This window comes from Mesorhizobium sp. WSM4884, assembly GCF_029625675.1.
Classification (GTDB): Bacteria; Pseudomonadota; Alphaproteobacteria; order Rhizobiales; family Rhizobiaceae; genus Mesorhizobium.
The window spans coordinates 396,142-453,812 of record NZ_JARTVO010000002.1 but is presented as its reverse complement, the minus strand read 5'-3'; the positions used below and the strand labels follow the sequence as shown (position 1 = coordinate 453,812).

The 57,671-nt window shown below is 64.8% G+C and carries 47 protein-coding genes and 1 pseudogene (2 of these 48 only partly in view); 10 read left to right on the top strand and 38 right to left on the bottom strand.

Annotation, left to right across the window (positions count from 1 at the left end; all coding sequences use genetic code 11):
• The 3 genes from P9236_RS04795 to P9236_RS04785 form a co-directional block, all read left to right on the top strand.
• On the top strand, nucleotides 1-765 hold the 3' portion of the coding sequence (locus tag P9236_RS04795) for a sugar ABC transporter ATP-binding protein (protein ID WP_278073440.1). Its footprint begins 747 nt before the window's first position; 765 of the gene's 1,512 nt are visible here — the last part of the coding sequence; the start codon falls outside the window, past its left edge; it ends in the stop codon at nucleotides 763-765.
• Nucleotides 766-843: 78 nt separating this feature from the next.
• Entirely contained in the window at nucleotides 844-1,839 is a 996-nt protein-coding gene (locus P9236_RS04790; RefSeq protein WP_278073439.1) for an ABC transporter permease, read from the top strand.
• A 40-nt stretch (nucleotides 1,840-1,879) separates the two neighbouring features.
• Complete coding sequence (locus tag P9236_RS04785; RefSeq protein WP_278073438.1) at nucleotides 1,880-2,932, top strand: substrate-binding domain-containing protein; 1,053 nt, start codon at nucleotides 1,880-1,882, stop codon at nucleotides 2,930-2,932.
• A gap of 62 nt (nucleotides 2,933-2,994) precedes the next feature.
• Here P9236_RS04785 and P9236_RS04780 read toward each other — a convergent pair whose 3' ends face one another.
• The 4 genes from P9236_RS04780 to P9236_RS04765 all read right to left on the bottom strand — a co-directional run bounded on the left by P9236_RS04780 (nucleotide 2,995) and on the right by P9236_RS04765 (nucleotide 8,032).
• A complete protein-coding gene (locus P9236_RS04780; RefSeq protein WP_278073549.1) occupies nucleotides 2,995-4,071 on the bottom strand; it encodes a D-alanine--D-alanine ligase family protein in 1,077 nt (358 codons plus the stop codon).
• A 24-nt stretch (nucleotides 4,072-4,095) separates the two neighbouring features.
• Nucleotides 4,096-4,710 (bottom strand): hypothetical protein, encoded by a 615-nt coding sequence (locus P9236_RS04775; RefSeq protein ID WP_278073437.1) that lies wholly within the window; start codon nucleotides 4,708-4,710, stop codon nucleotides 4,096-4,098.
• 218 nt (nucleotides 4,711-4,928) lie between these two features.
• Nucleotides 4,929-6,983 carry a bifunctional aldolase/short-chain dehydrogenase gene (locus tag P9236_RS04770; protein WP_278073548.1) on the bottom strand — a complete coding sequence of 685 codons (2,055 nt, stop codon included), beginning with the start codon at nucleotides 6,981-6,983 and terminating at the stop codon, nucleotides 4,929-4,931.
• Between the two features lie 83 nt (nucleotides 6,984-7,066).
• Entirely contained in the window at nucleotides 7,067-8,032 is a 966-nt protein-coding gene (locus tag P9236_RS04765) for a sugar-binding transcriptional regulator (RefSeq protein WP_278073436.1), read from the bottom strand.
• Between the two features lie 203 nt (nucleotides 8,033-8,235).
• Between P9236_RS04765 and P9236_RS04760 the strand changes: the two genes are divergently transcribed.
• From P9236_RS04760 to P9236_RS04745, 4 genes are all read left to right on the top strand, one after another.
• Nucleotides 8,236-9,876 carry an acyl-CoA synthetase gene (locus P9236_RS04760; protein WP_278073435.1) on the top strand — a complete coding sequence of 547 codons (1,641 nt, stop codon included), beginning with the start codon at nucleotides 8,236-8,238 and terminating at the stop codon, nucleotides 9,874-9,876.
• A 392-nt stretch (nucleotides 9,877-10,268) separates the two neighbouring features.
• On the top strand, nucleotides 10,269-10,874 hold the full coding sequence (locus P9236_RS04755) for a TetR family transcriptional regulator (protein ID WP_278073434.1): 606 nt from the start codon (nucleotides 10,269-10,271) through the stop codon (nucleotides 10,872-10,874).
• A gap of 56 nt (nucleotides 10,875-10,930) precedes the next feature.
• The gene (locus P9236_RS04750; protein ID WP_278073433.1) at nucleotides 10,931-12,097 is read left to right on the top strand and encodes an efflux RND transporter periplasmic adaptor subunit; all 1,167 of its coding nucleotides are present in this window, start codon (nucleotides 10,931-10,933) and stop codon (nucleotides 12,095-12,097) included.
• 248 nt (nucleotides 12,098-12,345) lie between these two features.
• On the top strand, nucleotides 12,346-15,495 hold the full coding sequence (locus tag P9236_RS04745; RefSeq protein WP_278073432.1) for an efflux RND transporter permease subunit: 3,150 nt from the start codon (nucleotides 12,346-12,348) through the stop codon (nucleotides 15,493-15,495).
• A gap of 84 nt (nucleotides 15,496-15,579) precedes the next feature.
• Here the strand turns inward: P9236_RS04745 and P9236_RS04740 are convergent, their stop codons facing one another.
• From P9236_RS04740 to P9236_RS04645, 20 genes are all read right to left on the bottom strand, one after another.
• Entirely contained in the window at nucleotides 15,580-16,206 is a 627-nt protein-coding gene (locus tag P9236_RS04740; protein ID WP_278073431.1) for a sarcosine oxidase subunit gamma, read from the bottom strand.
• A complete protein-coding gene (locus tag P9236_RS04735) occupies nucleotides 16,199-19,180 on the bottom strand; it encodes a sarcosine oxidase subunit alpha (protein WP_278073430.1) in 2,982 nt (993 codons plus the stop codon). The genes P9236_RS04740 and P9236_RS04735 overlap by 8 nt, the downstream gene beginning before the upstream one ends.
• Complete coding sequence (locus P9236_RS04730) at nucleotides 19,180-19,455, bottom strand: sarcosine oxidase subunit delta (protein ID WP_278073429.1); 276 nt, start codon at nucleotides 19,453-19,455, stop codon at nucleotides 19,180-19,182. Before P9236_RS04730 ends, P9236_RS04735 begins: the two co-directional genes overlap by 1 nt.
• Nucleotides 19,456-19,523: 68 nt before the next feature.
• The gene (locus tag P9236_RS04725; protein ID WP_278073428.1) at nucleotides 19,524-20,777 is read right to left on the bottom strand and encodes a sarcosine oxidase subunit beta family protein; all 1,254 of its coding nucleotides are present in this window, start codon (nucleotides 20,775-20,777) and stop codon (nucleotides 19,524-19,526) included.
• Between the two features lie 72 nt (nucleotides 20,778-20,849).
• Complete coding sequence (gene glnT / locus P9236_RS04720) at nucleotides 20,850-22,157, bottom strand: type III glutamate--ammonia ligase (protein WP_278073427.1); 1,308 nt, start codon at nucleotides 22,155-22,157, stop codon at nucleotides 20,850-20,852.
• A 61-nt stretch (nucleotides 22,158-22,218) separates the two neighbouring features.
• A complete protein-coding gene (locus P9236_RS04715; RefSeq protein ID WP_278073426.1) occupies nucleotides 22,219-23,547 on the bottom strand; it encodes an FMN-binding glutamate synthase family protein in 1,329 nt (442 codons plus the stop codon).
• An 8-nt stretch (nucleotides 23,548-23,555) separates the two neighbouring features.
• A complete protein-coding gene (locus P9236_RS04710; protein ID WP_278073547.1) occupies nucleotides 23,556-24,272 on the bottom strand; it encodes a GXGXG domain-containing protein in 717 nt (238 codons plus the stop codon).
• A 19-nt stretch (nucleotides 24,273-24,291) separates the two neighbouring features.
• Nucleotides 24,292-25,188 carry a glutamine amidotransferase family protein gene (locus tag P9236_RS04705; protein WP_278073425.1) on the bottom strand — a complete coding sequence of 299 codons (897 nt, stop codon included), beginning with the start codon at nucleotides 25,186-25,188 and terminating at the stop codon, nucleotides 24,292-24,294.
• An 85-nt stretch (nucleotides 25,189-25,273) separates the two neighbouring features.
• Entirely contained in the window at nucleotides 25,274-25,606 is a 333-nt protein-coding gene (locus P9236_RS04700) for a hypothetical protein (RefSeq protein WP_278073424.1), read from the bottom strand.
• The gene (locus P9236_RS04695) at nucleotides 25,603-26,292 is read right to left on the bottom strand and encodes a hypothetical protein (protein ID WP_278073423.1); all 690 of its coding nucleotides are present in this window, start codon (nucleotides 26,290-26,292) and stop codon (nucleotides 25,603-25,605) included. Before P9236_RS04695 ends, P9236_RS04700 begins: the two co-directional genes overlap by 4 nt.
• Before the next feature lie 46 nt (nucleotides 26,293-26,338).
• Complete coding sequence (locus P9236_RS04690; RefSeq protein ID WP_278073422.1) at nucleotides 26,339-27,742, bottom strand: amino acid permease; 1,404 nt, start codon at nucleotides 27,740-27,742, stop codon at nucleotides 26,339-26,341.
• A gap of 14 nt (nucleotides 27,743-27,756) precedes the next feature.
• A complete protein-coding gene (locus P9236_RS04685; protein WP_278073552.1) occupies nucleotides 27,757-27,912 on the bottom strand; it encodes a hypothetical protein in 156 nt (51 codons plus the stop codon).
• Between the two features lie 39 nt (nucleotides 27,913-27,951).
• Nucleotides 27,952-28,329 (bottom strand): hypothetical protein, encoded by a 378-nt coding sequence (locus tag P9236_RS04680; protein WP_278073421.1) that lies wholly within the window; start codon nucleotides 28,327-28,329, stop codon nucleotides 27,952-27,954.
• 11 nt (nucleotides 28,330-28,340) lie between these two features.
• Entirely contained in the window at nucleotides 28,341-28,628 is a 288-nt protein-coding gene (locus tag P9236_RS04675) for a hypothetical protein (RefSeq protein ID WP_278073420.1), read from the bottom strand.
• 306 nt (nucleotides 28,629-28,934) lie between these two features.
• A complete protein-coding gene (locus P9236_RS04670; protein ID WP_278073419.1) occupies nucleotides 28,935-29,666 on the bottom strand; it encodes a helix-turn-helix domain-containing protein in 732 nt (243 codons plus the stop codon).
• Between the two features lie 139 nt (nucleotides 29,667-29,805).
• A complete protein-coding gene (locus tag P9236_RS04665; RefSeq protein WP_278073418.1) occupies nucleotides 29,806-30,591 on the bottom strand; it encodes a glucose 1-dehydrogenase in 786 nt (261 codons plus the stop codon).
• Nucleotides 30,592-30,599: 8 nt separating this feature from the next.
• On the bottom strand, nucleotides 30,600-31,367 hold the full coding sequence (locus tag P9236_RS04660) for an SDR family oxidoreductase (RefSeq protein ID WP_278073417.1): 768 nt from the start codon (nucleotides 31,365-31,367) through the stop codon (nucleotides 30,600-30,602).
• A 133-nt stretch (nucleotides 31,368-31,500) separates the two neighbouring features.
• Nucleotides 31,501-33,009, bottom strand: coding sequence for a sugar ABC transporter ATP-binding protein (locus P9236_RS04655; protein ID WP_278073416.1), 1,509 nt, complete (start codon nucleotides 33,007-33,009; stop codon nucleotides 31,501-31,503).
• 33 nt (nucleotides 33,010-33,042) lie between these two features.
• Nucleotides 33,043-33,981 carry a sugar ABC transporter substrate-binding protein gene (locus P9236_RS04650; RefSeq protein ID WP_278073415.1) on the bottom strand — a complete coding sequence of 313 codons (939 nt, stop codon included), beginning with the start codon at nucleotides 33,979-33,981 and terminating at the stop codon, nucleotides 33,043-33,045.
• 113 nt (nucleotides 33,982-34,094) lie between these two features.
• Entirely contained in the window at nucleotides 34,095-35,012 is a 918-nt protein-coding gene (locus tag P9236_RS04645; protein ID WP_278073546.1) for an ABC transporter permease, read from the bottom strand.
• 307 nt (nucleotides 35,013-35,319) lie between these two features.
• Here P9236_RS04645 and P9236_RS04640 point away from each other — a divergent pair, with 307 nt between their 5' ends.
• Nucleotides 35,320-36,282 carry a sugar-binding transcriptional regulator gene (locus tag P9236_RS04640; protein WP_278073414.1) on the top strand — a complete coding sequence of 321 codons (963 nt, stop codon included), beginning with the start codon at nucleotides 35,320-35,322 and terminating at the stop codon, nucleotides 36,280-36,282.
• Nucleotides 36,283-36,347: 65 nt separating this feature from the next.
• On the opposite strand, the gene P9236_RS04635 is transcribed toward P9236_RS04640, so the two are convergent.
• The 4 genes from P9236_RS04635 to P9236_RS04620 form a co-directional block, all read right to left on the bottom strand.
• Complete coding sequence (locus P9236_RS04635) at nucleotides 36,348-37,841, bottom strand: FGGY family carbohydrate kinase (protein ID WP_278073413.1); 1,494 nt, start codon at nucleotides 37,839-37,841, stop codon at nucleotides 36,348-36,350.
• A gap of 63 nt (nucleotides 37,842-37,904) precedes the next feature.
• Nucleotides 37,905-39,227 carry a homoserine dehydrogenase gene (locus tag P9236_RS04630; RefSeq protein WP_278073412.1) on the bottom strand — a complete coding sequence of 441 codons (1,323 nt, stop codon included), beginning with the start codon at nucleotides 39,225-39,227 and terminating at the stop codon, nucleotides 37,905-37,907.
• A gap of 327 nt (nucleotides 39,228-39,554) precedes the next feature.
• Nucleotides 39,555-40,445: a DUF427 domain-containing protein gene (locus tag P9236_RS04625; protein WP_278073411.1), complete on the bottom strand. Its 891-nt coding sequence runs from the start codon at nucleotides 40,443-40,445 to the stop codon at nucleotides 39,555-39,557.
• 2 nt (nucleotides 40,446-40,447) lie between these two features.
• A complete protein-coding gene (locus P9236_RS04620; RefSeq protein ID WP_278073410.1) occupies nucleotides 40,448-42,103 on the bottom strand; it encodes an ABC transporter substrate-binding protein in 1,656 nt (551 codons plus the stop codon).
• A gap of 126 nt (nucleotides 42,104-42,229) precedes the next feature.
• On the opposite strand from P9236_RS04620, the pseudogene P9236_RS04615 reads away from it, so the two are divergent.
• A pseudogene (locus P9236_RS04615) lies at nucleotides 42,230-43,139 on the top strand (LysR family transcriptional regulator).
• A 6-nt stretch (nucleotides 43,140-43,145) separates the two neighbouring features.
• Here P9236_RS04615 and P9236_RS04610 read toward each other — a convergent pair.
• The 9 genes from P9236_RS04610 to P9236_RS04570 all read right to left on the bottom strand — a co-directional run bounded on the left by P9236_RS04610 (nucleotide 43,146) and on the right by P9236_RS04570 (nucleotide 55,582).
• Complete coding sequence (locus P9236_RS04610; RefSeq protein WP_278073409.1) at nucleotides 43,146-45,167, bottom strand: ABC transporter ATP-binding protein; 2,022 nt, start codon at nucleotides 45,165-45,167, stop codon at nucleotides 43,146-43,148.
• A complete protein-coding gene (locus P9236_RS04605) occupies nucleotides 45,160-46,044 on the bottom strand; it encodes an ABC transporter permease (protein ID WP_278073408.1) in 885 nt (294 codons plus the stop codon). The genes P9236_RS04610 and P9236_RS04605 overlap by 8 nt, the downstream gene beginning before the upstream one ends.
• Nucleotides 46,041-46,994, bottom strand: a complete 954-nt coding sequence (locus tag P9236_RS04600; RefSeq protein WP_278073545.1) for an ABC transporter permease — start codon at nucleotides 46,992-46,994, stop codon at nucleotides 46,041-46,043. The genes P9236_RS04605 and P9236_RS04600 overlap by 4 nt, the downstream gene beginning before the upstream one ends.
• A 70-nt stretch (nucleotides 46,995-47,064) precedes the next feature.
• Nucleotides 47,065-48,729, bottom strand: coding sequence for an ABC transporter substrate-binding protein (locus P9236_RS04595; RefSeq protein WP_278073407.1), 1,665 nt, complete (start codon nucleotides 48,727-48,729; stop codon nucleotides 47,065-47,067).
• Nucleotides 48,730-49,009: 280 nt separating this feature from the next.
• Nucleotides 49,010-50,113, bottom strand: a complete 1,104-nt coding sequence (locus tag P9236_RS04590; protein ID WP_278073406.1) for a mandelate racemase/muconate lactonizing enzyme family protein — start codon at nucleotides 50,111-50,113, stop codon at nucleotides 49,010-49,012.
• 26 nt (nucleotides 50,114-50,139) lie between these two features.
• Complete coding sequence (locus P9236_RS04585; RefSeq protein WP_278073405.1) at nucleotides 50,140-50,829, bottom strand: GntR family transcriptional regulator; 690 nt, start codon at nucleotides 50,827-50,829, stop codon at nucleotides 50,140-50,142.
• A gap of 159 nt (nucleotides 50,830-50,988) precedes the next feature.
• Nucleotides 50,989-52,143: an efflux RND transporter periplasmic adaptor subunit gene (locus P9236_RS04580; RefSeq protein WP_278073404.1), complete on the bottom strand. Its 1,155-nt coding sequence runs from the start codon at nucleotides 52,141-52,143 to the stop codon at nucleotides 50,989-50,991.
• 14 nt (nucleotides 52,144-52,157) lie between these two features.
• Entirely contained in the window at nucleotides 52,158-55,352 is a 3,195-nt protein-coding gene (locus tag P9236_RS04575) for a multidrug efflux RND transporter permease subunit (RefSeq protein WP_278073403.1), read from the bottom strand.
• Complete coding sequence (locus P9236_RS04570; protein WP_278073402.1) at nucleotides 55,346-55,582, bottom strand: hypothetical protein; 237 nt, start codon at nucleotides 55,580-55,582, stop codon at nucleotides 55,346-55,348. Before P9236_RS04570 ends, P9236_RS04575 begins: the two co-directional genes overlap by 7 nt.
• Before the next feature lie 248 nt (nucleotides 55,583-55,830).
• Here P9236_RS04570 and P9236_RS04565 point away from each other — a divergent pair, with 248 nt between their 5' ends.
• Entirely contained in the window at nucleotides 55,831-56,412 is a 582-nt protein-coding gene (locus P9236_RS04565) for a TetR/AcrR family transcriptional regulator (RefSeq protein WP_278073401.1), read from the top strand.
• Nucleotides 56,413-56,678: 266 nt separating this feature from the next.
• Here P9236_RS04565 and P9236_RS04560 read toward each other — a convergent pair whose 3' ends face one another.
• Nucleotides 56,679-57,671 carry the 3' portion of a LacI family DNA-binding transcriptional regulator gene (locus tag P9236_RS04560; RefSeq protein ID WP_278073400.1) on the bottom strand. The gene runs 30 nt beyond the window's last position, so only the last 993 of its 1,023 coding nucleotides appear in the window; its start codon lies beyond the right edge, outside the window — the gene reads right to left on this strand; its stop codon occupies nucleotides 56,679-56,681.

The following is a 57,671-nucleotide window of genomic DNA, read 5'->3' as shown; positions in this document are numbered from 1 at the left end:
GACCAGGTCGTCGCCAGAAATTCGGCGCGCGCCGTCTTCACCGCCGAAGGCCTGCAGCTTTCGCAGGGCGCCAAGCCGATCTCGATGACGCTCGGCGCCGGCGAGGTGGTGGCGATCACCGGTCTCGTCGGCGTCGGCAAGACGGCGCTGGCCGAAACGCTGTTCGGCGTGCGCAGGCCGCTGGCCGGCACCATGCATATGGACGGCAGGCCCTACGCGCCGCACTCGGCGCGCGCAGCGATCGCCGCCGGCGTCTTCCTCGTCGCCAAGGATCGCGCCGACAGTGGCATCGTCGGCGGCTTCAACATCGAGCGCAACATCAGCCTGCCGTTCCTCAAGCGCATGTCGGGCCTCAGTGTCGTGAAGCGCCGCGTCGAGCGCGCCGCCGCCCGCCGCCAGATCGGCGAGCTCGGCATCGTCTGTCGTTCGGAAAAGGACGAGCTCTCGGCGCTGTCCGGCGGCAACCAGCAGAAGGTGATGGTGGCGCGCTGGATGTCGCAGGCCTCGCGCCTATTCATCCTCGACGAGCCGTTTCAGGGCGTCGACATCTCGGCGCGGCGCGACATCGCGGCTAAGCTGAGGGCCAGCGCCGACGGCCGCGCCACGCTCCTCTTCGTCACCGAGATCGACGAGGCGCTTGAGACTGCCGATCGCATTCTCGTGATGTCGGAACACACGATCGTCGGCGAGCACAGGAACGCCGATATCGATCTCGACCGGCTGCTGGCTGAAGTGGCCGGCGGGCCGCTGCACAGCGCGGCGTGAGATTGCACCGATGACGATACTTGGAGTGCATGCATGAGTTCCAGTTTGGCGGAGAGGGCAACAGCGCCGGAGCGTTCGATGACATTGCGTGACTATGCCATCCGCTATGGTTTCATCGTCCTTCTGGTCGGGTTGATCGCCTATTTCGCGATCGCCGCCGACGGGTTCGTCTCGCCGCAGAGCGCCGTCTTCATTTTCCAGTCGGTGGCGATTACCGGCGTGTTGGCGCTCGGCGTCACCGCGACGCTCGTCGTCGGCGGCTTCGATCTGTCGATAGGCTCGGTCGCCACCAGCGCCATGATGGCCGCCTCCTACGCCATGGTGGTGCTGGAGCAGAATGCCATCGTCGCCGTCATCGCCTGTCTGGTCATCGGCGTGGTCGTCGGCCTGATCAATGGCTGGCTGATCGTCTATATGCGCGTCCCCGATCTCTTGGCGACGCTCGGCATGATGTTCTTGCTGCTCGGCCTGCAGCGCATTCCGACCGAGGGCCGCTCGATCGCCACCGGCATGACGTTGCCCGACGGCTCGGTCGCCAACGGCAAGTTCTCGGAAGCCTTCCTGGCGCTCGGCCGCCACCGCATCGACTTCTTCATCCCGAGCCTGATCCCGGTTTCCGTGGTGGTGCTCGTCGTGCTCGCGGTGCTGATCTGGTTCTTCCTCGAATACACCCGCTTCGGCCGCATGATGTATGCCGTCGGCAGCAACGAACGCGCCGCTGAACTCGCCGGCGCCCCTGTCAAGGCATACAAAATCTGGGCCTATGTCATTTCGGGAGTTTTTGCCTCGATCGGCGGGATTTTGCTCGCCGCCCGGCTTGGACGCGGCGACATCGCCTCGGGTAATAATCTGCTGCTCGACGCAGTAGCGGCGGCGCTCATCGGCTACGCGGTGCTCGGCGCCGCCAAGCCCAACGCCTTCGGCACGGCCGTCGGCGCGGTCTTCGTCGGCGTTCTTCTGCAGGGCCTGACGATGATGAACGCCCCTTACTACACGCAGGATTTCGTCAAGGGCGCGGTGCTCGTCGTCGCCCTTGTCTTCACCTTCGCCCTTTCCGGCAGGGGCAAGAGATAGTTTCGACCGGGGCATGAATAGAACAACGGAGGAAGACGACGTGAGCATCACAAGAAGACTTCTGGGAAAGGCCGCACTTGGCCTCGCGGGCGCGGCGCTGCTGATGCAGGGCACGGCATTGGCGGCGGATCGCCCTGCGCCGTTCGACAAGCCGGGCGTCAAGATCGCGCTGGTGCGGTATCTGTCGACCGGTGACTTCTTCCAGGCCTATCTCTCCGGCGTCGAGGCGCAGGCCAAGGCGCTCGGCGTCGACCTGCGCGTGCTGGACAGCCGCCAGGATGCAGCCCTCCAGGCCGACATGGTCGACCAGGCCATCGCGCTCGGCGTGCAGGGCATCATCATCCAGCACGGCCTGACGGAATCGATGAAGGACGCCGCCCAGCGCGCGGTCGACGCCGGCATCAAGGTCGTCGCCTTCGACGTCAATGTCGAGAACCCGAAGATCCCGCAGATCGAGCAGTCCGATCGCGATCTGGCGAAGCTCGCCCTAGAGCAGGCGGTGAAGGACAATGGCAAGGCCTGGAAGGCCGGCTACGTCTATGTCGCCGGCATTGCGCCGCTCGACCGCCGCAACGAAACCTGGGTCGACGTGAAGAAGAAATATTCGGGCATCAGCGAGGTCGCCATGTTCGGCACGCTCGACAACCCGATCGCCAACTCCGTCGCCAACCAGGCGCGCTCGGTGCTGCAGGCGCATCCCGACATCAAGGTGATGTTCGCGCCCTATGACGAGTTCGCCAAGGGCGTGAAGATCGCCGTCGACGAGGCTGGCCTGAACAAGGGCATCAAGATCTACTCGGCCGACATCTCGACCTCGGATATCGCCGCGATGCGCGAGCCGGACAGCGCCTGGGCAGCGACGGCCGCCACCAACCCGGCCGTCGTCGGCCAGGTTTCGGTGCGCGCGCTGGCGCAGCTGCTCGCCGGCGAGGATCCCGGCCACAACGTCATCGTGCCGCCGACGCTGATCACGCAGAAGGAACTCATCGACAAGGACATCAAGAACATGGAGGATCTGTCGGCCAAGCTGCCGCAGTTCGCCCATGCCGACGTCGCGATGCCCGCCTGGATGCCCAACCCGAACGCCAAATAGCGTTCAGCCATCTGCCAAAGGAAAGAGCGGCTCCCAGGCCGCTCTTTTGTTTTGTCGGTCGCTCAGGCCGATCGCGCAGCCCGCGCCAGCCCATGCGCCACCAGGCGGTCGATGACCTCGGGGTAGCTGATGCCGCTTGCTGCCATCGCCTTGGCGTACATGCTGATGTTGGTGAAGCCAGGAATGGTGTTGAGTTCGTTGACCAGGAACGTCATGTCCGGCATCAGGAAAAAGTCGACACGCGCCATTCCGTCGCAACCGACGGCCCTGAAGGCCTTTGCGGCCATCTCGCGCATGCCTTGCTCGACCTCGGGCGGCAGTTCGGCAGGCACGATCAATGCCGCGCCATTTTCGTCGATGTATTTGGCATTGTAGTCGTAGAAGCCGTGACTTTCGGCGGGTACGATCTCGCCCGGTCGTGAGACGAAGAGTTCGCCTTCGGGATCTTCCAGCACGCTGTACTCGATCTCGCGGCCACGAACGAATTCCTCCGCCAGCAGCTTGCGGTCGTGCTGGAAGGCTTCCTCGAGCGCCCGATCGAATTCCTGGCTGGCATTGACCTTTGCGACGCCGACCGATGAGCCTTGTCGCGCCGGCTTGATGAACAGCGGCAGGCTGAGCTGATCTTCCAGCACGGCGAGGGAAGGCGCTGTGCCCCTGTCGATCGTCACCGAACGCGCGACAGGCACTCCAGCCGCCTTCAGCAACCGCTTGGCGATGTCCTTGTCGAGCGCCGTGGCCGAACCCAGGATGCCGCAGCCGGCAAGCGGCACTCGCGCTACTTCGGCCAGCCCCTGGGCGGCGCCGTCCTCGCCATGGAGACCGTGCAGGACCGGGAACAGGACATCGATGGCGGGTAGTTCATGCGGTGGCCCGCCGGCCGGAATGGCCAGCATCCGTCCATGCCCGCCCGGCACCAGGCAGATCTCGGTCCCGCTTGAAGGTGTCGCCAGCGCGCCGTCCTGGAAGCTGCTCAGCAGCCACTGGCCATCGCGGGTGACGAAGATCGGAACGGCATCGTATTTCGCCGGATTCAGCGCATGCATGACATTGGCCGCCGAAAGCAGCGACACCTCCTGCTCGGCGGAGCGGCCGCCAAAGAGCACACCGATACGCAGTCTTTTCTCGGCCATTGATATCTCCGGAATGGTCAAGTTGCAGGATCAGAACCCGACGGCGATGCCGCGCCGGGCGAAAAAGCGGTCGAAGCTGGCGAGCGGCAGCGTGACATCCGCCTGGCTCTGCCGGTCGTGACCGGATGGGTTGTGGAAGCGGATTTCGCCTGGCGAGGCCGCCGTCACCAACACCAGATGGCCGCCCTTGGACGGCGGCTCGCGTTCGGGCCAGCGGATGCCGGGGTGCACCGAGGCGATGAAGTAGCGCCACCGTGAAAACAGTCCGGGCACCGCGGCCATGTCGACGTTCGTCATCGTTTCCGCAAGCAGGTCGAATCGCTCGCGGACGAACCTGACGAAGGGCTCATAGATCAGCCCTTTGATCGACCCGTCCCCGTCATTGACGACATAGCCGCCATAGGCCGTGCAGGCGCGGGCGAGCTTGAGCGTGGGATGGATTTCGCCGCGCGAGGCAAGGATCATCTTCAGGCAGGCCATGCCGCAGACATTGACGGCCCAGCGCGCATAGTCTTCGACCGTTTCCGCGCCCGAGTTGCGCCACAGCGGATCGCGATAAAGAGCCGATGGTCCCTCCGCCAGCAGCGGCAAGGTCATGCCGGGCGATTCCCACTGGCTGAAATAAGGCACTTCCCTGAACTGCATGCCCGCTCCAGCCCTGTGTCTCGCCCGCGAGGCGCAAGGCACCCCTTAAAGCTGTTCGAGCAATAGGCGAAGGATTTGAGCAGATTTTGACCAGTTGGAGCAGTTTTCCAGCAGAAGTGCGAAAACGGGCTTCCGTCCGAGAACCGCGTCAGGACAGACAGAGAGCGGTTCGTCGTTCTCGTAAACGACGAACCAGTCCGGGGATGCCTTTCACTTCTTCAGCGCAGCGCCGCCGCAATGTTGCCGCCGTCCACCGTCGTCACGTCGGCGGTGGTGCGTTCGGCGAGCGCCTGGTGCAGGAAAGCCTGCGCCACGTCGTCGGCCGTCACTTCCTGGCCAAGCAGGTTGCCGGACATGTATTCCTTCTCCGAGACGCCGCGGGCGCCGGAGCGGCTGGCGATCATGGCGTCGGTCAGAAGCCCCGAGCGGATGCGGTCGGCGTTGACCGCGTTGGAGCGGATGCCGTGGGCGCCATAGTCCAGCGCGTATTGCCGCGACAGGAACAGCGTCGCCGCCTTGGGCAGGCCATAGGCGCCGAATTTCGGCCCTGGATTGACCGCCTGCTTGGAGGTGTTGAACAGGAGGACGCCGCCAGTGCCCTGTTCCAGCATGATGCGGACCGCGTTCTGCGCCGCTGACTGGTGGGCGAAGAAGTTGAGCTCGAAGCTCTTGCGCAGAAGCGCATCGTCGAGCTCGCCGATCCGGCCTTCCCAAGCCGCGCCCGCGTTGGAGACCAGTATGTCGACGCCGCCATAGACCGCGACCGCCTTGTCGAAGGCGGCGCGCATCTCGGCCGGGTTGGTGATATCGGCGCCGACGCCGATCGAATTGTTGCCGGCTGCTTTCGCCGCGTCAGCGGCCTTGGCCGGATCTAGGTCGACGATGACCGCATGCGCGCCATTGGCGGCGAAGAGCTTCGCCGTCGCGGCGCCAATCGCGCCGGCGCCGCCGGTGATCAGCGCCACCTGGCCGGTCAGCGGCTTCGGCTTGTTCGAGGCGAGCTTCGCCTGCTCCAGCGACCAGTATTCGAGCGGGAAGAGGTCGGCCTTGGAGAGCGGTTGGAAATTGCCGATGGCTTCCGCGCCGCGCACCGCCTCGATCCACATCTCGCCGACGTCGGAGGCGATCTTGGCGTCCTTCAGCGTTCGGCCATGGCCGAACATGCCGAGGCCCGGAACCAGCGTCAGGCGCGGCATCGGGTCGAGCATGGTGCGCTTGACGTCGTCCAGCGCGTCATTGGTCTCGAAATAGGCACGGTAGTCCTTGGCGAAGGCCTCGACATGGCCGCGGATGACGGCCTTGTAGTCGTCGAGCTTGTCGGCGTCGGGCGCCGGCACCGCCATCGGGCCGGTCTTGATGCGGATCGAAAGATCGGGCGTCGACACGCCGCGCCCGGCATAGTCGGCGATCTTTGCCGAATTGATGAAATCGACGATCGCGTCCGACGTGCGGAAGTCGCTGATCATTCGGTCGAAGCGGCCTTCGCCACGCGCCACCGCCACCGCGCCGCGCAGCATCGGCGCGATGTCGCTTGGCCTGGCGAGCTTCGCCGGCAGCGCCGCCTTGGCAGCCTGCGGCTTGCCGTTCTTCGCGACATACTCCTCGGCGACGTTCACATAGTGGATCATCCGGTCATAGGCCTGCCGGGCGTCGTCGCCAAAGGTGAAGATGCCGTGCTTGTCGAGGATCAGGCCTTCGACGCTCGGGTCGGCGTCGAAAACTTCCGCGGCCACCTTGGCGAGGTCGAAGCCCGGCTTGATGTAGGGCACGTAACCCATTTTGCTGCCGAACACCTTTGCCACAAGAGCCTTGCTGTCTTCCTGGTCGACGATGGCGAGGATCGCGGTCGAATGCGTATGGTCGACGAATTTGTGCGGCAGGAAGGCGTGCAGAAGTGTTTCGACCGACGGGTTGGGGGAGGCGGGATCGATGAGGTTGGAGCGCTGCAGCGCCACCATGTCCTCATCGGACAGCGCGGCAAGCGCGCGCGCCTTGATGAGCGCGCCCATCTTCACCGCCGGCAAGCCTTGCGGCTCGATCACCGCCATGTCCCAGCCGCTGCCCTTGACGCAGAGCACGTCCCATTCGTCGCCGACGAGATCGGTGGCCTTGGTCTTGCAGGAGGTGTTGCCGCCGCCATGCAGCACAAGCCGCGGCTCGCCGCCGAGCAGGCGGGTCGTGTAGACGCGCAGCGCGAGGTCGCCGCCGACGCCTTTCTTGGCATAGTCGGCAACCATCTTTTCCGCGTCGGCGTCGTTCCAAAGGTTCTTCATGTCGTTCCGTCCGGTTCCGTCTTTTTGTTTGCTCATGAACAGGAAGCCGCGACGCTTTGATGACAGTCGCGACAGGGTGGTTTCTAGAGGGGCTTTTTGCTTGCCGTCCCGGCGTGCTCCAGAAGGCGCGCCGCCATATGCGCGCCGACCACCAGATGCGTGCAGAGCCCGCCGGCGATCGCGGCCAGCAGCGGCTCGAACTTCGTATCCTCCTGCACCACCATCAATCGCTTCCCGATCGCGCGCAGCGAGGCGAGCTCGGCGGAGATGACCCGCCGGTTGTAGTCGCAGTCGAGCACCTCGCCCTTGGCGTCGATGACCTGCCCGGCAATGACGCCGGCGGCGCCTTGCCTGCGAAGTGCGGCCATTTCGGCCGGCGTCAGCGCGCCGCATTTCACCAGATGGCTGTCGGCGTCGACCGCGCCGACCGAATAGAGCGCGAGATCGCAGTCGCTGATGCCGGCAAGCTGGTCGCGAATTACCGGCTCGGCGCGCAGGCCGCGAGCGAGTTCCTCGGTCGACAATACCAAAGGCGCGTAGAAATTCAGGCCCTTGGCGTTCAGCCGCCGCGCGATCTCCATCGTGCATTGGTCGGGACGATAGGAATAGGGCGCGCCGAGATTGCCACAGAGCTGCACCACGGTGACGTCCTGCAGGTCGGCGTAGGACATGATGTCGGCAATGGTATAGACGGTGCGGCCCCAGGCGACCCCGATGCGGTCGCCCTTCTTCACCAATTCGAGGAAGACGCTCGCCGCCAGCACCGCGATGTCGGTCGACGGATCGGCGACATAGGCGTTTTCCGGCGCGATCCAGACGGCGTCGAGCCTGAAGGCGTCCTCCAGCCGGCGCGCCATGACGTCGTCGGTGAAGAGCTGCGTCGAGGTCGAGATGTTGACGATGCCCGTCTCGCGCGCCTTGCGCAGATACATGGCCACCGATGCGCGCGAGATCTTGAGCTGGTTCGCCACTTCGTCCTGGCGAAGGCCATGCGCATAGTAAAGCCAGGCGGCCTTATGGATGAGTTGTTCTGCCGGTCGGATCGCCATGCCGCCTCCTCGGCTGACATTAGTCACGGCTCTCGACAAAAGTCAAATCTGGGTGGTTGGGTGCAATCGCCTACCGGCGCGGCCGGATCGAGACAGCCATTCTACCGAGCGCTCATATCATAGTATTTCCCGATCGTTCGGGGGGATGGCATGATCGCAGACCAGTGGTTAGAAAGCTCGAAAAGACTTTTTGGGAGGATGGGATGGCCAATCCCTACGAACAGGATCTCGACCGGAACGCCGCCAACCACCAGCCGCTGACGCCGCTCACCTATCTGGAGCGGGCGGCCAAGACCTATCCCGACCATGTCGCCATCATCCATGGCAGCCGGCGCATCTCCTACCGCGATTTCTGGCGCCGCTCGCTGAAGCTCGCCTCGGCGCTGTCGAAGCACGGCATCGGCAAGGGCGACACGGTGACGGTGATGCTGTCGAACACGCCGCCGATGCTGGAGGCGCATTTCGGCGTGCCGATGGTGAAGGCGGTGCTGCACTCGCTGAACACCCGCCTCGATGCCGCCGTCATCGCCTTCCAGCTCGACCATGCCGGCTCCAAGGTGCTGATCGTCGACCGCGAATTCTCGGGCGTGGTCAAGGAGGCGCTGGCATTGGCCAAGGCCAAGCCATTGGTCATCGACTACGACGACCCCGACTATGCCGCCGACGCGCCCTATCCGAAGGGCGAGCGGATCGGCGTGCTCGACTACGAGGACTTCGTCGCCGCGGGCGACGAGGCTTTCGCCTGGGCGATGCCCGATGACGAGTGGGACGCCATCTCGCTCAACTACACCTCCGGCACCACCGGCAATCCGAAGGGCGTCGTATACCATCATCGCGGCGCCGCCCTGATGGCCTACACCAACACCATCCATGCCGGCATGGCCAAGCACGCGGTCTATCTCTGGACCCTGCCGATGTTCCACTGCAACGGCTGGTGCTTTCCCTGGACGCTCGCCGTGCAGGCCGGCACCCATGTCTGCCTGCGTTGGGTGCGGGCGAAGCCGATCTATGATGCGATCGCCGACCACGATGTCACCCATCTCTGCGGCGCGCCGATCGTCATGTCGGTGCTGATCAACGCCAGGGACGAGGACAAGCGCCAGTTCCCTCAGACCGTCACCTTCAACACGGCCGCCGCGCCGCCGCCGGAGGCGGTGCTCTCCGGCATGGCCGACGCCGGCTTTGCCGTCACCCATCTCTACGGGCTGACCGAGACCTACGGCCCGGCCGTCGTCAACGAATGGCACAATGAGTGGGACGCGTTGGAGAAAGGACCGAGGACGGCGAGGAAGGCGCGCCAGGGCGTGCGCTATGCCGCGCTCGAGGGGTTGACGGTGATGAACCCCGAGACGATGACGGAGACGCCGGCCGACGGCGAGACCATCGGCGAGGTTATGTTCCGCGGCAACATCGTCATGAAGGGGTACCTCAAGAACCGCAAGGCGACGGACGAGGCCTTCGCCGGCGGCTGGTTCCACTCCGGCGATCTCGGCGTCATGCACCCGGACGGCTACATCCAGCTCAAGGATCGCTCCAAGGACATCATCATCTCGGGTGGCGAGAATATCTCGTCAATCGAGGTCGAGGACGCGCTCTACAAGCACCCATCCGTCGCCTCCTGCGGCGTCGTCGCCCGCGCCGACGAGAAATGGGGCGAGGTGCCGGTCGCCTATGTCGAGCTGAAGCCCGGCAAGACCGCGACCGAGGCGGAGATCATCGAGCACTGCCGAGGCTTGCTCGCCCGCTTCAAGGTGCCGAAGGCGGTGGTTTTTGCCGAGATTCCGAAGACGTCGACGGGGAAGATCCAGAAGTTTCGGCTGAGGGAAATGGCGAAGGGCCTCTGAGTTCGTCATCCTAGGGTGGAGCAGTCGCGAAGCGACGTCGCGGAAACCCTAGGATCCATTCCGTGACCTCGCGGTAGTGCTCCGGCGGTCGAGAATGCCTTGCAACTCAAGGGCGGTGCGGACCGACGGAACCTCTTGATCCGCTTTCGTTCGTCGGCCGACGTCACGGAATGGATCCTCGGGTCTGCGCGCGTCGCTTCGCTCCTTGCTCCGCCCGTGGATGACGACGGCACGGGCGTCAATGCCTAGTCGTGAGCGTAATCTTCGCCGCACCTCGCTGTCACCATCTGTCACCATTTTGTACGCGTACGTCGATTCAGCGTTGACTCTCCGTCTCTTTCGATTTACGAGTGACGAAAATTGAAATTCGTCACTCGTCAAAAGAAAGAACCATGTCAGAAGCCGCCAACATCGTGGCCGACCCCGCCAGACAGGAGAATGTCACGCGCATTCTCGACTGCGCCGAGCGCCTGTTCCGGCACTACGGCTACGGCAAGACCAACGTTGCCGACATCGCCCGCGAGCTCGGCATGTCGCCGGCCAACATCTATCGCTTCTTCGCCTCGAAAGTGGAAATCCACCAGGCCGTCTGCGGCCGCATGCTCGGCGCCAGCTACGCGATGGCCTATGAGATTTCGCGCCTGCCGCTCAGCGCGGAGGAGCGGCTGCGCCGCTATGTTCACGCCCAGTACAAGATGACGCTGGAAGTCATGCTCGATGACCAGAAGGTGCATGAGATGGTCATCGTCGCGCTCGAGCGCGACTGGGGCGTCATCGACAAGCATGTCGACCGTATCCACGACCTGTTCGCCGAAGTCATCCGCCAGGGCATCGAGGCCGGCGAGTTCAGGAAGCAGGACCCGGTCATCGCCTCGCGCTGCTTCGGCGCCTCGACCGTCATCCTGTGTCATCCGCAGATGGTCGCGCAGTGCCTTGCCAAGACCAATCGGGCGATGCCCGACGACCTCATCGACTACGCAATCAGAGCCTTGAAATAGCCGCCGCCCGCTGGGTGCCGGTCTCGACAATTCATTTCCAGTTCGGGAGTGCTAAGGTGTCTTTGTCCAGTTCCATCATCCGCAAGCTGCCGGCCGCCGGCCTTCCGGTCGTCGGCGTCATCGTGGCGGCGCTCGGCCTCGCCGGCTGCAGCCAGGAAAAGGCAGCGGTCGTCGAGGAAGTCGTCCGCCCGGTGAAAGTGGTCGAGATCGGCAAGGCTGAGACCACCCGCCAGCTCGATTATTCCGGTTCGGTGCGCGCCCGCACGGAGATGAATCTCGGCTTCCGCATCGCCGGCAAGGTCACCGAGCGTCTCGTCGACATCGGCCAGCATGTGAACGAGGGCGACGTTCTGGCCCGCATCGATCCCTCCGACTACCAGCTGTCGGTGAAGAGCGCGCAGGCGAGCCTCGACGCCGCCGAGCGCCAGGTCGAAACGGTCGATCTCGCCAAGAAGCGCGCTGAGCAGCTCTATGCCAAGAACTTCGCGCCGAAGTCGCAGCTCGATCAGGCGGCGCTGAGCTACGACCAGGCGGTGGCGACGCGCGATGCCGCCCGTTCGACGCTCGCCCAGGCACAGAACCAGGTCCATTACACCGATCTCAAGGCCAGCAGGGCTGGCATCGTCACCGCCATTTCAGCCGATATCGGCCAGGTGGTCGGCGCCGGCACGCCGGTGATGACCGTTGCCGTCGATGGCGAGAAGGAAGTGCTGATCGCCGTGCCCGAAATGGACATCGCCGGCTTCCGCCCGGGCAAAGAGGTCAAGGCGAGCTTCTGGTCGGACGAGGGCCTGACCCTCGACGGCAAGGTCCGTGAGGTGGCGGGAAGCGCCGATGCGCAGTCGCGCACCTTCGCGGTCCGGGTGTCGCTCCCCGACGATCCGCGCGTGCTGCTCGGCATGACCGCCAATGTCGAGGCGACCGTCGGCAGCAAGGCCCAGTTGGTGTCGATCCCGCTGACCGCGATGGCTGAGAAGGACGGCAAGCATATCGTCTGGACGGTCGACCGTACCTCGGACACGGTCCATCCGCGGCCGATCAAAATTGCCAATTTCACCGCCGACGGTGTCGCCGTGGCCGATGGCCTGAAGCAGGGCGACGTGGTGGTAGCCGCCGGTACGCAATTCATGACCGAGAACCTGAAGGTCAAGCTTTCCGGCGACATCGCCCAGCAATCCGCTTCGGCGGAGGACGACGTCGCTGCTACCAGCAGTCTTCGCTAAAGCGAGGCACACGAACGCCTTTCCCGCACTCGCTGCGCGAGCCGCGAGCCGGGGAGAGCATGGGTTCCGGGCGGCGAATGCGCCCGATCGACGAGACGCTGGCCTTTGGTATCCCCCGCACCACGGCCGCGTCCAGCGCGATTGCGAGTCTCTCTCCGCTTGAGGTGCTCGCCGCCCGGAAGCCCGACCGAGAATTCACGAATAGATGGCAAGCGTGCTTTGCCGACCAATTGGACTGGACTTGCGCCATGACCACCGACAGCAGCACCGAAAAGCGGCCTTTCAACCTCTCGCGCTGGGCGATCGGGCATCCGAGCATCGCGCGTTTCCTGTTCGGCCTGATTATCCTGGCCGGCGCGCTCGGGCTGATGCGCATGGGCCAGAAGGAAGATCCGGATTTTACCTTCCGCGTCATGGTGGTGCAGGCGGTATGGCCGGGCGCCTCGATCCAGGACATGGAGGACCAGGTCGTCAACAAGATCGAGCGCAAGCTGCAGGAAACGCCGCATCTCGATTTCGTCCGCTCCTACACGCGCGCCGGCAGCGCCATCATCACCCTGCAGGTCAAGGGCGACACCAACCCTGAACAGGTCAAGGACGCCTTCTACCAGGTGCGCAAGAAGGTCGGGGACATCGCCAATGAGCTGCCGCAAGGCCTGCTCGGCCCCTATTTCAACGACGAGTTCGGCGACACCTTCATCACGCTGCATTCGATCAGCGGCGACGGTTTCACCTATCCGGAGCTGAAGAAGTTCGCCATCCAGGCGCGCGACATGCTGCTGACGACGCCCGGCGTCGAGAAGGCCGTCATCATCGGCGACCAGCCCGAGAAGATCTACATCGACGTCTCGTCCAAGGCGCTCGCCGAGCGCGGCCTGACAATCGTCGACCTGCAGAATGCGGTGAAGGGGCAGAACGCCGTCGATCCGGCGGGCTCGGTCGACACCGGCCTGCGCTCGGTCCGCATCTCGGTCGAAGGCGACGTCACCAGGGCGGCCGATATCCGTGAGCTGAGGTTGCGCGCCGGCAACCAGGTGACGCGTCTCGGCGAGATCGCCACCGTCACCTCGGGCCTCGAGGATCCCTATCAGCGCAAGTACCGCTTCAACGGCCATGAGAGCGTCCAGGTCGGCGTCGTCATGGCCAAGGGCTTCAATGTCAGGGACGTCGGCAAGGATGTCGAGGCGACCTACAAGCGCTTCGAGGAAGGCCTGCCTTATGGCGTCGCGGTCGACCAGATTTCCGACCAGCCCGAGGTCGTCAAGGATGCCGTCAACGAGTTCATGGAGGCGCTCGGTGAAGCGCTGCTCATCGTGCTCGTAGTGTCCTTCCTCTCGATCGGCTGGCGCTCCGGCCTGGTGATCGCGATCGCCATTCCGTTGGTTCTGGCCGCCACCTTCGCCATCATGTACGAGATCGGCATCGACCTGCAGCGCATCTCGCTCGGCGCGCTGATCATCGCGCTCGGTCTTTTGGTCGACGACGCCATGATCGTCGTCGAGATGATGGAGCGAAAGCTGGAGGAGGGGTTGGTCAAGATCGAGGCGGCGAGCTTCGCCTATACCTCGACCGCCTTCCCGATGCTCACCGGCACGCTGATCACCACCGCCGGCTTCATCCCGGTCGGCTTTGCGGCCTCCACCGCCGGCGAATATGTGCGTACGCTGTTCTACGTGGTCGGCATCGCGCTCGTCGTGTCGTGGTTCGTCGCGGTCTATTTCACGCCGTGGCTGGGCTACATGATCCTGAAGCAGCGCAAGCACGCCGGCACCCATCACGACGTTTTCGACACGCGCTTCTATCGGCGCCTGCGCGCGACGGTCACCTGGGCCGTGCGTCATCGCATCATCGTGCTGGTGATGACGCTGGTCACCTTCGCCACCAGCCTGTGGGCCTTCCAGTTCATTCCGCAGAACTTCTTCCCGCAGTCTTCGCGTCCGGAAATACTGGTCGATCTCTGGCTGCCGGAAGGCACTTCTATCAGGGAGGTCGAGAACCAGGCCAAGGCGCTCGAAGCCCGGATGATGGACGACCAGGACAAGCGCTTCATCGCCACTTACATCGGCGAGGGCGCGCCGCGCTTCTTCCTGCCGCTCGACCAGCAGCTCAGGAATCCGAATTTCGCCCAGCTCCTGGTGATGGCCAAGGACGAGCCGGCGCGCGAGCGGCTGATCGTCAAGCTGCGCGGCATCCTCGCCAAGGACTTCCCCTCGATCCGCGCCAAGGTCGATCGTCTCTTCCTCGGTCCGCCGACCGGCTGGCCGGTGCAGATGCGTGTCATGGGTCCGGACCGCAAGGAGGTGCGCCGCATCGCCGACGAGGTGAAGGCGAGGTTCCAGGCGAACCCGCTGCTCGGCGCCGTCCATGACGACTGGCTGGAGCCGGTGCCGGCGATGAAGCTGGTGATCGACCAGGACCGCGCCCGTGCGCTCGGCGTCACCTCGCAGCGCATCCGCCAGATGCTGCAGGCCACCATGTCCGGCGCGCCGCTCGACGATTTCCGCGACGGCGAGGAGACGGTCTCGATCGTCGCCCGCGAGCCGGAAGCGAGCCGTCATCTGCTCTCCTCGGTCGACTCGGTCTACATCCCGACCGACTTCGGCGGTTCGGTGCCGCTGTCGCAGGTGGCCAAGGTGGTTCCAGTGATGGAGCAGGGCATAGAGTGGCGGCGTGACCGTCTGCCGACGATCAGCGTGCGCGGCACGCTGCCGGACGGCGTGCAGTCGAACGACGTCGTCACCAAGATGTACAACGACATGAAGGATCTGCGCGCCGGCCTCGCGCCCGGCTACAAGATCGAGATCCAAGGCGGCGCCGAAGACTCGGCCGAAAGCCAGGCCTCGATCGCGGCCAAGGCGCCGATCATGCTCGCCATCATCGTCATATTGCTGATGGTCCAGCTGCAGCACTTCGGCAAGTCGATGCTGGTGCTGGCCACCGGTCCGCTGGGCATCATCGGCGCTGCCGCGGCGCTTCTGATCAGCGGCGCGCCGTTCGGCTTCGTCGCCATCCTCGGGGTCATCGCGCTGCTCGGCATCATCATGCGCAACTCGATCATCCTGGTCGACCAGATCGACCAGGACATCGCGGCGGGCATGGAGCGATCGGAGGCGATCGTCGGTGCCGCCGTGCGCCGCTTCCGGCCGATCATGCTGACGGCGCTGACTGCCGTGCTGGCGCTGATCCCGATCTCGCGCGCCGTGTTCTGGGGCCCGCTCGCCTACGCTATGATGGGCGGCATCCTGGTCGCCACGGTGCTCACCATCCTGGTGCTGCCGGCGGGCTATGCCCTGTTCTTCGGCCGCGAGCCCAAGAAGGCGAAGACCGACGAGCAGGCGCCGGAGCCGGAACAGATCGAAGGCATCGAAAGACCGCAACTGGCTTTGGCTGCGGAATAAGAAGGTGGCAACCTCAAATCATCCGCCATCGGCGAAAGCCGGTGGCGGATGATGCGGCTTTTGGGGCAGCGAGGAGATCGGCTGTCAGCCGAGGTCTTCGGAATGCGCGATCGCCACGCCGTATTCGGCGGCCGCATCGAGCATGGTGTGCCACAAGCTCTCGGCGAAAGTCGCGAACACCAGCAGGTTGAAGACGGCCTGGCCGTCAGCCCGATCCTTGCCGCGCCACAGAGTGACGCTGGTGTGGTCCATCGAGGTCGCGGCAGCCGCGCCGATGGGAAACACATCGGGGTGCAGGTCGATCGACGACAGCTTGGCCAGCATCGTGCGACCCTCGGGGCCGGAAACGCTGATCAGCGCCCGCGCATGCGACTGGTCCGAAAGCGAGGCCGAACCGGCAAACGCCGGGGCAAGCGTCTCCATCGTGTGACTGCCGCCTCTCGACAGCACGAGGAACTGGTCCGGCCCCGACCAGATCAGCGTGGCGTCGGCCGTGCTGACTGCATTCGGTGTTTCCGGCGCGGTGACGCCGAAGCGGGCTTTTGCGGCCTTGCGCGTCTCGGCCGCCTTGCCGCGCCGCGCCATCACTTGGATCAGGCCGAAATTGCGGATCTCGGTCAGCAACACGCTGGCTTCGCCCTGCGCGCCATACGGCCCCACGACGAGCGCGCGGTCCAGCGGGCTGCGGACATCCCAGGAAAACTCAGCCACGCTGGCGCCCCCCATCCGGATCGTAGAAGACGGAATTGCAGAGCTCGACATCGTACTCCTCGCCGCGCAGCAGATCATGCGCCCGCACGATCTCGCCGATGCGCTCGCGGCCGCGCTCGACCAGCCCAAGCCCGATCCACTGGTCGAGCACCGGCGAGAAGCAGACCGAGGTGACATAGCCCTGGTCGTTGTCGGGGTCGGGCGTCTCGCCCTTCGGAATGATATGCGCGCCGGAGCGCAGGCGACGCGCCTTGTCGGTCGGCTTGATGCCGACCACCACCTGCCGGTCCGGCGAAACCAGCGCCTCGCGGCGGGCCATGACGCGGCCGACGAAATCCTTCTTGGTCGACATCATCTTGCCGAGGCCAAGATCGGCTGCGGTGGTCGTGCCGTTGAGCTCAGGCCCGGCGACGTGACCTTTCTCGATGCGCATCACGCCAAGCGCCTCCGTGCCGTAAGGCGTCACGCCGAAAGGCTTGCCGGCGATCATCAGGTTGCGCGCCAGCGCTTCGCCGTAGCGCGCCGGCACCGAAATCTCGAACGCCATCTCGCCGGAGAAGGAGATGCGGAACAGCCTGGCCTTGATGCCTCCGCGCAGCTCGACTTCCCGCGCGCCCATGAACGGGAAACCCTCGTTCGACAAGTCCTCGGCCGGATCGACGATTTCCCTCAAAAGGTCCCGTGTCTTCGGTCCGGCGATCGAGAACTGCGCCCACTGGTCGGAGACCGAGGTCAGCTGCACATCGAGTTCGGGGAACAGCACCTGGCGGCAAAATTCGAGATGCTGCATCACCGGCCCGGCCTTGGCCGTCGTGGTGGTGAGGAAATAATGGTCCTCCGCCAGCCGCGAGGTCGTGCCGTCATCATAGACGATGCCGTCCTCGCGGAGCATCAGCCCGTAACGCGCCTTGCCGACGGCGAGGCTGGAGAAGGCGTTGATGTAGACGCGGTCGAGGAAGGCGCCGGCATCCGGACCGTGCACGTCGATCTTGCCGAGCGTCGAGACATCGCAGAAGCCGACGCCGCTTCGCACCGCCCTGACCTCGCGGGTCACCGATTCCAGCCAGTCCTTCTCGCCGGCGCGCGGGTACCATTGCGCGCGCTTCCACAGGCCGGTGTCGACGAAGACGGCGCCCTGCTCGGCCGCCCAATGGTGCGACGGCGTCAACCGCGTCGCGTGGAAATTCTCGTCGCGGTGATGGCCGGCGAAGGCGCCGATGGCGACAGGCACGTAGGGCGGCCGGTAGATTGTCGTGCCCGTCTCGGGGATGGACTTACCGGTGACCGCCGCCATGATGGCGAGGCCGGCGACGTTGGAGGTCTTGCCCTGGTCGGTCGCCATGCCGAGCGTGGTGTAGCGCTTCAGATGCTCGACCGACTCGAAACCTTCGCGCTGCGCCAGCTCGACGTCGGAAGCGGTGACGTCGTGCTGCTGGTCGACGAAGGCCTTGCCTTTGCCGGCGACATGCCAGAGCGGCGTGAGCGAAAAGGCCTCGTCGTCGGCAGCCGGCATCGAGCCGACATTTCCGCTGTGCCCCGTATCGCGCGCCGCGGCAGCACCCGCCTCGAACCCTTCGCGCAAACATGCTCCAAGCCCGAAGGCTCCATTGGCGGCGCCTGCGGCCACTATGCCGGGCGGGGCGCCATCCGGCACGAAGGCGGCGATGTCGTCGCGCCATTTCGGCCGGCCGCGATGGTAGGAGGTGAGGCCGACCGCCGGGTTCCAGCCGCCGGAGATCGCAAGCCCATCGGCTTCGACCTCGGCGCGCGCCCCACCGGCAAGCGAAACCGAAATCTTGCGCACGCCGTCCTTGCCGCCATCGACACCGCTGACGGAGCCGTTCAGAACCGGGAAGCCGCCCTTGGAGGCGAGCGAGCGATGCGCAGGCGAAACCTCGGCTCGCGCGTCGATCACTGCCGCGACCTGCAGCCCGGCGGCGATCGCTGTTTCGATCGTGCGCCAGCCATCTTCGTTGTTGGTGAAGAGTGCGATCCGCCTCGCCGGTGTCGCGGCATAGCGGTTGATGTAGCTGCGCATGGCGGACGCCATCATCACGCCCGGCGTGTCGTTGGCGGCAAAGACGATGGGACGTTCGAGCGCGCCCGCCGCGACGACGCAGCGCTTGGCGACGATCCGCCACAGCCGCTGCCGCACCTGATGCTCCGGCGGCACCGGCAGATGGTCGTTGACGCGCTCGATCGCGCCATAGGTGCCGCCGTCATAGACGCCGAACAGCGTCGTGCGCGTCATGATGCGCACATCCGGCATGGTCTCGAGCTCGGCAACCGTGCGCGTGATCCACTCGGCTGCCGGCAAGCCGTCGATCGTGCCGCCATCGGCAAGCAGCCGTCCGCCGAGGACAAAATCCTCCTCGCACAGAATGACGCGCGCGCCACTGCGGCCGGCAGCCAAAGCCGCAGCCAGCCCGGCCGGGCCGGAGCCGGCGATCACCACGTCGCAATGCGCCCAGGCCTTGTCATAGTGATCGGGATCGGGGACACCCGCCGCGCGCCCGAGGCCGGCGGCGCGGCGGATCGCCGGCTCGTAGATCGCTTCCCAGAACTTCGCCGGCCACATGAAGGTCTTGTAGTAGAAGCCGGCGACGAAGATCGGCGCGAACAGCTGGTTGACCGACATGACGTCGAAGCTGAGCGACGGCCAGCGGTTCTGGCTGGCGGCTTCGAGGCCGTCATAAAGTTCGGCGATCGTCGCCTTGGTGTTCGGCTCGCGCCTCGCGCCGCTGCGCAGCTCGACCAGCGCGTTCGGTTCTTCAGAGCCCGCCGTCAGAATGCCGCGCGGACGATGATATTTGAACGAGCGGCCGACCAGCTTGACGCCGTTGGCGACCAGCGCGGAGGCGAGCGTGTCGCCCTTGAAGCCGAAGAGGGTCTTGCCGTCGAAGCGGAAGCTGAGCTCGTCCGACCGGTCGATGAGGCCGCCCGCGGCCAGACGATTTGCCTGGTTGCCACGCATCACGCACCAACCTTGGCGGCGCCGGCGCCCGCTGCCGGCTCGACGGCCGAAATCTCGTGCGTCAGCGTGTTGCGCGTGACCTTCAGCCAGGCCCGGCAGCCGCCGCCATGGTACCAGTGCTCGCTCATCACGCCGGCGATGTTGTCGCGCAGGTAGACGTAGTCGTAGACGGCGTCCTCGCCGGCGTCCGCGGAGGGACGTTGCGGCTTGGCGTCGCCGAGATAGGTGAACTCGCCGAGTTCGCGTTCGCCGCAGAAGGGACAGACTATGCGCATCGCAGGGTCTTTCAGAGCATGACGCCAAAAAGTGTGAAGCGGTTTTTGGATAACATCATGCTCTATCCCTAATGAAGGTTCGGTTGGGCGCCCTGGCCCTTCTCGTCGATCATGGCGCCGCGCTGGAACCGGTCGAGGCGGAAGAGCGCGGCTTCCTTGTGCGATTGATCGCGCGCGATCAGATGAGCAAAGACGAAGCCTGAGCCCGGCGTCGCCTTGAAGCCGCCATAGCACCAGCCGGCATTGATGTAGAGGCCGTCGACCGGGCTCTTGTCGATGATCGGCGAGCCGTCCATCGACATGTCCATGATGCCGCCCCACTGGCGCAGGAGCCGCACGCGGCCGATCATTGGGATCAGCGCCATGCCGCCTTCGCAGACATCCTCCATGACCGGCAGATTGCCGCGCTGGGCATAGGAATTGTAGCCGTCGATGTCGCCACCGAAGACCAGCCCGCCCTTGTCGGACTGGCTGACATAGAAATGCCCGGCGCCGAAGGTCATGACGTTGGGCAAGAGCGGTTTGATCGCTTCCGAGACGAAGGCCTGCAATACATGGCTTTCGATCGGCAGCCGCAGTCCCGCCATCGCCGCGACGCGCGACGAGGAGCCGGCCACTGCCATGCCGACCTTGCCGGCGCCGATGCGGCCGCGCGAGGTCTCGACGCCGGTCACCTTGCCGTTGGCGTCGCGCACGAAGCCGGTGACCTCGCAGTTCTGGACGATGTCGACGCCGAGCTCGCTTGCCGCGTGCGCGTAGCCCCACACCACCGCGTCGTGCCGCGCCGTGCCGCCGCGCCGCTGCAGCAAGCCACCCTGGACGGGAAAGCGCGCATTGTCGAAGTTCAGGAACGGCATCATCTTCTTGAGCGCCGTCTGGTCGAGCAGCTCCGCGTCGATGCCGTTGATGCGCATGGTGTTGCCGCGCCGGGCAAAGGCGTCGCGCTGCGCGTCGGAATGGTAGAGATTGATCACGCCGCGCTGGCTGACCATTGCGTTGTAGTTGAGATCCTGCTCCATCCGCTCCCACAGCTTCATCGACAATTCGTAGAAGCCGGTGTTGCCGGGCAGGCCGTAATTGGAGCGGATGATGGTGGTGTTGCGGCCGGCATTGCCGGAACCGATCCAGCCCTTCTCCAGCACTGCGACATTGCGGATGCCGAACTCGCTGGCGAGGAACCAGGCCGTCGCCAGCCCGTGGCCGCCACCACCGATGATCACCACGTCGTAGCGATCCTTGGGCGGCGCGTCCCGCCAGGTTGGCTTCCAGTTCTTGTGGCCGGAGAGAGCGGCGCGGGCGAGCGAGAAGATCGAGTATTTCATAAAATCATTCCGAGGCCGCTCGCCCCAAGCCGGAACCTGCCGTACGCATCGGATTCATCAGGGTCCGATGCTCTAGATGTCCAGCGTGTGGTCGCGCTCCCACTGCGTGAAGTGCGAAGCATAGGAATTCCATTCCTGCTGCTTCAGCTTTAGATATGCCGACGAAAATTCCTCACCCAGCGCCGTCTTCAGCGATTCATCATTGTCGAACTCGCGCAGCGCATCGAGCAGGTTGAGCGGCAGCTTCGGCGCATCGGTCACCGTATGGCCGAACTGGTACATGTCGATGTCGTAGCGCTTGCCGGGGTCGGCCTTGGAGCGGATGCCGTCGAGGCCGGCGGCGACAATGACGGCCTGCAGCAGATAGGGGTTGGCGGCGCCGTCGGGCAGGCGCAGCTCGAAGCGCCCCGGTCCCGGCACGCGCACCATGTGGGTGCGGTTGTTGCCGGTCCAGGTCACCGTATTCGGCGCCCAGGTCGCGCCCGAAATGGTGCGCGGCGCGTTGATGCGCTTGTAGGAGTTGACCGTCGGGTTGGTGATCGCGGCAAGCGCCGAGGCATGCTTCATGATGCCGCCGAGAAAATTCCTGCCCTTGGCGGACAGGCCGAGCTCCTCAGAGTTGTCGGCGAAGACATTGTTCTTGCCGGTTTCGTCCCACACCGAAATGTGCGCATGGCAGCCATTGCCGGTCAGGCCCTGGAACGGTTTCGGCATGAAAGTCGCGCGCAGGCCATGTTTCTCCGCAATCGACTTGACCATGAATTTGAAGAAGGAGTGCTTGTCGGCGGTCGCCAGCGCATGGTCGAAGGTCCAGTTCATCTCGAACTGGCCGTTGGCGTCCTCATGGTCGTTCTGATACGGGCCCCAGCCCAACGCCAGCATGTGGTCGCAGATCTCGGCGATGACGTCGTAGCGTCGCATCACCGCCTGCTGGTCGTAGCAGGGCTTGGATGCGGTATCGTACTGGTCGGAGATGGCGCTGCCGTCCGGCGAGATCAGGAAGAACTCCGCCTCGATGCCGGTCTTGACATGCATGCCGTCGCGGGCGGCCTCTTCGATCACCCGCTTCAGCGTGTTGCGCGGCGCCTGGTCGACGAGCTTGTCGTCCATCACGCAGGTGGCCGCCACCCAGGCGACGTCGGGCTTCCATGGCAACTGAATCACCGAATCCGGATCCGGCACCGCCAGCATGTCGGGATGCGCCGGCGTCAGATCGAGCCACGTGGCGAAGCCGGCGAATCCCGCGCCGTCCTTCTGCATATCGGCGATCGCCTGTGCCGGCACCAGCTTGGCGCGCTGCCCGCCGAACAGGTCGGTGTAGGAGATCATGAAATATTTGACGTTTTTCGCCCTCGCGAATTCTGCAAGATCTTTAGTCACACCAGTTCCCCATTTTTTGTCGGCCATGGCCCACGGCATATGGGTCTTGGCCCTTCGTTGATCAGAAGCCGTTCTTCCCTGGTATCCAGTTGGTGCCGGCAAGCGGCACGCCCGCCATGGCGGCCGCTTCGATGGTGAGCGAGACGAGGTCCTCCGGTTCGAGATTGTGCAGGCTGTTCTTGCCGCACGCGCGCGCGATCGTTTGCGCTTCGAGTGTCATGACCTTCAAATAATTCGCGAGCCGACGCCCCGCGGCGATCGGGTCGACCCGCTTCATCAGCTCGGGGTCCTGCGTGGTGATGCCCGCGGGGTCCTTGCCTTCGTGCCAGTCGTCATAGGCGCCGGCGGTGGTGCCGAGCGCGTTGTAATCCGCCTCCCAGCGCGGATCGTTGTCGCCGAGCGCGACGAGTGCCGCCGTGCCGATGGAGACGGCATCGACGCCAAGCGCCAGCGCCTTGGCGACATCGGCGCCGTTGCGGATGCCGCCCGAGACGATCAACTGCACTTTGCGGTGCATGCCGAGATCCTGCAGCGCCTGCACCGCTGGCCTGATGCAGGCGAGCGTCGGCTGGCCGACATTCTCGATGAAGACTTCCTGGGTTGCAGCTGTGCCGCCCTGCATGCCGTCGACCACCACCACGTCGGCGCCGGCCTTCACCGCAAGTGCTGTGTCGTAATAGGGGCGGGCGCCGCCGACCTTGACGTAGATCGGCTTTTCCCAGTCGGTGATCTCGCGGAGCTCGAGGATCTTGATCTCGAGATCGTCCGGCCCGGTCCAGTCGGGATGGCGCGAGGCCGAGCGCTGGTCGATGCCTTTGGGCAGGGTGCGCATCTCGGCGACGCGATCGGAAATCTTCTGGCCGAGCAGCATGCCGCCGCCGCCTGGCTTTGCGCCTTGACCGACGACGACTTCGATCGCGTCGGCGCGGCGCAGATCGCGCGGGTTCATGCCGTAGCGCGACGGCAGGTACTGATAGACCAGCGTCTTCGAATGGCCGCGCTCTTCCTCGGTCATGCCGCCGTCGCCGGTAGTGGTCGAGGTGCCGGAAAGCGTCGCACCGCGTCCCAAGGCTTCCTTGGCCGGACCGGAGAGCGAGCCGAAACTCATGCCGGCGATTGTGATCGGAATCTTGAGCTCGATCGGCTTCTTGGCGTGGCGCGACCCGAGCACCACGTTGGTGTCGCAACGCTCGCGATAGCCTTCGAGCGGATAGCGCGAGATTGAAGCGCCGAGGAACAGAAGGTCGTCGAAATGCGGAACCTTGCGCTTTGCGCCGCCGCCGCGGATGTCATAGATGCCGGTGGCGGCCGCGCGGCGGATTTCGGAAAGCGTGTAGTCGTCGAAGGTCGCGGATCTGCGCGGCGTCGTGGGAGGATTGTGATAGGCCATTTCTGTCCTCAATACGCGTCGGCGTTGTCGATGTTGAAATTGTAAAGCTTGCGCGCCGAGCCGTAGCGCTTGAATTCCGATGGCTTCACGCCGGTGATGCCGGCGCGGTCGAGCAGGCCCTGCAGGAGTTCGATATGCTCGGGCCGCATCTCCTTGGCGATGCAGTCGGCGCCAAGGCTCTCGACCTTGCCGCGCACGAAGAGCCGCGCCTCGTAGATGGAGTCGCCCAAGGCATCGCCGGCATCGCCCAGCACAACCAGATTGCCGGACTGCGCCATGAAGGCCGACATGTGGCCGATATTGCCGTGCACAACGATGTCGATGCCCTTCATCGAGATGCCGCAGCGCGAGGAGGCGTTGCCCTCGATGACCAGCAGGCCGCCGCGGCCGGTGGCGCCGGCATATTGGCTGGCGTCGCCTTTGACCACGATCGAGCCGGACATCATGTTCTCGCCGACGCCTGGTCCGGCCGAGCCATGCACGGTGATGGCGGCACCATCATTCATGCCGGCGCAATAGTAGCCGACGCTGCCGCGCACATCGATGCTGACCGGCTGGTCGACGCCGACGGCGACGGAATGGCTGCCTTTTGGATTGAGCACTTCCCAGGCGGTCTCGTTCGAGCCGGGGACGAGATTGTGAAGAGCCTGGTTCAGCTCGCGCAACGACTGCTGGCCGAGGTCGAAGACCCTCGCATGGCCTTGCTCGCGCTGCGCCTTCGGCATGGGTGTTGCAGGCATGAACTCAATGCTCCCAGAAATAGACGGTTGCGGGCTCCGGTTCCCAGACCCTCGCATTGTCTATGCCGGGCAGCTTGGTGAGCGCGCGATATTCCGAGCCGAAGGCGACATACTGGTCGGTCTCGGCCATCACGGCAGGCTTGCAGGCGATCGGATCGCGAACTACGCCGAAGCCGTTCTTGGTGCCGACCACGAAAGTGAAGAAACCATCGAGGTCGGAAAGCGTGCCCTCCAGCGCCTCGCCGAGATTCTTGCCATGCGCCATCCGGTTGGAGAGATAGGCGGCCGCCACCTCGGTGTCGTTCTCGGTCTCGAACGTCATGCCCTCGCGCACCAGCTCGCGCCGGACATTGTTGTGGTTGGACAGCGAGCCGTTGTGCACCAGGCACTGGTCGGCGCCGGTCGAGAAGGGATGCGCGCCCATTGTCGTGACCGCCGACTCCGTCGCCATCCGGGTATGGCCGATGCCGTGCGTGCCGGTCATCGAGCGCACGTCGAAGCGATCGACGACGGCTGCCGGCAGGCCGACTTCCTTGTAGATCTCGACCGCTTCGCCGGCACCCATGATGCGGAGGTCTGGCCTGAGCGACTGCAGCGCTTCGCGCGCCGCGTCGACCTTGTCCGGCGTGGTCCTGATCACCGCATGCGTCGACTTCACCGCGACGCTCACCGGCGCGCCGATCGCCTTGGCGAGCTCGGCGTCGAGGCCGCGGAAATCGCGATCGGGCTTCGGCGACTGCACGGTGATCTTGGCCTCGTTGCCGGTTGCCGCGCCATAGATGGCGATGCCGGCGCTGTCCGGACCGCGGTCGCTGAGCGAGATCAGCATTTCCGACAGCATCGCGCCGAGCTTCGGCTCCAGCGCCTTGTCCTTCAGGAAAAGTCCGACGATTCCGCACATGTCAGCCTCCAATGTTTATGGCTCCCCTGATGATGTACCGAATGATATGGGGGAATTCAATGGTATGAAAGAAATTTTCCTCTGATTATATGTCCGCTTTCGCGCCGCTTGTGGTGCCGTTGCCGTCCGGATGGCTCCGTTGGGCCCATATCGCGTGGCGGATGCGCGCAATCCTGTAGGCATCGAGGATCGACAGCGCATAGATGAGGAAGCCGCCGGCATGGCGGCCGATGAAGCTGGCGTCGGCAGGCGCCACCTTGGTCGTCACCCAGCCGAGGATCACCATGAAGAACAGGAACTGCAGGCCGCGCGCCGGCAAGCCGAGCACGACATGCCCGCTACCCGGCAGGACGATCGCCGAGGCCAGCACTAGATAGGGATTCGAAGGCCGGGTGGCGGGATTGGTGGCGTCGGTCATGCGGCCTGCCTTTCGCGCTTGTTGATCGCATGGCGAAGCGAGGATGCGGTCGCAAGCAGCTCTTCGAGCAAGGCCGGATCGAGCCTCGCGTCGCCGAATGCGGCTTGGCGGTACACGCCGTAACGCGCCCGGTCGGCCTGCGCCAGCAGCCAGACGATGCGCACGCCCTTCGGCGTGATCAGCAGTTCCTTGGCGCGGCTTTCGGCGAAGATTCCGGCATGCGCGGCGATCAAGTCCTGCGGGAAAGCGACGCCGCGGCGATCGGTCCTGAGCACTGCTTCGGCGGGGAACGCTGTTACCTTCGGCAGCGTGTGCTCGAGATGATCGAAATTGGAGAAGGTCGTCGGCGATCCCGGCCGCATCATCATGTCGAAAACGCCCGGCACCGCGACCGGTTCGGTGATCGTCACGCTCAGCCAGCGCGTCGGAAGCTTTCGGGTGGCGAGCGTGTCGACGATGGTGCGCACCTGCGCGCGCTCGCCATTCCAGGAACCGGCCCAGGTGGCGACGCCGGCCGTGCCGTCGGAGACGTCGATGGCATCGGGGATGACCGCGCGGATGGCGGCCGCGTCGGCGGCGAGCGCGGCCCAGGCCTTGTTGCGGCTGGCGCGCGCAAGCCAGACGAGGTGGAGGACGACGGCAAGCGCGATCGCTCCGGTAAGCAAGACTGACATCAACTCGGACATCTCGACACGCCAAAAACCCGCCGCCGGGGCGGCGGGTTTTTTCCGTTCAATAGCCCTGCGGCTTCGGCCACGGCATGGTGAACTGGTCGCCGCGGCGCACGAACTTGTAGCGGTAGAAGTGGAACCACAGCGAGATCAGGAAATAGAAGATGGTCATCGCGATAAGCTGCGAGCCGAAGCCGAGGAAGATGGCGAAGAAGGTCACCACGCATAGGCAGAACAAGACGATCGCCGGCAGCGGATGGAAGGGATGCGTGTAGCCGCGGCGGATCGAACCTAGCGGCCACTTTTTGCGGAACATCATGATGTTGATGCTCATGAAGGTGTACTGCAGCACGCCCGACAGGATCGAGAAGGTGATCGCCTGGTTGAGGTCGGCGATGAAGGCGAAGGCTAGCGCGATCGGCAGCAGGAACAGGATCGAGCGGTAGGGCGTGCGGTATTTCGGATGCACGGCCGAGAACCAGCTCGGCAGATAGCGGTCGCGGCCGAGCGAGAACCAGGCACGCGCCGCGTCGTTGATGCAGCCATTGGCGGAAGCAAGTGCTGCAAGCAGCGTCGCGATGAACAGCAAGTTCTCGAGCAGCGGGCTGCCTGTCAGCTTGCCGGCGTCCCACAGCGGATAGTAGGTGATGCCGAGATACTCCCACGGCATCAGCGAGGCGCAGACATACCAGGTCATGGCTGCGGCGATCAGAAGGGTGATCATGCCGGCCATCGTGCCGTAGGGCAGGGAGCGCGCCGGCGAGCGTACTTCCTCGGCCGCCTGCGTGGTGCCTTCGATGCCGAGATAATACCAGATGCCGAACTGGAAGGCGGCGATCACGCCGATCCAGCCATAGGGCAGTGCGTTGCCGGGCGTGACCAGCTCGTTGAGCTTCAGCACCGCACCTTGCGTCCACGGGCTCACCGAGAAGAACAGGACGACGATCGAGATATAGGCGATCGCGGTGATGATGAAGTTGACGTTGAGCGTCATCAGCACGCCGCGATAATTGAGCCATGCCAACACCACGATGGTCGCGGCGATGAAGGAATTGTGCGTCAGTCCCTCGACGCCCGCCTTGGCGACGATGGTGTCGCCGAGCAGGATGGCGTCCGACACTTCGAGCATGGTGTAGGCAAACACCAGGAACAGCGCGACGTTGAAGGCCATCAGCGGCCCGACGATGTGCTTGGCCTGCGCGTACTGGCCGCCGGCGGCGGCGACGGTGGAGGTCACCTCGGAGTCTATCATGGCGACCGAGGTGTAAAGCAGGCCGACGATCCAGCAGACGATCAGCGCGGCCAGCGCGCCGCCCTTGTCGGCGGCGAAGTTCCAGCCGGTGAACTCGCCGACAAGCACGATGCCGACGCCGAGCGCCCAGACATGGGCGGGGCCGAGCACGCGAAGCAGCGAGACCCGGTCGCCGTGGATTACCGTTTCTCTCGTTTCAACCGCGACTGTCATTGGTGAGGCTCCACTCAGATCCGGTGCTTTTCGGAGACGGCTTCAAGCTCGCCTTCGCGCGAGGAGGTCAGCACATCCTCGGAATAGGTCGTGTCGACCTTGAACCAGTCGTAGAGCATCCACAGCGCGAGCAGGATCGAGATGCCCCAGCATGCGTAAGAGACTGTCATCCACATGATCGTGTCCCCGAATTACATGTCGTCGAAAGCTTACTTGTCGTCGAATTTTTCGTTGATCACCTCGCGATATTCGCGATCGGAGGCGCGGAACAGGAAGACGAAATAGGCGATCAGCACGATCGCCATGATGATCAGCGTCGGCCAGTCGATGATGTAGTGGAAATGGTTGCGGATGACGTCATGCGCCGTCTCCGGCGTGTAGCCGAGCTTTTCCCAGACCGCGGCCATGGTCGCGTTCTGGCCGAGCGCGTCCCAGGTCTTGGTGTCGAGCGCATCGATCGACTTGGCCGCGCCGGCGAGGCCGAGTTTCAGCGGCAGCCACAGCGCCACGAAGATGGCGACCACGACGACGGCGATGTCGAAGATCTGACCGGCCTTGTTCTGCTCCGGCGGGATGTAGCGGGACATGGTTTCTCCCTTCAGGACTGGCGGTTGCGGAACGCGTCGGCGTTCTTGATGTCGAGGCCGTAGATGAAATCCTTGTCTTCCTTGTAGTGGTTGAGCATCGCCAGGATGGCGGCGGTGTTGAAGATCAGCACCGCGGCGGCCGCGATCACCACCACGAGCTTGATCCCGCTGTCTGGGATGTAGGCCCAGGTCATCAGGAGGACGAAGAGGATCGTCGCCCATAGGCAGACGATCAGGAGCACGGATCCGCGCACGTCGGAACGGTACAGCGCTTCGATGCGCTGCTGCAGGTCGGACATCGGTTTTTTCCCCTTTTCTCGACGTCCGGCCCCGAAGCGGCCGGGCGTCCACTCTTTCAACAGAGTGAAATTTTTTTCATAAATTCCGCCCGAACCGCGACGTTGTCAAGACGGTTTTACGTTCGGCAAGCCGTTTGGTGCCGGTCCGCCGCTTTGCCTGTGGATAAAAACTGTTTGCCTGCAGGAAATTACCACAAGCTGGCGGCGCGCTGGCACCGGCCGGCAAAAGCCGACGCAGATGCATCGCATGGCGGGCGGCAAGATGCGGATCGAGCGGTGGCAGCCGGTGCTTGGCTTGCCGGCAGGTCAGCTCGTGCTGTTCTGCGGATAGCAGATGATCGAGAGATAGCGCATCGGTAGCTGTGTCAGTTCTTCCGGCCCATGCGGCGCGTCGGCGTCGAAGAACAGGCTGTCGCCCGGCTTCATCGGATAGAGATGGCTGCCGTGCCGGTACACGACCTCGCCCTCGAGCATGTAGAGGAACTCCATGCCCGCATGCTGGAAGGTCGGGAACACGTCCGAATCTTCGGTCAGCGTGATCAGATAGGGCTCGACGACGACGCCGCTGGTGTTCGCGCCGATATGGCCGAGCAGATTGTACTGGTGACCGGCACGCGTGCCGCGGCGCTCGACGTCGACACCTTCGCCGGCCTTGACGAAGACGGCGGCGCGTTCCTCCTCGAAGCGGCGGAAGAAGGCGGTGACCGGCACGCCGAGTGCCCGCGACAGCGCCTGCAGCGTGGTCAGCGATGGCGAGGTGATGCCGTTCTCGATCTTCGACAGCATGCCGAGCGAGATGTCGGTGGCGGCGGCGAGATCGGCGACCGTGATGCCGAGCTTCTTGCGGAAGGCGCGCACCTCATGGCCGATCGCCACCTCCAGCACTTTCTCGCGCGTGTCGCGGATGGCATGCGGGTTCTGCGTCAGCGGCGCGCGGATGGTTCGGATGGTTCGCCCGTCCGCCGAAACGCCCTTCGGCGACGGCTTGGCTTGGGCGGCCGCATCGGAAGGCTTGGTGTTGACAGTCCTCTTCGCCATGGCGCCCTCAACTTTCCGCCGATTTATTTCACTCACGGTGAACATATTCGGTGGCGATACAGGAGCGCAACGACTGCGGCAAGCCATCTTGTGCCGACGCGGCCTTGGCGCCGCCCGTCGCCTCGAGGCATGAGCCGACTCACGACATGATCAGGCCGCCGTCGACATTGATGGTCTGTCCAGTGATGTAGGCGGCATCGTCGCTGGCGAGAAAACTCACCAGGCCCGAGACATCCTCGCCGCTGCCGGCGCGTCCCATCGGGATGTTCTTCACCCATTCCGCCATCAGCTCGCCCGGCTTGTAGTCGCCGAGCAGCTTGCCCCAGGCGGTATCGTTATAGGCCCACATGTCGGTGTCGATGATGCCGGGGCAGATGGCGTTGACGGTGATCTTTTCCTTGGCCACTTCCTTGGCGAGGCTCTGGGTGATGCCGACGACGCCGAACTTCGAGGCGGCGTAATGCGGCGTGTAGATGAAACCCTGTCGCGCCTGGCCGGATGCGGTGTTGATCAGCCGACCGCCTTCGCCGTGCTTGCGCATGCGCGCGATCGCTTCCTGGCAGCACAGGAACACGCCTTTGGTGTTCACCGCCATCACCTTGTCCCACTCGGCCTCCGTCATCGCCTCGATTTTCGCGATCGTGATGACGCCGGCGTTCTGCACCGAGATGTCGACGCGGCCGAACTCCTTTTCGGCGAGATCGTAGAGTGCCGCCACCTCGTCCTTCTTGGTCACGTCCATGCGTATCGTGGCGACCTTGGCGCCCGACGCCTTCAGGCTCGCCGCGACCTCGTCGACGCGCGCATCGATGGCGCTGACCACGACCGCCGCGCCTTCCGCCGCGAAGCGTCTCGCCATGGCCGCACCGATGCCGCCGCTGGCCCCCGTGACGACCGCCGTCTTTCCTTCAAAACGCTTCTGCATTTTCTCTCCTACCAACAGACGAAGCCGCCATCGACGATCAGGTCGATGCCGGTGACGAAACTTGCGGCGCGGCTCGCTAGGAACACCGTCGGTCCGATCATCTCCTCGGGCGTCGCCATGCGGCCCATCGGCGTGTCGCGCTCGAAGATCTTGACCTGCTCGGCGACCTCCGGCCGCTTGTTCATCGGCGTCAGCGTGTAGCCCGGACTCACCACGTTGACGCGCAGACCGCGATCGGCCCACTCCATGGCGAGGCTCTTCGACATGTGGATCACGGCCGCCTTGGAGGAATTGTAATGCGCCTGCGTCAGGCCGCGGTTGATGATCGAGCCGGACATCGAGGCGATGTTGATGATCGAGCCCTTGCGGCGCGGCAGCATGACGCGCGCCTCGGCCTGGCACGAGAGAAAGACGCCGCTGACATTGACGTCATAGATCTTCTGCCATTTTTCCATCGGCAGCGTCTCGGCAGGGTCGGCCCCCGCGACGCCGGCATTGTTGACGGCGATCGTCAGCGCGCCGAGTTCCTTTTCCGTGCGGTCGATCGCGGCCGACAGGTCGCTTTCGGACGTCACCGTGCCGGTCAGCACCAGCGCCTTGCGGCCGAGCGCCCTGATCTTGTCGGCCGTCTCTTCCAGTCCGCCCTTCGAGCTGTGGCCGAAACAGGCGACGTCGGCGCCGGCTTCCGCGAGCCCGATGGCGATCGCTTGGCCGATGCCGCTGCCGGCGCCGGTCACCAGCGCCACGTCGCCATGAAGATCGAAAAGTTTGGTCATTGGTTCCTCTCCTCCCTGCTCTCCCGGAACAAAGGGCGCCAACTCTTTGTTGGCGCCCCGCGCGGTCCGGTGCTTGGGAGGGTATCACCTGCTGCGCTTTGTTCCGATTCCGCGGGTTGCTTTTTCTCGTGCCTCAGCTCGTGGCGAGCTCCATGACGGCGACATTGCTTGCTTCCTCGCGATCGAGGATGCCGCGCTGGCGGCCGCGGCTCAGCACAAGCACGCGGTGCGAGAGCCCCAGCACTTCCTCGAGGTCCGAGCTCACCACCACCACCGCCATGCCCGAGCGGGCGAGATCGGCGATGACGTCGTAGATCGCCGCGCGCGCGCCGACGTCGATGCCGCGCGTCGGCTCGTCGAGGATGAACACCTTGGGCGGCCGCGACACCCATTTGGCGATGATCACCTTCTGCTGGTTGCCACCCGAAAGCTTGCCGACTGCCTGGTTCGGCCGTCCCTTGACGCCAAGCCTGGAGATACCGGCCTCGGCGAACCTCTGCACCGCCTTCGGAAATACCCAGCCCTTCGGCGCGACATGGTCGAAATTGCCGATCGCGAGGTTCTCGCCGATCGTCTGTTCCAGCACGACGCCTTGCGCCTTGCGGTCTTCCGGCACCAGTACGACGCCGGCCTTGATCGCGGCCGCCGGGCCGCTGAGATGGATCGGCTGGCCGGCGATGCGCACCGAGCCGGACAAGATCGGATCGGCGCCGGCGATCGCCCGCACCAGCTCCGTGCGGCCGGCGCCGATGAGCCCGGCAATGCCGAGAATCTCGCCTGATTTCACCGCGAAGGAAACGTTGTTGAAGCTGCGCTCCGGCGACGACAGGTTCTCGACCTCAAGCAATGTCTTGGCGCCGGGCGGCGAGAGCTTCGGGAACATGCGCTCGACGCTGCGCCCGACCATCTGTTCCACCACGGTGCGCACCGGGATATCGGCGCGCTCGTGCCGGGCGACGATGCGGCCGTCGCGCATCACCACCACGCGGTCGGCGATCTGCGCGATCTCGTCGAGGCGGTGGCTGATATAGATGAAGGACATGCCTTCCGCCTTGAGCTTGCGGATCTGCTTGAACAGCAGTTCCGTTTCCTCGCCGCCGAGCGCCGCTGTCGGCTCGTCGAGGATCAAAAGCTCGGCATTCAGCGTCAGCGCCTTGGCGATCTCGACCTGCTGCTGGGCGGCGACGCGCAGCGTGCGCACCTTGCGCTCGGGCGAGACGTCGAGGCCGAGGCGCTTCAACTGCGTCGAGGCCTTGGCGTTCATGGTCGCGCGGTCGATGCGGCCGCCGCGCATCGGCAGGCGCCCGACATAGACGTTCTCCGCCACCGACAGGTCCGGCAGCAGCTTCAGTTCCTGATGGATCATGCCGACCCCGGCCTCGATGGCCGCGGCGGGATTGGCGGGGGAATAGGGCTTCCCCCGCCAGATGATGGTACCGGCATCGGGCTTGGTCGAGCCGGCGATGATGTTGGACACCGTTGACTTGCCGGCGCCGTTCTCGCCGAGCAGCGCCACGACTTCGCCCGGCCGCACCTCGAAGCTCGCATCGGCCAGGACCTGCACCGGTCCGTAGCTCTTGCAGAGTCCGTTGACGAAGAGCCCGTTATGCGGGCTTTCGCCATTGTGGGGATCAAGGGACATCGTGGCGCTCTTCAGGTTTCGGCTAGCCAGCTCTCAGGGATGCTTCTCGATGAACTGCGCGACATTGTCCTTGGTGGTCAGCGTCGCGTCCTGCAGCTGGTCGGCGGGCAACTTGTCGCCGGCCACGAGCTTGACCGCCGAATCGACGGCGAGCCGGCCCATGCCCTGCGTCTGCTGCGTCGCGGTTACGTCGAACACGCCATCCTTCAGCGCCTTCAATGCTGCCACGTCGCCGTCGAAGCCGGCGATCCAGACCTTGTGGTCTGGATTGGCGACCTTGACCGCCTGCGCGGCGCCCAACGCCAACGCATCGGCCTGGCCGAAGATGATCGAGACGTTCGGGTGGGCCTGCAGCAGGTCCTGCGCCAGCTTGAAGCCTTCGTCCTGATGCCACTGGTCGCTCCAGAGCTCGCCGACCACCTTGATGTCCGGATTGGCCTTCAGCGCTTCGCCGCAGCCCTTTGAGCGGTCGACTTCCGGCGTCGTGCCCTTCTGGCCATGGATGATGACCATCTCGCCCTTGCCGCCGGCCTGCTTGGCGATGTAGTCGCACACGCCCTTGGCGGAATTGACGCTGTCGGTGGCGATGAAGGTGTCGCCGGGCGCGCCGTCGGCGTTGCGGTCGACATTGACCACCGGGATGCCGGCGGCCTTCGCGGTCTTGGTCGGCACGGTGGCTGCGGTGGCGCCGGCCGGGATGTAGATCAGCGCATCGATGTTCTGCGTGACGAGGTCCTGCACCTGGCTGACCTGCGTTGCCGAGTCGCCCTTGGCGTCGACGGTGATGACCTCGATGCCCTTCTCCTTGGCGTAGGCTTCGACCGACTGCTTGATCTGGTTGAAGAAGTCTGCCTGCAGATTGGCGACGGCCAGCCCGAGCTTCTTGGCGTCCTTGGCCGAGGCGGCGTCGGACAGGCCGAGCAGCGGGACGATGGCCGCGGCCGCAAGCAGCAGTGAACGTTTGGTCAGCATGTTTTTCCTCCGTTGGTGTTCAATCTGTCCGCCTGCGCATCGCGGCGCCCCCGGCCGGACAGTCCCAGTCTCGGATCGACCGATCCGTTTCGCCCGGACATTCGGGCGAATCCCTATTGCCTGCGGCGCCGCCAGGTATCGGTGGCGACCGCCAGCGCGATCACAACACCGATCACCACCTGCTGGATGAAGGGCGAGACGCCGAGCAGGTTGAGCCCGTTGCGGAGCACGCCGATGATCAGCACGCCGATCGCCGTGCCGCCGATCGAGCCGATGCCGCCCGACAGGCTGGCGCCGCCGATCACCACCGCGGCGATCGTGTCGAGCTCGTAGCCGACGCCCGAGCTTGGCTGCACCGAATCGAGCCTGGCCGCGAGCACGATGCCGGCCAGCCCCGCCAGCAGTCCGCAGATCGCATAGACCCAGTTGGTCAGCGACTTCACCGGGATGCCGGAGAGGCGGGCGACCTCGGCGCTGCCGCCGATGGCGTAGAGGTTGCGGCCGGTGGCGCGATAGTTGAGGAAGATGGCGAAGACGATCGCCAGCACGATCATCAGCCCGACGGTGATCGACAGGAAACCGAAATGGCGCACGATCGACAGGTTGGTGAACCAATCGGGAAAGCCGACGATCTGCGAACCGTCGGTGATCATGTTGGCAAGGCCGCGCGCCACCGACATCATGGCGAGCGTCGCGATGAAGGGCGGCAGTTTCGTCACCGTCACCAGCAGGCCAGAGACGAGGCCGCAGAGGGCAGCGATGACGAGCGCGGCCGCGATGCCTAACGGGACGCCGAGATTGAGATAGTCGGGGTAGGCGACATAGCCCATCACCATGGAGGCCAGCGCCAGCACCGAGCCGACCGAAAGGTCGATGCCGCCAATCAGGATCACCAGCGTCATGCCGATCGCCATGATGCCGAGCACGGTCACCTGGTCGAGCACGTTCAAGATGTTGCGAAAGGTGAGGAAGGTGTCGGTGGTCAACGCCAGCGCCAGGCACAAAAGCACCAGCCCGATCAGCGGTCCCATCGTTCCGGCAAACAGCGCCGAAAGCTTTGCACCCGACGCGGCCTGCGCGGCGCCGGTGCCGGCCTTCAACTCGCTCGTCTCGTTGCTCACGGCCACTTCGTCTCCTCCGTCAGCGGGCTGGCGTGCCTCGCCGTCCGCTCTTGTTCACCAGGCATCCTCCCTTGTGAACAATTTATCTTTGATATGCAATTTTGTTCAGCTAAAACATTCATCAGAAAATTGTCAAGTGCCGCGACGCATTCGGCGGCGGTTTGCGCGGACCGACGGTTTGTCATAGGGAAGTCCAGCGCACCCGGGAGGCATAAGGATGGCGGTGATCGAGAACGAGAAGGCTTCGCGCTTTCCGGATGCCGAGCTCAAGGCCCGCGCCGCCTGGCACTATTATGTCGAGGGCCTGACGCAGGAGCGGATCTCGGAGATTCTCGGCATCGGACGCATCAAGGTGCATCGCATCCTGTCGGCCGCGCGTGAGGAGGGCGTGGTCCAGTTCCGCATCCGCGACAGCGTCGTCGAATGTGTGCAACTGGAGGAAAGCCTGAAGCAGCGCTTCGGTCTCAGCCAGGCCGTGGTCGTGCCGTCGGCCGCCGATCGCAGCAATGCGCCACTGATGATCGGCCACGCCGCCGCCGCCTATCTGGCCGACAACGTCAATCCCGGTGACGTCATTGCGCTGGGCTGGGGCCGCACCCTGAAATTCGCCATCAACGAACTTCCCAGGAGACCGATCGCCAGGACCACGGTGGTCTCGATGCTCGGCGGCCTCACCCACGCGCAGCCGCTCAACCCGACCGAGAGCGCCTGGGAATTCGCCGAAAAGATCGGCGCCGAATGCTACCTTTTGCCGGTGCCGGTCTATGCCGACAGGCCGGAGCAGCGCGATGCCTTCATGAGCCAGCGCAGCGTCCAGGACGTCGTCTTCCGGGCGCGGCGCGCCAACATCGCCGTGCTCAGCGTCGGTTCCTTCTCCAGCGGCAGCCCGATCGCCAATTACGGCTTCATCAAGCCGAGCGAGCTCGAGGAATTGCAGGCGGCTGGCGCGGTTGGCGACATCCTCTGCCATTTCATTGACGCCGAGGGCCGCATCGTCGACCATGAGGTCAATCGCCGCGTCTGCGCCTATCCGCTGCAGGACCTTTCCGACATTCCGACCACCATCCTGGTGTCGGGCGGACAGGAGAAGATCGCCGTCATGCGCGCCGCGCTCGCCAATGCGAAGGTCTCGGTGCTGATCACCGATGAGGACGCGGCCAAGGGGCTGCTCAGCCGTTAGAGCAATTTCCGTCCGGAATTGCTCCAAACAAAGAGATGGCCGTTTCCGTGAAGCGGTGAACCTCTTTATCCTTCCGCGACCTCGCCGAGCCGGGCGTGAATGTCGCGTATGGCGTGATAGAGGTCGCGGTAGATTGCCTTGCGGGCGCGATAGATCGGCACCAGCGCTTCGATGGGATCGACCTGCTTCGTTGGCTGTGCCGCCATCGCCTTTGCCGCGTCCTCCGGCGAAGCGAACCAGCCGATGGCCGAGGCCGCCAGCATGGCGGCACCCAGCGCCGCCGCCTCGTTGACCGGCGAGACGAAGAGCGGCCGCTCGAGCACGCTCGCCATGATCTGCATCAAGAGCGTGGAATTGGTGCCGCCGCCGGCCGCGACCATCGCGCTGGCCTTGCCGGTCTGCTCTTCCATCGCGTCGGTGGCGATGGCCTGTTCCAGCGCGATGCCTTCCAGCACCGCGCGGAAGAGGTGCTTCGGCTCGTGGTCGAGCGACAGGCCGACGATCGCGCCGCGTGCGGCACCGTCCCAATACGGGCTCATGACGCCGGCCCAATAGGGCATGACGAGCAGGCCGTCGCTGCCGGGGGCAACAGTCATCGCCGCCTTTTCGAGCACGGCCGCCGAAGGCGAGCCGGTGGTGCGCACGATCCAGTCGACCAACTGCATGCCGGAGCGCAGCACCGTTTCCAGCATGAAGCCCGAGCCGGTCGGCGAAACCAGCGTGCGGAACGCGTCCGATGTCGTCACCGTGCCGGAATAGTTTCCGCTGACGACGCCGGAACCGAGCGAGAGATAGCTTTTGCCGGGACCGTAGACCCCCATGCCGAGGCCCATCGCCTGGCCGTCGCCAGCACCCGCCACGACCGGCGTGCCGGCCTCCAGACCGGTCGTCGATGCTATGCTTGCGGAAAGCGTGCCGCAGACCGCGCCTGGCGCCGTCAGTTCCGGCAATTGCTCCGCACGCAGGCCTGCCGCTTCGACCAGCCGCGGATGCCAGGCGCCGTGCGCGATGTCGAGCAGGCCGAGCGGATCGGCGCTTGCCGTGCTGGTGACGAGGCGCCCGGTCAGCCGGTGGACGAAGAAGGCGTGTACGTCGACAAGAGCTGCCGCATTGGTGAGCGCCTGCGGCTTGTGTTCCATCAGCCAGGCAAGGGCATAGAGCGCCGGCGTCGGGTCCGGCGGCTTGCCGCTCCAGTCGCGGATCGCCTCGCGGCCGAGCTCCTCCGAAAGCCGCGCCACTTGGCGACGGGCGCGTTCGTCGAGCCACAATATGGCGGGGATAAGCGGCTTGCCGGCGCTGTCGATCAGCGTGAAGGTCTCGCGCTGGTGAGCGATCGCGATCGCCTTGACGCGCGCCGCGCCGACCTTGGCGGCGACCTGCTTCAGCGCCGACAGCAGAGCCGTCCACCAGTGCTCGGCGTCCTGCTCGAAATGGCCGGGCGCCGGATTGGACAGCGGATAGGTCTCGCGCGCCTGGAACAGTTCAGTACCATCCCGCGAGAAGGCGATGGCCTTCACGGCCGTCGTCGAGGCGTCGATCCCGATTACGACATCGTCCATCAGGCGGGATTCCGAGGCTAATACATGTTGCGCAAAATGTGCCGCGGTTTTCAGCGAGGCGCTCTAGGCCGCGTTGGTTACGAACCGCCCGTCCGACTGGTCGAGACGACGGCGGATCTGGGTTATCACCATCGAATCGTCGGGTACACAATTTTCATAGGTCAGGAAGTCGCCCGCCTTGACCGGCTTCACCACCTTGGCGCGTTCTGCAAGCCCGATCGGCAACACGCCCTTGGCGCGCGCGTCCTCCCAGGTCATGGCGAAACCGCGATAGTCGTTCTCGCCGATCATGCCGAGCGACTGCCCGGTGCCGAGATTGGTCTTGGCGACCGCCACCGCTTCGGCCACCGGATGGTCGAGAGGCTCCATGTCGGCGCGCTTGTAGACCACGGCGCGCGCTGCCGAAAGCGGCACTTCCAGGCTGGTGAGGTGATAGGGGCGGAAGATCGTGAAATAGGGGCCTTTGCCGACCTTGAGGTCGATCATGCGCTCCAGCACGCGAGGGTGCTTCGTCTCGATGATGCAGAACACGCCGGGCGCGACACCCTTGCCGATCGAATAGTCGACCACGCCCTTGCGGTGCAGCACGCCGCCGTCCTCGCGCGGGCAGAGCACGCTGGCCAGTTCCTCCAGCGTCGCCGTCGGGCCATGCATGCCCGGCACGTCGGGCACCAGGCCGGTGGCGTTGGCGATGGCCACCATCTCGATCGCCGTCTTGGAGCCGTCGACGAACTCGACCAGCATGCGCGCATTCATGTTGCGCTCGGCCGCTTCCTTTTCGTAGTCGGCCGGCACCGCGTCGATGTTCAGCGGATTGTTCTTGCCCTTGCCGGCGGCAACGATATTGAAGCCGAGGCTCTTGGCAAAGCCGATGATCTCCAGCGTGCAAGCCGGCTCGTCGCCGGCAGCACCCGTATAAACCACGCCGGCCCTGCGCGCCTCTTCCTTCAGGAAGCGGCCTATTGTGATGTCGGCCTCGACATTGAGCATGACGATATGCTTGCCGTTCTTCATCACTTCGAGCGCGAACAGCGTGCCGATATTGGGATTGCCGGTGGCGTCGATGATGACGTCGACGCGGCCGGCGGCGGCGAGCGCATGCAGGTCCTCGGTGACGGCGATCTTGCCGGCCTCGATGGCGCGGTCGATGGCAGCCGCGTTGCTTGCCTGCACGATGTCGGAACGGTCATGGCCGGCGAGAAGCGCGGCGTCGATCGCCGCCTGCGGCCGGACTTCTGAAATGGCGCCGATGCGCATGCCCGGCATGAGTGCTACCTGAACGACGATGTCCGTTCCCATCTGCCCGGCGCCGGCGAGACCGATCGTGATCGGCCCTTGTTGCTCAGCGCGCTGCAGGAGTTCCGCTGCGAATTGCGGATGGGACATGTCGCTTCCTCCACTCATTGGCGCGTCGCCGCGCCGCGATCATCGTTTGAACATTCCTATTTCTATTTGAAAAATATTTCAACCGGCATTTGAGTCCTACCCGGGAGAAATCATTCCGATGTCGGCGGGACAGTGCCCCAAGGGGGAGATCGGCCGTCATTGCGATCCCCGCTAATTTTCAACGTTGAAAAGTGAGTGGGGCGCCGAAACAGCCAATCTCCCTCCTTGTGGGGGAGATGTCCGGCAGGACAGAGGGGGGCACGAAGGAATGCGACGGCTGCTATTTCTCACCGTACCGCTTCGTTGGCCAATGCCGCGAGTTGGAGCTCAAAAATACCCGTCGGACGCCGCCGTCGCTTCCTTAGGTATCTCCACCCCGTCGATGAGAATCTTGTCGACCAGCTCGTGATGAAAACACACCAGCCCCTTGATGCGCTCGGCCTCGTGCACCGGCTCGGGATAATACCAGACGAGGTTCTCGTGCCGCTTCTTGGGCGTCGTCACATGGTAGTAGTTGGAGATGCCCTTATAGGGACAGCGCGAGATGTAGCGGCTGGGCGTGAACATATCGAGCCGTGTGTCCGAGATCGGCAGATAGTGGCGCACCGGATGGCCGGTCTCGAACAGGAACACGCCGCGCCGTGAATCGGCGACCTGCTCGCCGTCGAGGATCACCTGCACGCGCCGCGAGGAGGGCAGGCAGTCGACGCGCCGGAACGGATCGCGGGCATGAACGAAGATCTCTTCGTCCTCCTCCCACCAATGCGTCATCTTCGGCCAGTAGAAGGATATGTAGTCCGCAATCGGCGGGCAGCCTTTGACCGGATCGAGATAACGCCAGGCGCCATCCTCGACCAGCGTGATGCCGGTGTTCAGCGAATAATGCGTCGCGGTGCCTTTGAACGGGTCCTCCGTCGTCGTCCTGCTCGGCAGCAGGAACTCCTCGCGCACGTCGCTCATCGGGAAGTAGTAGACCGGCAGATGGTCGCTCTCGTAGAACACGAGTGCCTTGGTGGTGTCGGCGACGATCATCGGCCCGACCTGCACGCGCAGCCGCTTGGGCGAGGGCATGGTGAAGGCGACATAGCCCGGTTCGAACTCATATTGCACGATACTGTCGAGCAGCGGGAAATGCGGCCCGCGGCCGCGCAAATGAGACTTGCGAATGGTCGTCGTCCTTTCCTCGTCGTTCGCGGCCAAGTTCTTGCGCGCGATCATGATCAGCCTATCGATATCCGGTCGAGCAGCAGACCGGCGGCGATCGGCGGCAGGCCGCTGACATTCTTGCGCACCGGCACCAAGAGGTCCGGGAAATAGCTAAAGATCACCGGCGTCTCGTCGAGCAGCAGCTTTTGGATATCGGACGCGGCCTTGCGCTGGGAATCGAGATCGAGCGCCTTGAGATAGCCGGTGACCAGCCCGTCATAGGCGGTGTTCTTGAAATGCGCCGCGTTCCAGGGGCCGTCGCTGACCAGCGGGCTTTTCAGGAACACATTCGGCACGCTGCGATGCGCGTAGTCGGTGATGCCGAGCGGGGTATCCAGCCAATCCGACTGGCCGAACACCGCCTTGCCGTAATATTTGTCCTGGTCCTCGATGTTGAGCGAGATGCGTGCGCCGATCTCCTTGGCGAAGTTCTGGAAGAGCTGCGCGTATCCGGGAACGTCGGAATAGCGCAGCGTCGTCAGCGTCATGTCGAAGCCATTCGCGATGCCTGCTGCTTCCATCAGCTGCTTGGCCTTGGCGATGTCCTGCGTGCGCTGCGCCACCGACTTGTCGGTAGCGGGGAAGGCCGGCGCGAACGGGCTGTCGTTGCCGGTGGCCGCCATGCCGCGGCAGAGCCCGTCGACCAGCTTGGAGCGGTCGATGCACAAGGCCAGCGCCTGGCGCACCCGCTTGTCGGTGAAGGGGGCCATGTCGCAGCGCATATGGAGCTGGCGATGCGCGGTCGAGGCGACGCGCAGCACGGTGATGTCCGGATTGCCGAGCACCACCTGGCTGACGTCGAGCGGGATGGCGTCGAGCACGTCGACCTCGCCCGCCTGCAGCGCCAGGATGCGCGGCTGCACGTCGGCGTAGAACTTGAACTCGAGTCGGTCGGGCAGCGCCTTCTCGCCCCAATAGTCAGGGTTGCGCACGAAGCTCGCGCCGACTTTCGGCGTATAGCTTTCGAGCCGGAAAGGGCCGGTGCCCTCGAAAGTCTTCTCGTAGTCGCCCTTGTAGCTCGCCGGCAGGATGACGGCATTGTAATTGTCGATCGACACCGAATAGGGGAAGCTGCCGTTCGGCGCATCGAGATGGAACTCGACGGTGTGGTCGTCGACCTTGCGCGTGCCGCCTTTCGACAGCAGGCCCTTGAATACCGACAGCGCGTTGGATGCGCCGTTCGGATCGGCGAGCCGGTCGAAGGTCGCCACGACGTCGTCGGCCTTGAAGTCCTCGCCATTGTGGAATTTCACGCCCTTGCGCAGCTTGAAGGTCCAGACGCTGCCGTCGGCATTAGGCGACCAGCTTTCCGCCAGCACCGGTTTCAACGTGAGGTCCGGCTGCGTCACGCACAGGAATTCGGCCGTCTGGAAGACAAGCTGGTAGCTGCCGCTGTCATAGAAGGTCACCGGATTGATGGCGCCGCCGGGCAAGGCGACGCCTGCACGCACCGTGCCGCCCGGCTTGCCTTCGGCACGCGCTTCAGGAGCGCCAAGTCCGACCGCCGAGGCGATGCCGCCGAGCAAGGGCAGCGACAGGCCGAGCACGCTGCCATGGCGCAGGAATTCGCGACGCCCGATCCTGCCGGCGAGCAATTCGTCGATAGCGGAATTTTCGATTGCGCTGAGATGTCTGCGAGCGGCGTCGATCGTCCTGAAATGCTTCGGCATGGTTGCATTCCTTGGCTGGCGTGGGGGCTTTGTCATCTAGTTCATTGTTGATCGCGACCGAAAAGCGATATTTTTTGATGAAGGCCATCGGTATCTTCGATTGCCACCGAGCCGAAAGCGAATGCCATGGATACCGAGAATCTGCGCAGTTTCCTTGAGGTCGCCGAGCACGGCAGTTTCACCGTCGCCGCCCACCGGCTGAACCTTGCCCAGTCCACCGTCAGCGCGCGCATTCGCGGGCTCGAAGAACAATTGGGACGCAAGCTGTTCGTCCGTGACAGCGACGGCGTCACGCTGACGCCCGCCGGCCGGCAGTTTTTGCCGCATGCCTCGACGATCACCCGGACCTGGGAGCAGTCGCGCCAGGACATCGCGGTTCCTGATGGGTACGAGACGCTGCTGAGGCTCACCGCGCCTGCCTATCTCTGGGACAGCATCACCTCGCCCTGGATCGACTGGATGCGGGCGAAGCGGCCGAACGTGGCGCTCAGGCTGGAAGGCAGCTTTCCGGATCTCGCGATCGACCAGATGGCCGAGGGCCTGCTCGACATCTGCATTCTCTATCTGCCCAAGCCTCATCCCGGCATCGTCTATGAGACATTGGCCGTCGATCAGGTGGTGCTCGTCCAGCATACGGCGCAGGCCGGGCCGTGGACACAGAATTACATCCTGATGGACTGGGGGCTGGAATTCCGCGTCGAGCACGACCGCGCCTTCGCCGCCATGGTGAAGCCCGCGATCTCCGCCGGGCTGGTGTTCATCGGCCTGCAGCATGTGCTGTCGCAACGGGCGGCCCGCCTATCTGCCGCTGAGCGCCGTCAGCGCTCACATCGAGCGCGGCGAGTTGCGGCGCGTCGAGGACACGCCGGTGTTCCAGCGGCCCATCTACCTTGCCTACCCCGAGAACCCGGCATCTTCGGATGCCCTCGATATAGCCCTGGCCGGCCTGCGCACGCTCGCCAGGAACCTGTCCGGCGATCAGGCTTTCGCGGAGAGCGACCGCGCCTTCAGCATGGCGGGTGGGGCGGCATTTTGATCGCGATCACGCCGGCTCCACGGCCTTCGGCTTCTGCAGCCGTGCCAATTCCGCAAAAGGAATGTGGCAGCGGATCGTGTGCCCAGGCTCGGCCTCGATGAGTTCCGGCTCCTGCGTCTCGCAGATCGCGCCGATCTTGCGCGGGCAGCGCGTGTGGAAGACACAGCCTGTCGGCGGGTTGGCCGCGCTCGGGATTTCGCCGTCGAGGCGGATGCGCGAGCTCTCCGTCCGGTCGAGTTTAGGCACGGCCGACAGCAGCGCCTCGGTATAGGGGTGATGCGGGCCGGAAAAGACCGCTTCCGACGGTCCGAACTCCATGATGCGGCCGAGATAGAGCACGGCGATCTTGTCGGACAGATAACGCACCACGCCGAGGTCGTGCGAGATGAAGATGTAGCTGACATCCTGCTTCGACTGCAGGTCGGCGAGCAGGTTGAGGATCGCCGCCTGCACCGACACGTCGAGTGCCGAGGTCGGCTCGTCGCAGACGACGATGCGCGGATCGCCGGCGAAGGCGCGCGCGATCGCCACGCGCTGCTTCAGCCCGCCCGAAAGCTGCCGCGGCTTGACCGCGAGATGGCGGTCGGTGAGGCGCACCGAGCGGACAAGCTCTTCGAGCCGCGTGTCCAGCGTCTTGCCGGTGAGCCCGCCAAGCCGCTTCAAGGCGCGGCTGAGGATGTGCCGGATCGAATGCGAACGGTTGAGCGCCGAGTCCGGGTTCTGGAAGACGATCTGCACCGCCTTGACCTGATCTTCCGAGCGGCTTGCAAGCCGTGGCGCCAACTCTCTGCCTTCGAGCTCGATGCTGCCGCCGTCGTCCGGCGAGACGAGGCCGAGCAAAAGCCTCGCGAAGGTCGTCTTGCCGCTGCCGGATTCGCCGACCAGGCCGAGCGTCTCGCCGGGCCTCAGGCTGACAGAGACGTCCTTCACCGCTCTCAGCGCACGGCCGTGGCTGGCATAGGTCTTGTTCAGCCCTTCGACCCGCAGCACGGGTGGCGCCTGCTTCGGCGCCACGGCAGGAAGCTCGGCGGGCGTGGCGCGCGGCAGCGCCTGCGCCTTGTCGTGATAGTGGCAGCGCGACAGCCGGCCTTCACCCAGATCGTAAAGCGGCGGCGGCTCGCTGCGGCAGCGCTCCGTCGCCAGCGCGCAGCGGTCGGCGAAGGCGCAGCCGACGATATTGGCGCCGATGCCGGGCAGGAAGCCGGGGATGGTGTCGAGCCGGCCCTGATCCTTGCGCTGGCCTCCGCGTGGCAGGCAGCGCAGCAAGGCGACTGTGTAAGGATGGCGCGGGTCGTTGAACACGTCCTTGGTCGCGCCTTCCTCGACGAGCATGCCGGCATAGAGCACGCCGACGCGGTCGCACATGTTGGAGACGACGGCGAGGTTGTGGCTGATGAACAGGATCGATGCCGACAGCTCCCTTCTCAGTTGAGCGATCAGGTCGAGCACTTCGGCTTCGACGGTTGCGTCGAGGCCGGTCGTCGGCTCGTCGAGGATCAGCATCGATGGGTCGTTGGCCAAGGCCATGGCGATCGCCACGCGCTGCTGCATGCCGCCGGACAACTGATGCGGATAGCGCTGCATGACGCTCACCGGATCGGAGATGCGCACAAGGTTCAGCATCGCGATCGCCTTGTCGTTCGCCGCCTGTCCCGAGATGCCGGCAAGCTCGAAAATCTCGGTCAGTTGCCGTCCGATGCGCAGCGACGGGTTCAGCGCCTTGCCGGGATCCTGGTAGACCATCGACACGCTCTCCGCGCGGGCGCGCCTGAGCGCATCGGCGTCGAGCTTCATCACGTCCTTGCCGTCGAGCGCGATCGAGCCGCCGGTGATCGAGCCGTTGCGCGGCAGGTAGCGCACCACCGACAGCGCCGCGGTGGACTTGCCGCAGCCGGATTCGCCGACCAGTCCGTAGGCTTCGCCGCGGCCGATCTTGAAGCTGACATTGCGCAGCACCGCCCGGTTGCGGCCGCCGACGCGATAGGCGACCGAGAGATCGTTGAGCTCGAGCGCGTTCGTGTCAGTCATTGAACGCTCCATGGACACCGTCGGCCACCAGGTTGACGCCGATAACCAGCGAGGCGATCGCCAGCGCATCGAACAGCACCGTCCACCAGAAGCCGCCGCCGATCATGCCGTAGTTGCTGGAGATCGAGAGCCCCCAGTCGGGCGAGGGCGGCTGGATGCCGAAGCCCATGAAGGACAGCGTGGCGACGGCGAAGATCGCATAGCCGAGCCGCACCGTCGTCTCGACCAGGATCGGCGGGATGACATTGGGCAGGATCTCCACGAACATTGTGTGCAGCGCGCCTTCGTGGCGCAGCTTTGCCGCCGCGACATAGTCGAGCTCGCGTTCGGCGAGCACCGCCGAGCGCACCGTGCGGGCGATGATCGGCGCGAAGCTCAGGCCGATGACGATGATGACGGTGATCTTCGAGGTGCCGAGCGCGACGATGGCGAGCAGCGCGATGATCACCACAGGGATCGCCATGAAGGCTTCCAGCACGCGGCTGACGATGTCGTCGACGATGCCGCGGAAATAGCCGATCAGCAGGCCGAGCGCGGTGCCGGCGACGGTCGCGAGCAACGTGGCCAAAGGCGCGACCGTCAGGATATCGCGCGAGCCGACGATGACGCGCGAGAAGACGTCGCGGCCGATCTGGTCGGTGCCGAACCAGTGCTCGGCCGAGGGCGGCGAAAGCGCGTTGATGATGTCGTCGGCGAGCGGGTCGTAAGGCACGAAGTGCTCGCCGAACAGTGCGCAGACGATCCAGAACAGGACGATACCGAGCCCGGTCAGGAAGGTGCCGGACCGCAACAGCGAATGCAGCACCTCGCCCCAGGGGCCGCGCCGCGAAGCGGCGTCGGGTGCGGGCACATTCGCGGGAGTGTCCGTCGCGCTCATTGCTCTGCTCCCAGCCGGATGCGCGGATTGAGCACGGAATAGAGGAAGTCGGCGACCAGGGTCGCCACCGCGTAGACGATGCCGATGGTGAGGATGCCGGCCTCGAGCATCGGAAAATCCTTGCCGCGCGCGGCGGTGAAGATCAGCGAGCCGATGCCCTGGTAGCGGAACAGCGTCTCGATGACGACCAGCCCTCCGATCAGGTAGCCGGTCTGCGTGGCGATGACGGTGATGGTCGGCAACAGCGCGTTGCGCAGCACATGCCGCCAGATCACCGTGCGCCACGGCAGGCCCTTGAGCACGGCAGTGCGCGTATAGTCGGAATCGAGCGCCTCGATCATGCCCGACCGCGCCATGCGGGCGATATAGCCGAACAGCACCAGAAACAGCGGCAGCGACGGCAGGATGAGATAATAGAGCTGGATGAAGAAGCCGGCGCCTTTCGGCCAGGCCGCGGCGATCGGCAGCCAGCGCAGCCATACGCCGAAGATCAGGATCAGGATGATGCCGGTGACGAATTCGGGCAGCACCGTCACCGACAGGCCGCCTAGGCTGATGATGCGGTCGAGCGGCCGGTTGAGGTTGAGCGCCGCGATGACGCCGCCGAGGATGCCGATCGGCACCACCAGCACGAAGGCGACGAGCGCCAGCTTCAGCGAATTGCCGAGCGCGCCGATGACGAAAGGCGCCACCGGCGCGCGGAAAATGTAGGACGTGCCCATGTCGCCATGCAGGAAATTCCAGATCCAGCTTCCGTACTGGACGAGCAGCGGCCGGTCGACGCCGAGCGAATGGTTGAGCGCGTCGACGGCGCGCTGATCGGCGAACGGTCCAAGGATGGCACGCCCGACATTGCCGGGCAGCACCTGGCCGCCGAGGAACACCATGACGCTGAGCAGGAACAGCGTGACAAGCGACAGAGCGAGGCGCCGGACGAGGAAAGCGAGGATGGCGAATACTCCTATTGGAGCCGGCTCTCCGTGGAGAGCCGGCCGTCAGGGATAAGCTTGTTCTCTCTCGTCAGGCTTTCGAAGCCTTCTCGAGGAACAACTGCGACATGGCGGTGGGCTGCACGCCCGCCACGCCTTTCGCCGTCGCCGTCAGGTAGTCGTAGAAATAGCCGAAGATGACCGGCGTTTCCTCGAGCAGCAGCTTCTGGATCTTGCCGGCGGTGGCTTTCTGCGCCTCGAGGTCGAGGGCCGCGATATAGCTCGTCGCCAGCTGGTCGTAGTCCTTGTTCTTGAAATGCGCCGCATTCCAGGTGCCGTCGCTCTTCAGCGGCGCGGCGAGATAGACGTTCGGCACGCCGCGATGGCCGTAGTCGGTGATGCCCATCACCGAATCCAGCCAGTTCGACTTGCCGAACACGGCATCGCCGTAATAGGCGCCCTGGTCGAGGATGTTGAGCTCGAGCTCGATGCCGATCTCCTTGACCCAGTTCTGGATGAGCTGCGCGTATTCCGGGATTTCGAGATAGCGCTCGGTGGTCAGCGTCACCTTGAAGCCCTTGCCGGCGCCCGCCGCTTCCATCAGCTGCTTGGCCTGCGCGATATCCTGCTCGCGCTGCGGCACGCTGGCGTCGGTCGACGGATAGACGCCCGCGAACGGGCTGTCGTTGCCTTCCTGGGCGCGGCCCTTCATCAGGCCGGCGACGAGCTTCTTGCGGTCGATGCTGAGCGCAATCGCCCGGCGCACGCGCGGATCCTTGAACGGGTCGGCATCGCACTGCATGTGCAACTGCTGATGCGCCACCGACTTCAGGCTGATGATGGAGACGTTCGGATCATTGAGCAGGCCGACGCCGGCCAGCACCGGCATCTGGTTGATGATGTCGATCTGGCCGCCCTGCAGGGCAAGGATCTGGGCCTGCATGTCGGAGAAGAAGGTGAACTCGGTGCGTTCCGGCAAGGCCTTCTCGCCCCAGTAATCCTCGTTGCGCACGAAGGAGGCGCCGACCTTGGCGGTGTATTTTTCCAGCTTGAACGGACCCGTGCCGTCGAAGCTCTGTTCGTAGCCGCCCTTGTAGCTCGCCGGGATGATGACGGCGTTGTAGTTGTCGGACGACACCATGTAGGGGAAGTTGCCGTTCGGCGCGTCGAGGTGGAACTCGACGGTATAGTCGTCGACCTTCTTGGTCGCGCCCTTCTGCAGGATGCCGTTGAACACCGACAGCGCGTTGGACGAATTGGCGGGGTCGGCGAGACGGTCGATGCTGGCCACCACGTCGTCGGCCTTCATCTCGCCGCCGCTGTGGAACTTGACCCCCTTGCGCAGCTTGAAGGTCCACACCGTGCCGTCGGCATTGGGCTTCCAGCTTTCCGCTAGCGCCGGCTTGAGCACTAGGTCGGGACCGTCGATGCAGAGGAATTCAGCGACCTGCTGCAGCACCAGCAGACCGCCGGCGTCGGCGATGGTCACCGGATCGATCGCGGCGGACGGCACGTTGCTGCCGACGCGGATGGTGGCGCCGGGCGCCCCTTGCGCGCGGGCAAGCGAGGGCGCGGCGCCGAAGCCCGCCGCCATGCCGATGCGGCCGAGAAGCGGCAGCGACAGGCCGAGCAGGCTGCCGTGGCGGACGAAGTCGCGGCGACTGACGCGGCCGTCGATGAGGCCGTCGATGAGGTGATTTTCGAGCGGCGTGCGGTTGCGCCGGATGAGATCGAGAATGCGGTAGTTCTTGCTCATGGGTCTAAACCCTTCCCCAGTTCTTGTGGTTGGCGAGTGCATTCCGGTTGACGAATTCCGTGGAGTTCTCCTGTCCCGGCCGTCGTCAACAATTTCAGTTGGCCGAACTTAGCATGCAGTTTGGTCTGGTCCATCCGCTCCTTGAACCGGGAAGGTCAGATTTTCTTGATGCATGCCTTGTTCGGTCTTGCGGCCCAATCGAAATCGGGGCCGCTTCATCTACCCGGTCTGTCGCCTCCTTTCTTCACGTCCGCCCGGTGCAATGCGGCCGGCCTTCATCTCAGCCGATCTCGAAGAAGGGCTTGCCGAGCAGGTCGGGGTCGACGTCGATACCGAGGCCGGGCCCATCGGGAATGCCCATGCGGCTGCCCGTCACCGGCGGCTTGTTGGAAGCGGTGCGCACCGTCACCCATTCGTGGAAGGCGATGGCGTGCAGCCGGCGCTCCTCCGGCGTCGACAGCGACAGATGCGCCATGGCGGCCGTGTCGATCTCGGCGCCGCCGGTATCCTCAATAGTGATCATGAAACCGAGATCGACGGCGACGTCACGAATCAAGCGGGTTTGCGTCACGCCGCCCAGCCGCGAGATCTTCAGCGTCAATCCGTCGGCGGCACCTCGGCGATGGATTTCCAGCATCTCGCCCAGCGAGGTGACGGATTCGTCGAGCACCATCGGCTTGCCGAGCATGCGGCGCACCGACATGTTTTCCTCGATGGTCGTGCAGGGCTGCTCGAACGTATACTCGATGCCGCGTGTGGCGTCGGCGAACTGGCGCGCCTGGTAGGGCGTCCAGCCGGCATTGGCGTCGCAGAAGATCACCGTGCCCTTTGGCACAGCAGCGGCCACCGCGGTCACCCGCTCGATGTCGCCGCGCACATTGCCGCCGACCTTGACCTGCAGCCGGTGATAGCCTTCGGCGACGATCTTCTTGGCAAGCGCCGCCATCTGGTCGACCGTGCCATGCGTGACGACCCGGTAGAGCTCCGCCGTCTCGCTCTCGCGACCGCCGAGCATCGTCACCAGCGGAACGTCGGCCGCGCGCGCCGCCAGATCCCAGCAGGCCATGTCGAGCGCGGCTTTGACGTAGGGATGACCTTTGAACACCGTGTCCATCAGCCTGACGATGCCGGCCAGTCCGCGCGGATCGCGGCCGATGAGATGCGGCGCGATCTCAGGCACGCCCGCGCGCGTTCCCGCCGGAAACGCGGCCGAATAGAAATTGCCGAGCGGCGCCATCTCGCCCCAGCCGGTCACGCCGCTGTCGGAGGTGATGGCGACGATCACCGCATCGAAACAGTCGGCGACCCGTCCCTTCGACATGCGGTAGGGTCCGTCCACGAAGGGCTGCACGACATGATAGGCCTTGATGCTCTTGATCTGCACGTTGCTGTCCGTTATCCGCGAGTGGGTCAGTTCTTCGACGCGCGCCTTTCGAGGCCGCGCGCATAGGCAAGAAGCTCTTCGAAATCGCCGTCGATATGCTCGCGTGCATGCCGTTGGGCGGCACGCATGTCCAAGCCCTTGAGCAGCGCCACATAGGTTTCGTGCAGGTCCTCGGCCGGCACCGGCTCGTTGCGCGCGCGCTGATGCAGCGCGAAATACATCTGCAGCCGGCTGGTCAGCCGCTGCCAGGTTTCCAGCAGCACCGAATTGTCGGCCCATTCGTAGATCAGCCCGTGCAGCCGCAGCGCCGTCTCGATCTGGCGCGTGGTGTCGAGCGCCCGCGTCGCCTGCTTGACCGCTTCGTGGCGGCGGTCGAGCTCGTCGGAGAAACACTGGTCGCGCTGCGGCCAGGCGAGCTCGATGGCGAATTCTTCCAGCACCTTGTTGAGCGAATAGGCGTCGATGATGTCCTTGGCGGTGACGTCGATGACGAAGGTCCCGGCATAGGGGATGCTGGTGAGCACGCCTTCCTGCACCAGCTCGCGCATCGCCTCGCGCAGCGGCGCGCGGCTCACCCGCATCTGTTCGGAAATCCTGAGCTCGTTGAGCTTCTGCCCGGGCTCCAGCTGGCCCGTCAGGATGGCGCGCCTGAGCAGCGCGACGATCTCCGCCCTGCGCGTCGTATCCGCGATCGGACTGAAATCCAGCTTCGCCATATGTCCCTCCGGGTGAGCCGGCTGCAAGACAAGCAGATTGTCGACAATCCAACAAGAGGGCGGCGATCGATTTTTTGCTGATTGCGACGCGCAAAGAAAAAAACGGCGCCCTCGGCGTGGGAGCCGAGGACGCCGTCGGACCGGAACTGATGGGGGTTATCAGCTGGCCGGTTTCGGTTGCGGCAAGGGAGAAACCGGCATTCCGGGTCCGATCTTCTGCAGGTTGCCCGTGATCACTTGGTCGCTCTCGGAGATGCCGGAGGTGACGGAGATCAGGTCGCCGTCGGTCGGCCCGAGCGAGACCAGCTTCTGGTCCACGGTGTTGCCCTTGCCGAGGACATAGAGGTATTTGCCGAGCTGGCTGGAGCCCAGCGCCACCTGCGGCACCATCAGCGTGTTGGGCTGCTCCTTCACATGCAGCCGCACGCGCACATATTGGCCGGGCAGCAGCCTGAACTTGGCGTTGCCGATCGTGGCGCGGGCGGTGATCGTGCCGGTCGAATGGTCGATCGTGTTGTCGATGAAGGTGAGCTGGCCCTTCTGGCTCGGCTCGGTCTCGCCCGGCAGAAGCACGTCGACCGCGATCGGACCGGCCGCCTTCGCTTCCTCGATCTGGACCAGGTCGGTCTCGCTCGGATTGAAGGTGACGTAGATCGGGTCGAGCTGCACCAGCGTGTTGAGCACCGTGCCGGCGACGCTGACCAGCGTGCCGACCGAGGCCTGGTTGCGGCCGATGCGTCCCGGGAACGGCGCCTTGATTTCGGCATAGCCGAGATTGAGCTCGGCCGTTCGCACCGCCGCCTTGTCGAGCAGCAGCGCCGCTTCGGCTCCGCGCAAGGTGCTGGTGCGCTGGTCGAAACTGTCCTTGGCGAGATAGCCGCTCTTGGCGAGCTCGCTGCCGCGACCGAGGTTGGAGCGCGCATAGTCGAGCGTCGCCGTGTCGCGCTCGACCTGCGCCTTGGCCTGGTCAAGCGCTGCCTGATAGTCCTCGGGTGCTATCTTGTAGAGCAGGTCGCCCTGCTTGACGTCGCTGCCGTCCGCCGCGGTCTGCTCCTGCAGATAGCCCGGCACGCGCGCCTGCAGCGTGATGCTGCGGATCGGCTCGACGCGAGCGGCGTAGTCGAGATAGATCGGCAGCGTCTTCTTGACGACGTTCACCACCGGCACCGGCATGACGAAGGCCTTGGGCGCGGGCGCCGCGCCTGCCGTGCTGGCGTTGAGGCTGAGATTGCCCATGTCGAGCAGGTGGACGCTGGCCACCGAAATTGCGCCCAGCGCGACGGCCGTTCCTAAAGCGATTTTCCATTTGCGCATGTTGGTCTCCAATCCTATTCGGCCGCATCGGCGAGCCGCACTGGCTCGGCGGTCGGTTCAATCTCTTGTTGGTGCGGGGCATACTGATGCCCCGCGGCAGGTTCGTTCTCGCCGCCGCGCTCGCGCAGCTTCTCGATGACCGCGTAGAACACCGGCACGAAGACCAGCGACAGGATGGTCGCCGCCACCATGCCGCCAAAGACGGTGGTGCCGATCGACTGCCGGCTGGCGGCACCCGCGCCCGTCGCGAACATCAGCGGCAGCACGCCGAGGATGAAGGCAAAGGCCGTCATCAGGATCGGCCGCAGCCTCAGCCGCGCGGCCTCCATCGCCGCCTCGACGATGGTCAGGCCCTCCTCGCGCCGGCGCCTGGCGAACTCGACGATCAGGATCGCGTTCTTCGCCGCCAGGCCGATCAGCATGACGAAGCCGATCTGCGAGTAGACGTCGATCTGCATGCCGCGCAGCAAAAGCACGACGAAGGCGCCGAACAGAGCGAGCGGGACGGCAAGCAGCACCATGAAAGGCATGGCGAAGCTTTCATATTGCGCCGCCAGGATCAGGAAGACGAAGACGATCGCCAGCCCGAACACGACCGAGGCGATCGAGCCCGCCTTGAGCTCCTGATAGGTGATGCCGGTCCACTCGTAGCCGAAGTCCCGCGGCAGCACGTTTGCCGCCGCCCGCTCCATCGCCGCCACCGCCTGTCCGGACGAGAAACCTGGAGCGGCGCCGCCGTTGATGAGGGCCGACGCGTTGTTGTTGTAATGCGGCACGGTCTCGGGACCGACGATCGGCACCAGCTTGCCCAGCGTGCTCAGCGGCACCATGCCGCCCGACGCGTTGCGCACATAGAGCCGCGAGATGTCGTTCGCATTTCCGCGCGCGTCCTTGTCGGCCTGGATGGTCACACGGAAGGTGCGGCCGAACAGGTTGAAGTCGTTGACGTACAGCGAGCCGAGATAGATCTGCAGCGTGTTGAACACGTCCGGCAGGTTGAGGCCGAGAAGCTTCGCCTTGCTGCGGTCGAGGTCGTAGTTGAACTGCGGCGTCGAGGTCGAGAAGGACGAGAACAGCTGCTGCGGATTGAGCTCCGGTTGCTTGCGCGCCTCGGCGATCAGCGCCTGCGTGACCTCGTTGAGCGCGGCGCTGCCGCGTCCGGAGAGGTCTTCCACCTGGAACTCGAAGCCGCCGGTGGTGCCGAGGCCCGGGATCGAGGGCGGATCGAAGGACAGAGCGAAGGCTTCCGGTATCTGCAGCAACTTGTTGCGCACGTCAGCGACCAGCTTCGAGGCGTTCTGGTCGGGGCCGCGCTCGTCCCAAGGCTTCAGGATGGCAAATTCCACCGCCGAGTTCGACTGCGCGGCGCTGGTCAGGAAGTTCAGGCCGCTGATCGAGCCGACGATGTCGACGCCGGGCGTGTTCTGCAGGATGTCGCGCGCCTTCTGCGCCACCGCGTCGGTGCGCTCCAGTGACGCGCCGTCCGGCAACTGGATGACGACGAAGAAATAGCCCTGGTCCTCGACGGGGAGGAAGGTCGAGGGCAGCTTCTGCCAGACGAAATAGGTCGCGACCAGGCCGGCCGCGAACAGGCCGAGCATGGCCCAGCGCAGCCTGATCAGGATGCGCACGCCGCGCGCATAGGCATGCGACAGCCAGTCGAAGCCGGCATTGAACCAGCGGAACAGGAAGAACTGCGTCTCGCCGCGATGGCGCAGGAACGCGGCGCTCAGCGCCGGGCTCAGCGTCAGCGAGTTGAAGGCCGAGATGCCGACCGAGATCGCCACCGTCAGCGCGAACTGGTTGTAGAGCCGCCCCGAGACGCCGGGAATGAAGGCGACCGGGATGAACACCGCCCCGAGCACCGCGGTGGTGGCGATGATCGGTCCGGTCACCTCGGCCATCGCCGCGCGCGTCGCGGCGAGCGGCGCGAGGCCGGCTTCGAGCTGTCGCTCGACATTCTCGACCACGACGATGGCGTCGTCGACGACGAGGCCGATCGCCAGCACCATGCCGAGCAGGGACAGCATGTTGAGCGAGAAGCCCAGCATGTACATCACCGCCAGCGTCGCGATCAGCGATACGGGAATGGCGATGGTCGGGATGATGGTGGTGCGCCAGCTCTGCAGGAAGATGAAGACCACCGCCACGACCAGCACCAGCGCCTCGCCGAGCGTGATCAGCACGTCATGCATCGAGGCCGAGACGAAGCGCGTCGTGTCGTAGTGCATGGCGTAGCTGACGCCCTTCGGGAAGCGCTGCGAAAGCTCCTGCATCTTGTCCTTGACCCGCTGCTGCAGGTCGAGCGCGTTGGAGCCGGGCATCTGGTAGACGGCGAGCACCACGGTCGGGTCCTTGCCGAAGAAGGCGGACGACGAATATTGCAGTGCTCCGAGCTCGATGCGGGCGACGTCGCGCAGCCGCACCAGCGAGCCGTTCTGCGAATTAGCGCGCACGACGATGTCGCCGAATTCCTTCGGGTCGCTCAGGCGGCCGACCGCGTTGACCTGCATCTCGAAAGCGGTGCCGGCCGGCGCCGGCGACTGGCCGATCTTGCCGGCCGCCACCTGCACATTCTGCTCGGAGATGGCGTTCTGCACGTCGACGGCGGTGATACCGAGATTGGCCAGCTTGTCCGGATCGAGCCAGACGCGCATCGAATAGCGGCGCTCGCCGAAGATCTGCACGTCGCCGACGCCGGGCAGCCGCTTCAGCGGATCGACCACTTGCAGATAGGCGAGATTGCTCAGCGCCACGGGATCGACCGAGCCGTCCGGCGATGTGAGGTCGACGATGAGGACGAAGTTCGGGTTCTGCTTCTTGATCGTCACGCCGCCCTGGTTGACGATGGCCGGCAGGGAGGATGCGGCCTGCGAGACGCGGTTCTGCACGTCGACGGCCGCCGTGCTCAGCGGGTAGCCGACATCGAAGGTGATGGTGATGGTCGAAGAGCCGTCATTCGAGCTCGTCGACGACATGTAGGTCATGCCCTGCACGCCGTTGATCTGCTGCTCGAGCGGCGTGGTGACCGTATCGGCCACGACTTGCGCGCTGGCGCCGGGATAATGAGCGCTGACCACCACTTGCGGGGGCGTGATGTCGGGGAACTGCGAGACCGGCAGCAGAAAATAGGCGATCGCGCCGGCGAGCACCATGATGATGGCGATCGCCGACGCAAAGATCGGGCGGTGGATGAAGAATTTCACCATGACGCGGATGCCTCGCCGAATGGTTTTGCAAAATGGCGCAGGCGCCGGGACCGGCCGGAGCCGGAGTCTTGCAGGAAGGACGGCAGCACACCGTCCGGCGCCTGGTCTGCCGCGCGCGAGCGCAGCATCCGTTCGAAGGCTTTGGGATCGATCCCGTCAGCCTTCATCACCAGCCGGATCATCGGATCCCGGATGGCTTCGTCGATCGTCAGGTCTTTGCGCTTTTGCATAGGAGTAGCTCCTTGCTTGCGGCTCGCATCGCATGATCACGAACCGTTTTCTCAATTTCACCGGCCGAAGCCGCATGACGGGCAGAGTTCTGTCCCCATCTCGCTCTGGCAGGGCCTATCGGTGAAACCCTTGTCGTTGACGCGGAGCGATATAGGTGTTACCAGTAAGTAACATCTGGAAGTTACAGATCGGTAACACCCTAGTCAAGAGGTGTGCCGGGGTTTTTTGGAAACGAAAGGAGAGCATGATGACAGACGGCGTCGTGGAGCGCTCCCGCCCACGGGATCGGATCCTCGAGACGGCGCAGGACATGTTCCACAAGCACGGCATCAAAGGTGTGGGCGTCGACGCCATCACCGAGGCTGCCGGCACCAACAAGATGACGCTCTATCGTCACTTCGAATCCAAGGACGAGTTGATCATCGAATGCCTGCGCGCCACCGCGGCGAAGGCTTCAAGGATATGGGACGAATTCGAGGCCAAGCACCCGGGCGACAAGCTCGCACAGCTGCATGCTTGGGTTCACAAGGCTTCGGAACTGCTCAGCGCCGACAGCCGCGGCTGCGATATGGCCAACGCCGCCGTCGAGCTCAGCGAGAGCAATCACCCGGCCAGGCGCGTCATCAAGGAACTGAAGGAAGCCCAGCGCGAAAAGCTGGTTGCGCTGTGCCGCGACGCCGGCATCGGCCAGGCCGAGCTGCTCGCCGACACGCTGTCGCTGCTGCTCGAAGGCGCGCGTGTCTCGATGCAGAGCGTCGGCGCCGAGGGCCCGAGCGCGCAGTTCGTGCGCATGGCCGAGAGCCTGATCGCTTCGTTCCGGGCGCGCTGATCCCGCTTTCCTCGAGTGGGCAAAGAAAAAGCCCGCTGCCGGGAGGAGGAGGCAGCGGGCTTCGATTTCGAATACGGCACGGGAGGAGGTGTACCGCATTCATCGTCGGTGTCTGGGAGGAGGAAGACATCCGACATGCTGTTAATTACAAGTTGCCTAACGATTCGGCAACCGCAAAACGTGCATAGCTGGTGTGCAGAATTGCCGCACCACCCGCCAATCCTCCGACAAATCGGGAAAAAGCCGGCTTGCTTCGGCGCGCTAACTTATTGAAGCGGCACGTTTTCCTTGAAGATCAGCCGCGGCTCGATGAATTTCTTCGTCAGATACGGCGCCGATGAAGCGATCGAGCCGAGCAGCCGGATCACCGCTTGCTCGGCGATCAATCGCGCATTCTGGTCGATAACGACGTCGGCTAGGTCATCGACGAGATAGCGTCGCGTTTCCTTCGTCAGGTCATGGCAGATGAACACCGGCTTCTTGCGCGGCTTGGTTTCGAGCAATGCCTTCGCCACGCCCGAGCGTCCGGCGCCGACGCAATAGATGCCGAGCAGCTCCGGTTCGTTGTGCAGCGCCTTCATGGTCGCGCGGTAGCTGGCATCCGGCTCGTCATTGATCTCGACGGCGCTCGAGACGGTAAGATCGGGAAACTCTTCGGCGAGCACCGAGCGGAAACCCATCTCGCGCTCCTCATGGCCGCGATAGGAGCGCGAGCCGACCACCATCGCCAGATGTCCGGTCCTGCCGCCGAGGAAGCGGCCCATCAACAGCGCCGCCGTGCGCCCGGCGACCCGGTTGTCGATGCCGACATAGGCCGAGCGAGGTGCTGCCGGCACGTCGGAGACCAGCGTCACCAGCCGGATGCCGGCCTCGACCAGCTCGCGCAAAATGTTGCGCGTGCGCGGATGGTCGACGGCGATGACGCCGACGCCGTTGGCCTTGAGCGAGAGGTTCTCGATCGCGCCCTGCAGCGCGCCGGGCGAGATGCCGGCAAGGTTGTGGATGCGGCAGGACGCGACCAGCGGCAGCCGCGCGGCATAGTCTTCGATATGATGGGCAAGGTCGGCCATGAAGGCGTTGCTGCCGATCGGCAGGAAGAATTCGAGATGCGCCGGCTTCGACGGCAGCACCACCTGGTCGAGCGTCGGCAGATAGCCGAGCTGCTTTGCCGCCTCCATCACGCGCTGGCGGTTGGCGGCGCTTGCGCCCGGCCGATTGTTGAGAACCCGGTCGACTGTCGCGGTCGACAGGCCGCAGCT

Bases quoted from the DNA above. Each gene is read 5' to 3' on its own strand.
- P9236_RS04790 (WP_278073439.1), top strand. From the start codon at position 844: ATGACATTGCGTGACTATGCCATCCGCTATGGTTTCATCGTCCTTCTG.
- P9236_RS04775 (WP_278073437.1), bottom strand. From the start codon at position 4,710: ATGCAGTTCAGGGAAGTGCCTTATTTCAGCCAGTGGGAATCGCCCGGC.
- P9236_RS04770 (WP_278073548.1), bottom strand. From the start codon at position 6,983: ATGAAGAACCTTTGGAACGACGCCGACGCGGAAAAGATGGTTGCCGAC.
- P9236_RS04765 (WP_278073436.1), bottom strand. From the start codon at position 8,032: ATGGCGATCCGACCGGCAGAACAACTCATCCATAAGGCCGCCTGGCTT.
- P9236_RS04760 (WP_278073435.1), top strand. From the start codon at position 8,236: ATGGCCAATCCCTACGAACAGGATCTCGACCGGAACGCCGCCAACCAC.
- P9236_RS04755 (WP_278073434.1), top strand. From the start codon at position 10,269: ATGTCAGAAGCCGCCAACATCGTGGCCGACCCCGCCAGACAGGAGAAT.
- P9236_RS04745 (WP_278073432.1), top strand. From the start codon at position 12,346: ATGACCACCGACAGCAGCACCGAAAAGCGGCCTTTCAACCTCTCGCGC.
- P9236_RS04735 (WP_278073430.1), bottom strand. From the start codon at position 19,180: ATGCGTGGCAACCAGGCAAATCGTCTGGCCGCGGGCGGCCTCATCGAC.
- P9236_RS04730 (WP_278073429.1), bottom strand. From the start codon at position 19,455: ATGCGCATAGTCTGTCCCTTCTGCGGCGAACGCGAACTCGGCGAGTTC.
- P9236_RS04725 (WP_278073428.1), bottom strand. From the start codon at position 20,777: ATGAAATACTCGATCTTCTCGCTCGCCCGCGCCGCTCTCTCCGGCCAC.
- P9236_RS04715 (WP_278073426.1), bottom strand. From the start codon at position 23,547: ATGGCCTATCACAATCCTCCCACGACGCCGCGCAGATCCGCGACCTTC.
- P9236_RS04710 (WP_278073547.1), bottom strand. From the start codon at position 24,272: ATGCCGAAGGCGCAGCGCGAGCAAGGCCATGCGAGGGTCTTCGACCTC.
- P9236_RS04705 (WP_278073425.1), bottom strand. From the start codon at position 25,188: ATGTGCGGAATCGTCGGACTTTTCCTGAAGGACAAGGCGCTGGAGCCG.
- P9236_RS04700 (WP_278073424.1), bottom strand. From the start codon at position 25,606: ATGACCGACGCCACCAATCCCGCCACCCGGCCTTCGAATCCCTATCTA.
- P9236_RS04695 (WP_278073423.1), bottom strand. From the start codon at position 26,292: ATGTCCGAGTTGATGTCAGTCTTGCTTACCGGAGCGATCGCGCTTGCC.
- P9236_RS04690 (WP_278073422.1), bottom strand. From the start codon at position 27,742: ATGACAGTCGCGGTTGAAACGAGAGAAACGGTAATCCACGGCGACCGG.
- P9236_RS04685 (WP_278073552.1), bottom strand. From the start codon at position 27,912: ATGACAGTCTCTTACGCATGCTGGGGCATCTCGATCCTGCTCGCGCTG.
- P9236_RS04680 (WP_278073421.1), bottom strand. From the start codon at position 28,329: ATGTCCCGCTACATCCCGCCGGAGCAGAACAAGGCCGGTCAGATCTTC.
- P9236_RS04675 (WP_278073420.1), bottom strand. From the start codon at position 28,628: ATGTCCGACCTGCAGCAGCGCATCGAAGCGCTGTACCGTTCCGACGTG.
- P9236_RS04670 (WP_278073419.1), bottom strand. From the start codon at position 29,666: ATGGCGAAGAGGACTGTCAACACCAAGCCTTCCGATGCGGCCGCCCAA.
- P9236_RS04665 (WP_278073418.1), bottom strand. From the start codon at position 30,591: ATGCAGAAGCGTTTTGAAGGAAAGACGGCGGTCGTCACGGGGGCCAGC.
- P9236_RS04660 (WP_278073417.1), bottom strand. From the start codon at position 31,367: ATGACCAAACTTTTCGATCTTCATGGCGACGTGGCGCTGGTGACCGGC.
- P9236_RS04655 (WP_278073416.1), bottom strand. From the start codon at position 33,009: ATGTCCCTTGATCCCCACAATGGCGAAAGCCCGCATAACGGGCTCTTC.
- P9236_RS04650 (WP_278073415.1), bottom strand. From the start codon at position 33,981: ATGCTGACCAAACGTTCACTGCTGCTTGCGGCCGCGGCCATCGTCCCG.
- P9236_RS04645 (WP_278073546.1), bottom strand. From the start codon at position 35,012: ATGGGACCGCTGATCGGGCTGGTGCTTTTGTGCCTGGCGCTGGCGTTG.
- P9236_RS04640 (WP_278073414.1), top strand. From the start codon at position 35,320: ATGGCGGTGATCGAGAACGAGAAGGCTTCGCGCTTTCCGGATGCCGAG.
- P9236_RS04635 (WP_278073413.1), bottom strand. From the start codon at position 37,841: ATGGACGATGTCGTAATCGGGATCGACGCCTCGACGACGGCCGTGAAG.
- P9236_RS04630 (WP_278073412.1), bottom strand. From the start codon at position 39,227: ATGTCCCATCCGCAATTCGCAGCGGAACTCCTGCAGCGCGCTGAGCAA.
- P9236_RS04625 (WP_278073411.1), bottom strand. From the start codon at position 40,445: ATGATCGCGCGCAAGAACTTGGCCGCGAACGACGAGGAAAGGACGACG.
- P9236_RS04620 (WP_278073410.1), bottom strand. From the start codon at position 42,103: ATGCCGAAGCATTTCAGGACGATCGACGCCGCTCGCAGACATCTCAGC.
- P9236_RS04610 (WP_278073409.1), bottom strand. From the start codon at position 45,167: ATGACTGACACGAACGCGCTCGAGCTCAACGATCTCTCGGTCGCCTAT.
- P9236_RS04605 (WP_278073408.1), bottom strand. From the start codon at position 46,044: ATGAGCGCGACGGACACTCCCGCGAATGTGCCCGCACCCGACGCCGCT.
- P9236_RS04595 (WP_278073407.1), bottom strand. From the start codon at position 48,729: ATGAGCAAGAACTACCGCATTCTCGATCTCATCCGGCGCAACCGCACG.
- P9236_RS04585 (WP_278073405.1), bottom strand. From the start codon at position 50,829: ATGGCGAAGCTGGATTTCAGTCCGATCGCGGATACGACGCGCAGGGCG.
- P9236_RS04580 (WP_278073404.1), bottom strand. From the start codon at position 52,143: ATGCGCAAATGGAAAATCGCTTTAGGAACGGCCGTCGCGCTGGGCGCA.
- P9236_RS04575 (WP_278073403.1), bottom strand. From the start codon at position 55,352: ATGGTGAAATTCTTCATCCACCGCCCGATCTTTGCGTCGGCGATCGCC.
- P9236_RS04570 (WP_278073402.1), bottom strand. From the start codon at position 55,582: ATGCAAAAGCGCAAAGACCTGACGATCGACGAAGCCATCCGGGATCCG.
- P9236_RS04565 (WP_278073401.1), top strand. From the start codon at position 55,831: ATGACAGACGGCGTCGTGGAGCGCTCCCGCCCACGGGATCGGATCCTC.